Annotated in this window: 31 protein-coding genes; 15 read left to right on the plus strand and 16 right to left on the minus strand. The window is 56.4% G+C overall.

The genetic code is table 11. The features are described from left to right. Positions 1-344: 344 nt before the first annotated feature. On the minus strand, positions 345-848 hold the full coding sequence (locus WH50_RS20020; protein ID WP_104152330.1) for a hypothetical protein: 504 nt from the start codon (positions 846-848) through the stop codon (positions 345-347). 362 nt (positions 849-1,210) lie between these two features. Between WH50_RS20020 and metE the strand changes: the two genes are divergently transcribed. Then, on the plus strand, positions 1,211-3,571 hold the full coding sequence (gene metE, locus WH50_RS20025) for a 5-methyltetrahydropteroyltriglutamate--homocysteine S-methyltransferase (protein WP_110189046.1): 2,361 nt from the start codon (positions 1,211-1,213) through the stop codon (positions 3,569-3,571). Between the two features lie 107 nt (positions 3,572-3,678). Here the strand turns inward: metE and WH50_RS20030 are convergent, their stop codons facing one another. Further along, entirely contained in the window at positions 3,679-4,344 is a 666-nt protein-coding gene (locus tag WH50_RS20030) for a hypothetical protein (RefSeq protein ID WP_110189047.1), read from the minus strand. A 701-nt stretch (positions 4,345-5,045) separates the two neighbouring features. Here WH50_RS20030 and WH50_RS27040 point away from each other — a divergent pair. Continuing rightward, positions 5,046-5,588 carry a malate:quinone oxidoreductase gene (locus WH50_RS27040; RefSeq protein ID WP_341476842.1) on the plus strand — a complete coding sequence of 181 codons (543 nt, stop codon included), beginning with the start codon at positions 5,046-5,048 and terminating at the stop codon, positions 5,586-5,588. A 390-nt stretch (positions 5,589-5,978) separates the two neighbouring features. On the opposite strand, the gene WH50_RS20045 is transcribed toward WH50_RS27040, so the two are convergent. Further along, positions 5,979-6,533: an MFS transporter gene (locus tag WH50_RS20045; RefSeq protein ID WP_110189050.1), complete on the minus strand. Its 555-nt coding sequence runs from the start codon at positions 6,531-6,533 to the stop codon at positions 5,979-5,981. 273 nt (positions 6,534-6,806) lie between these two features. Here WH50_RS20045 and fos point away from each other — a divergent pair, with 273 nt between their 5' ends. Further along, on the plus strand, positions 6,807-7,208 hold the full coding sequence (gene fos, locus WH50_RS20050; RefSeq protein ID WP_110189051.1) for a fosfomycin resistance glutathione transferase: 402 nt from the start codon (positions 6,807-6,809) through the stop codon (positions 7,206-7,208). Positions 7,209-7,311: 103 nt separating this feature from the next. Here the strand turns inward: fos and WH50_RS20055 are convergent, their stop codons facing one another. Beyond that, the gene (locus tag WH50_RS20055) at positions 7,312-8,328 is read right to left on the minus strand and encodes a LacI family DNA-binding transcriptional regulator (protein WP_110189052.1); all 1,017 of its coding nucleotides are present in this window, start codon (positions 8,326-8,328) and stop codon (positions 7,312-7,314) included. 372 nt (positions 8,329-8,700) lie between these two features. On the opposite strand from WH50_RS20055, the gene WH50_RS20060 reads away from it, so the two are divergent. The 10 genes from WH50_RS20060 (at position 8,701) to yghX (ending at position 19,225) form a co-directional block, all read left to right on the plus strand. Continuing rightward, on the plus strand, positions 8,701-9,939 hold the full coding sequence (locus tag WH50_RS20060) for an ABC transporter substrate-binding protein (protein WP_110189053.1): 1,239 nt from the start codon (positions 8,701-8,703) through the stop codon (positions 9,937-9,939). Between the two features lie 130 nt (positions 9,940-10,069). Beyond that, positions 10,070-10,984, plus strand: coding sequence for a carbohydrate ABC transporter permease (locus tag WH50_RS20065; protein WP_104152307.1), 915 nt, complete (start codon positions 10,070-10,072; stop codon positions 10,982-10,984). Positions 10,985-11,059: 75 nt separating this feature from the next. After that, positions 11,060-12,145 (plus strand): carbohydrate ABC transporter permease, encoded by a 1,086-nt coding sequence (locus WH50_RS20070; RefSeq protein WP_341476843.1) that lies wholly within the window; start codon positions 11,060-11,062, stop codon positions 12,143-12,145. Positions 12,146-12,172: 27 nt separating this feature from the next. Further along, the gene (locus WH50_RS20075) at positions 12,173-13,309 is read left to right on the plus strand and encodes an ABC transporter ATP-binding protein (RefSeq protein WP_110189054.1); all 1,137 of its coding nucleotides are present in this window, start codon (positions 12,173-12,175) and stop codon (positions 13,307-13,309) included. A 68-nt stretch (positions 13,310-13,377) separates the two neighbouring features. Continuing rightward, positions 13,378-14,124: a sugar phosphate isomerase/epimerase family protein gene (locus WH50_RS20080; protein ID WP_110189055.1), complete on the plus strand. Its 747-nt coding sequence runs from the start codon at positions 13,378-13,380 to the stop codon at positions 14,122-14,124. Between the two features lie 88 nt (positions 14,125-14,212). After that, a complete protein-coding gene (locus WH50_RS20085) occupies positions 14,213-15,409 on the plus strand; it encodes a Gfo/Idh/MocA family protein (protein ID WP_110189056.1) in 1,197 nt (398 codons plus the stop codon). A 13-nt stretch (positions 15,410-15,422) separates the two neighbouring features. Further along, positions 15,423-16,475, plus strand: coding sequence for a sugar phosphate isomerase/epimerase family protein (locus tag WH50_RS20090; RefSeq protein ID WP_110189057.1), 1,053 nt, complete (start codon positions 15,423-15,425; stop codon positions 16,473-16,475). A gap of 22 nt (positions 16,476-16,497) precedes the next feature. Further along, positions 16,498-17,646 (plus strand): Gfo/Idh/MocA family protein, encoded by a 1,149-nt coding sequence (locus tag WH50_RS20095; protein WP_110189058.1) that lies wholly within the window; start codon positions 16,498-16,500, stop codon positions 17,644-17,646. 189 nt (positions 17,647-17,835) lie between these two features. Next, positions 17,836-18,219, plus strand: a complete 384-nt coding sequence (locus WH50_RS20100) for a pentapeptide repeat-containing protein (RefSeq protein WP_110189059.1) — start codon at positions 17,836-17,838, stop codon at positions 18,217-18,219. 118 nt (positions 18,220-18,337) lie between these two features. After that, positions 18,338-19,225 (plus strand): YghX family hydrolase, encoded by an 888-nt coding sequence (gene yghX / locus WH50_RS20105; protein WP_104152300.1) that lies wholly within the window; start codon positions 18,338-18,340, stop codon positions 19,223-19,225. A 162-nt stretch (positions 19,226-19,387) separates the two neighbouring features. Here yghX and WH50_RS20110 read toward each other — a convergent pair whose 3' ends face one another. The 11 genes from WH50_RS20110 to WH50_RS20160 form a co-directional block, all read right to left on the minus strand. After that, positions 19,388-20,056 carry a VOC family protein gene (locus WH50_RS20110; protein WP_110189060.1) on the minus strand — a complete coding sequence of 223 codons (669 nt, stop codon included), beginning with the start codon at positions 20,054-20,056 and terminating at the stop codon, positions 19,388-19,390. 116 nt (positions 20,057-20,172) lie between these two features. Further along, positions 20,173-20,745: a hypothetical protein gene (locus tag WH50_RS20115; protein ID WP_110189061.1), complete on the minus strand. Its 573-nt coding sequence runs from the start codon at positions 20,743-20,745 to the stop codon at positions 20,173-20,175. A gap of 258 nt (positions 20,746-21,003) precedes the next feature. Further along, a complete protein-coding gene (gene oadA, locus WH50_RS20120) occupies positions 21,004-22,794 on the minus strand; it encodes a sodium-extruding oxaloacetate decarboxylase subunit alpha (RefSeq protein WP_110189062.1) in 1,791 nt (596 codons plus the stop codon). 26 nt (positions 22,795-22,820) lie between these two features. Then, a complete protein-coding gene (locus WH50_RS20125) occupies positions 22,821-24,239 on the minus strand; it encodes an acetyl-CoA carboxylase biotin carboxylase subunit (protein WP_104152296.1) in 1,419 nt (472 codons plus the stop codon). A 761-nt stretch (positions 24,240-25,000) separates the two neighbouring features. After that, positions 25,001-25,519, minus strand: coding sequence for a hypothetical protein (locus WH50_RS20130; RefSeq protein WP_104152295.1), 519 nt, complete (start codon positions 25,517-25,519; stop codon positions 25,001-25,003). Positions 25,520-25,867: 348 nt separating this feature from the next. After that, positions 25,868-27,862: a methyl-accepting chemotaxis protein gene (locus WH50_RS20135; protein ID WP_110189063.1), complete on the minus strand. Its 1,995-nt coding sequence runs from the start codon at positions 27,860-27,862 to the stop codon at positions 25,868-25,870. Between the two features lie 370 nt (positions 27,863-28,232). After that, complete coding sequence (locus WH50_RS20140; RefSeq protein ID WP_110189064.1) at positions 28,233-30,227, minus strand: methyl-accepting chemotaxis protein; 1,995 nt, start codon at positions 30,225-30,227, stop codon at positions 28,233-28,235. A gap of 640 nt (positions 30,228-30,867) precedes the next feature. Further along, complete coding sequence (locus WH50_RS20145) at positions 30,868-31,968, minus strand: hypothetical protein (protein ID WP_110189065.1); 1,101 nt, start codon at positions 31,966-31,968, stop codon at positions 30,868-30,870. Between the two features lie 174 nt (positions 31,969-32,142). Further along, positions 32,143-35,136 (minus strand): response regulator, encoded by a 2,994-nt coding sequence (locus tag WH50_RS20150; protein ID WP_110189066.1) that lies wholly within the window; start codon positions 35,134-35,136, stop codon positions 32,143-32,145. Then, positions 35,136-36,251, minus strand: a complete 1,116-nt coding sequence (locus WH50_RS20155) for a substrate-binding domain-containing protein (protein WP_110189067.1) — start codon at positions 36,249-36,251, stop codon at positions 35,136-35,138. Before WH50_RS20155 ends, WH50_RS20150 begins: the two co-directional genes overlap by 1 nt. 392 nt (positions 36,252-36,643) lie before the next feature. Further along, entirely contained in the window at positions 36,644-37,579 is a 936-nt protein-coding gene (locus WH50_RS20160; RefSeq protein ID WP_110189068.1) for a LysR family transcriptional regulator, read from the minus strand. Positions 37,580-38,069: 490 nt separating this feature from the next. On the opposite strand from WH50_RS20160, the gene WH50_RS20165 reads away from it, so the two are divergent. Together WH50_RS20165 and cobA are read left to right on the plus strand one after the other, a co-directional pair. After that, entirely contained in the window at positions 38,070-40,748 is a 2,679-nt protein-coding gene (locus WH50_RS20165; RefSeq protein ID WP_110189069.1) for a nitrate reductase, read from the plus strand. Next, positions 40,745-41,662 carry a uroporphyrinogen-III C-methyltransferase gene (cobA, locus tag WH50_RS20170; RefSeq protein WP_110189070.1) on the plus strand — a complete coding sequence of 306 codons (918 nt, stop codon included), beginning with the start codon at positions 40,745-40,747 and terminating at the stop codon, positions 41,660-41,662. The genes WH50_RS20165 and cobA overlap by 4 nt, the downstream gene beginning before the upstream one ends. A gap of 67 nt (positions 41,663-41,729) precedes the next feature. Here the strand turns inward: cobA and WH50_RS20175 are convergent, their stop codons facing one another. After that, positions 41,730-42,587, minus strand: coding sequence for a universal stress protein (locus WH50_RS20175; RefSeq protein WP_110189071.1), 858 nt, complete (start codon positions 42,585-42,587; stop codon positions 41,730-41,732). Between the last annotated feature and the right edge of the window lie 458 nt (positions 42,588-43,045).

A 43,045-nucleotide genomic window follows, 5' to 3' on the forward strand; every position in this document is an offset into this window, starting at 1 on the left:
GGAGTAGTCCGGTAGCGATGCGTTTTAACAGGTCGTTGAAAAGCTATCTGCGTTGCCGAATACCGCGTCAAAAACAGGCTCACAGCCAAAGGCTGAACGTGCTTTAGCACGGCCCCGAAGGGGCGAGCGGAGCGAGTCAAATGCTCATTTAGTTCACTAAACTCCGCTTTTTCGCCTGTTTCTTGTGCCCTCGGGGTATTTCCTTGTCTCGGCGGCCTCGATAACGTTTTTCAACAGCCTGTTAGAAGGCAAGTGATTAAGGGGAAGACCGCACCGCCGTAATGGGGTGCGGTTTGTCGTTATCGCTACACCGGATGCAGCACGACTGAATAGCGCGGTGTGGTTTAGCAGGGCTGACCGATCTGGGCAGCCAGATCCTGTGCTGCGGCCAGATGTTTCAGTTCAATCTTAGTACCCCCCAGACCCACAATTTCCACATTGGCGCACTTGTTGACCGGGTAGCCCATGGCCTCCAGACGCACGCTTTCAATGCGGTTGAACTTGATATGGGCCTTGTAACTGATGGGCCAGCCGGAGTTCAGACGTACTGCATCGGCCGTCACATCCAGACTCATGTTGAATGTATAGAGCAGCTGTTTGATCAGCTTCTTCAGGGCAAGTAAGGCAGGGATGTACAGCAGCCACGGGATGATGCTGGCCCAGCTGACAAAAATAAAATCAGCGATGAAGTCCACTTTCTTCAGATCAGTCAGCTGCACAATCAGCCAGTTTTCCAGCGGCGGTTGCAGGTTGGCGGCCAGTATCAGCAGGAACAGAAACAGAATGACGGGTTTGATCAGACTCAGCGGGCTAATTCGGTAGGTGGTCAAAATGGTATCCGTCTGCATATAAGCTTTCCTTAACAAAACACGCGGCCGTGGCCATAGGATTGATTGTTATTTCTTGCGGGGTTGACGCCGGGAGCCGGTGAACCAGAGCGGTGTCTGTGCCAGTGTCCGTTCTGGCGGCAGGTGCCGTGGTAGCCGTTGTCAGTCGCTCGGTAGGGCGCAACCAAGGGCATAGAATACCCGAACTCAGCCGCTTCATGATGGCAAAAAATCGAATGATTATTTAATTTGTTCAAGTTAAATCATAAAAATATGAGATTTACTAATTTTTTGTGGGGTCGCACACTCTGTTCATCACTTAATTAGACGCATGCTTGGCGCATATCTCCGAGTGGCGTTTCTGATCATTTGAGGACAGCAGAATGACTATTACCCATACCCTGGGCTTTCCACGTGTCGGTGCCCGTCGTGAACTGAAATTTGCTCAGGAAGCCTACTGGAAAGGCGAGAGCAGTCAGGAAACCTTGCTGCAGCTGGCCAGAGAGCTGCGCCAGCGTCACTGGCAGCAGCAGGCTCAGGCAGGCATCGATCTGGTGCCCGTCAATGATTTTTCCCTCTATGACCACGTACTGGATACCTCTCTGTTACTCGGTGTCATCCCCGAGCGCTTCGGTATCGCCGACGGTTATGTGGGGCTGGATGACTATTTCCGCATGGCACGAGGCCGCGCCCCCAGTGGCGAGCCGGTCGCCGCTCAGGAAATGACCAAGTGGTTCGACACCAACTACCACTATCTGGTGCCGGAGCTGGCCCCGGATCAGACCTTCTCCATCCGCAGCAGCAAGCTATTTGACGAAGTGGACGAAGCTCAGGGGCTGGGCCTCAGGGCCAAACCTGTGCTGGTTGGCCCGCTGACCTTCCTGTGGCTGTCCAAATTCCGCGGTTCGCAGGACGCGCATGATCATGCTGATTGCTGTGGCGCAGCGAATGGCTGTGGTGCTGCGCAGTTGCAGGATCTGGCGCAGGATGAAGGCAAGCTGCAACTGTTGCCTGCCCTGTTGCCCGTCTACAACCAGATTCTGGCGAAACTGGCGGCGCAGGGTGTCGAGTGGGTGCAGATTGATGAACCAATCTTGTCGCTGGAGTTGCCCCAGAGCTGGCTGGATGCCTTTACCCGCAGCTACGCCGGGCTGGAAAAGTCGGGTGTCAAAGTCCTTCTGGCCACCTATTTTGGTGAGCTGCAGAGCAATCTGGCCGTGGTGGCCAAGCTCCCTTTTGACGGTCTGCACATCGATGCGGTGCGTGGTGCCGCGGAAGTGGACGTCGTCTTTCAGGCGGTGCCTGCAGACCGGGTGATTTCGGTAGGTATCGTTGAAGGGCGCAATATCTGGCGCAATGATCTGCGTGCCAGCCTGACACTGCTTGCCCGTCTGCAAGCCCGCTATCCGCAGCAGATCTGGATCGGTTCCAGCTGCTCCCTGCTGCATGTGCCGGTCGATCTGGCACAGGAGCAAAGCCTTGATGAAGACATCACCTCCTGGCTGGCCTTTGCAGTACAGAAAGTAGGGGAGATCGCCGTATTGCGACTGGGGCTGGATAAAGGTGCCGAGGCAATTGACGCCGTACTGAGTGCGGCAGATGCTGCCCGGCACAGCCGCAAGACCTCGGCCCTGATCCACCGAGCGGACGTCAAGGCACGTCTGGCGGCCAGTAGCGAAGCGGACGCCAGTCGCCATCAGCCCTATGACGTGCGGGCCAGAGCGCAGGCCAAACGTCTGCAGCTACCGGTACTGCCAACCACCACCATTGGTTCTTTCCCGCAGACTCAGGCCATACGCAAGGCACGTCTGGCGTTTCGTAAGGGTGAGCTGAGCGAAGCGGATTACAACGCGGCGATGAAGGCAGAAATAGCCGGTTGCGTCGCCGCTCAGGAAGACTACGGCCTCGATATGCTGGTGCACGGTGAGGCCGAGCGTAACGACATGGTGGAATACTTTGCCGAGTTCCTCGATGGCTACGCTTTTACTAGCTACGGCTGGGTGCAGTCTTATGGCTCACGCTGCGTCAAACCGCCGGTGATTTTTGGTGATATCCGCCGTCGTGTGCCCATGACGGTGGCCTGGAGTACCTACGCACAGTCGCTGACCGATAAACCGATGAAAGGCATGCTGACCGGGCCGGTGACCATGCTGAAATGGGCCTTTGTGCGGGATGATCAGCCGCTGTCTGAAACCTGCCTGCAGATTGCGTATGCCCTGCGCGATGAAGTGGTGGATCTGGAGAAAGCCGGTATTGCCGCGATTCAGATCGATGAACCTGCGATCAAGGAGTGCTTGCCGCTGCGCAAGGCGGAATGGTCATCCTGTTTGCAGTGGGCCGTGCGTGCGTTTCGCATTTCTGCTTCAGGCGTGCAGGATGACACCCAGATTCACACTCACATGTGCTATTCGGAGTTCAACGACATCATTGATTCCATTGCCGCACTGGATGCTGACGTGATTACCATCGAAACCTCACGCTCGGCGATGGAGCTGCTGGATGCCTTTGTGGACTTCCGCTATCCCAATGAAATCGGTCCGGGGGTCTATGACATTCACAGCCCCAATGTGCCCAGTGTTGAGCAGATGGTGGTGCTGATGCACAAGGCGGCAGAGCAGATTCCGGTGCAGCGTCTATGGATCAATCCAGATTGTGGCCTGAAAACCCGCGGCTGGCCTGAAGTGGAAGCCTCGCTGCGTAATATGGTCACGGCGGCCAGACAGCTGCGCACCGAGCTGGCCTGAGGGTGATGCGTATCTGCGCATGACGGTGTGTTAATCCGTCGCTGACTCAACCCCGTTGCCCACGGGCACCGGGGTTTTCCTGTTACGGGGCAACCCTGCAAACGGGGTTAGTGAGTGGTGGCGGGTAGCTTGAACTCAAATACCTCTTCCAGCTCACTGGTGTTCCAGGGCGTAAAGCCAAAGCGGTCTTCAAACAGCTCTTCCACGACTTTCTCGGTCAGCTGGCATTCCAGCAGCTCTTCTTCACGGTCACCCTTGTAATAGACCTTCTCGATTTCCACCTCATCCAGTTCATCTTCATCCATGACCAGATCGTCGTCAGCTTCTTCGCCGTCATAAAGCAGATAGAAAGGGCAATCCAGCCACGCCTGCTCGATTGCAGGAGGGGTGCCGGTATCAATACTGGGCGGGAAGTCGCCGCTTTCCTGCAGGCGGGCGCGGACCAGCACACCCTGATGCAGGATGGCATAGCCATAGGTGCCGCCGGATTCGAGCACGGCGAAGGCGATGATTTCCTCTGGCATATCCAGAGCGTGATAGATCTGCTGTAACTGCTCGGAGGAACTACGGAAGGTGTTTAGGCCAAGGTCCGCATTGATGATCAGCACAGTTTCGCCATCCGTCTCGACGCGGAAGGAACCCGCATCACGGGTATCGAACTCGCTGTCGCCTGTCACGGCCACCGGCTCCATCCCGGTCAGGCGGGCAATGTAGTCAGCGGGGGTAATTTCTTTCTGCGTCTTGAACGCCAGTCCGGCAATGCTGAATCCCATATGTTGTCTCTGCTGTGAGTGAGAGGGGAAAACACAACCCAATCATCAGGTTGAGTGTGCATTCTGGCGGTTCCCTGTGGTCCAAGGCAACGCTGTCTTGCTGCTCTCTCCCGAGTGATGCAACGGTTTGCTATGGCTGCAATACGAATAACAATCGCCTGCATGAGTACGGTATTAATTGAGAAAGGTATTAGCAGTTATGAATATCAGGCTGGAATAAAAGGGTATGGAAATAATTAGCGGCATGACTATGAATTAAAGGGTTCTAATGGATTTAAAGGACATAATTCGGCCTTTATATCCCTTCATGGATTTGCATCAGGGCAATCGTTAGAATCCGCCGCTCAAGCTTGATGTGCAGATCATGCACCTGTCCTGATCTTTTTTCAGCAAGGAGAATGCAGCCGGAAGCCACGTGTGCAGAGGCTTGGCTGAATTCCATATTCCATGAATAGTGGGAATATGTGCTGAGTATTTTTTTACCGGGATGTAAGCGCTTTATCGTGACGGCGGTGTTGCTTCTGCCATCGGCAGAATAGTCCTAGAAAAAGCACGTTATAGAACGATATAGCCATGGAGAATGGCTGCAGAAATTCTATTTCAAGGCTTCCACTATTGCCCACGATAAAAGAAACCTGCCCATGAGAAAGTTTGCTAAAGCGCTTCTCTGCCTGAATCTCTTTGTGACAGCTGGTCACGCGATGGCAGAAAATCAGAAAACTGACGTCCTCCTGATTGGCGGCGGCATCATGAGTGCCACCCTGGGGACTTACCTGCAGGAACTGCAGCCAGACTGGCATATTGATCTGTACGAGCGTATGGACCATGTCGCCGGAGAAAGCTCAAACGGCTGGAATAACGCCGGTACTGGCCACTCGGCCTTCTGCGAGCTGAACTACACCCCCGAAAAAGACGATGGCACCATCGACACCAGCAAGGCGGTCAAGGTAAACGAAGCCTTTGAAATCTCCCGCCAGTTCTGGTCGTACCAGATTCGCAATCAGGTCCTCAATAATCCCCGTTCCTTTATCAACAACACACCGCACATGAGCTTTGTGTGGGGTGATGATCGCGTCGACTTCCTCAGTGGAGCAGGCGGTGGCATCGGGGTTGTCTTTCCACACTTCATCCTGTGTTTCTTTGGGGAACATGGCCAGCTGATGGTTGTGGGTGCACAGCAGGCTCCCGCCAGTGCGGCGATGCAGTCGGTAAATTCCGGCAGGGAGATTTCCAGACCGCCGTAGGCTTTGGGCAGAAAGGCGCGATGCAGGCTGACCTGTTTGAGCAGGTCAATATTCTCCTGCGGTACTTTGCGCAGCTGTTCGGTGTGCTCGGCGTTGGCGGCAATGGCAGGCAATATCGCCTTGAGGTCTTGCAACAGCGGGTTGTGCTTTTTCATCGCGGGCTTCTCTCTCGTTATCGTTATTTGAGTAGGGGCCGGTGTACTGGCAGCCTCAGAACGGGTTCCGGGTCCGGCATGAAGTGCATTGTTGCCAGCGAGAGTCAGGCGGTGAATGTGCGTTCCGAAGGATCACTTGTACTTTTCAATCGCATTGAGTCAGTGGCATAGAGGCCCGCCGGCCAAAAAGGATTGCAAGGCCGGGCGTCGGTTGCCACAAGCCCTGCCATCGGGCTTATTGACTCCGGGTATGTTTGGCCTCCGTGGCGGGTATAACGACGGGGCGCTGGCGGGTGAGGGACAGGGCGGCCAGACACCCGAGGGCACAGCCTCCTACCATCATTGTCATCGGCAGCGGCGTTCCGTCATGCAGTGCGCTGGTGACAGAGCTGGCCAGCGCGCCCAGGCCAAACTGGGTGGCAACAGCCATGCCCGCCGCCGCGCCACCCAGCGCCTGCACGATACGCAGGGCGATCAGCTGGCCGATGCTGTCTGCCAGCAGACAGCCCACACAGGCCAGGGCATAGAGGGCAATACCGAGCAAAAGCAACGGGCGCCGACCGTATTTGTCAGACAGCGGGCCATACAGCAGCATGCCGCCAAACAGCCCCAGCAGGAAGGCACTGATGGTCAGCTGGGTCTGGCTGGCATCCGTATGAAGATCCGTGGCAATGGCCGGTAACCCGGCCAGATACATATCAATGGAGAGTGGCCCAAAGGCCTGCAGCGCTGCCAGCAGCACAATCAGCCAGGGGCCACGCAGCGCGGAGGGAGTGGAAGCAGGTTGCATCGCTGTGGTCCTTTAAGCGGTAGTCAGTCTCGTTAGTCTTACTAAATTAACATGTTAAATAAATGGCGAGACTAATCCCTTCGCGGATGCACGGCAAGGCCGTGTGAGCTGATCGAGTTAACTGAGGCAGTTAGCTGATGAAGTGAACTGAAGGAGTTCACTGAGAAGAAGCGGATTAGTCTGGCGGTGGATGTCGAGAGCTTGCCAAATTCCGCGCTGGCTGTACTTTGGCCTGTCAGGTAACACGATGAATCCGCTTTTGCAGGAGGACATATGCCCAGTGGACTCAATCATGTAACGCTGGCCGTCAGCGATGTGCAGCGCTCGCTGGCTTTTTACACTGAGGTGCTGGGCTGTGTGCCCAGAGTCAAATGGCAGCGGGGTGCCTATCTGCAACTGGGCGAGCTGTGGCTTTGCCTGTCGCTTGATCAGGTCTGCCCGGCGCAGGATTACACCCATTACGCCTTCAGCATTGAAGCCCACGAGCTGCCGGGAATGCGGGCGCTGTTGAAGGAGCGACAGGTGCCATTGTGGAAAGACAACCGCAGTGAAGGGGAGTCGCTGTATTTTCTGGACCCGGATGGCCACAAACTGGAAGTGCATGTCGGCGACCTGCACAGCCGCCTTGCAGCACTGCGTGACCAGCCCTATGACGGGCTGGAGTGGTTGGACTGATTGCTTCCCGTCAGTCACACGGCATTGAAATGACTGGCGAATGCTTGTCTATAGCATCTGAGCTTCGCTTTCCTTGTATTGTCCCACCGCGAGCACGTGATCATCAGCTTGCTGGCGCAGCAGTACTTTCCCTGATCACCAGTTCCGTCCCCAGCACAATCTCCTGCTTTTTGACCTTGCCCGGCTGATTGATCAGATCCAGTAACAGGGCAGCCGCCTGTCGGCCAATCTCCTTGCGGGGCTGGTGGATGGTGGTCAGTGCCGGATAGAAGCGGGCGGCGAACTGAATGTCGTCAAACCCTACCACCGATACCTGCTCAGGTACGCGGATGCCGTGGCGGCGCACTTCATCAATAAAACCGAAGGCCAGCTCATCGTTGGCACAGGTGATGGCGGTCGGGCGCTCGGTCTGGGCAAGCCACTGCCGGGCCGCAGCGGCACCGGCATCCATGGAGAAATCACCGCTGTATACCCAGCTGTCGGCGACCGGCAGGGCGGTATCGGCCATGGCCTGCCTGAACCCGGCCAGACGCTCCTTGGTCAGCACGTTCGCCAGCGGACCGCTGAGATGGCCGATGCGCTGATGGCCCAGTTGCAACAGATGCTGCGTGGCGCTGGCCAGTGCGGCGGCGTTATCGACACAGACGGTGGGCAGTTCCGCACCTTCGATACGCTCACTGACCACCACCACGGGGGGCAGTGCGGTATCGCTCTGTTCTCCCAGCGAGGGCAGGGTGCCATCGAGGATCAGAATGCCGTCGGCACGGTTGCTGCGCACATAGTCGTAAAGCCGGTGCTCCACATGGGGATCACAGTTGGTGTTGGCAATCAGCAGGTTGTATCCCTGCTGGCTGGCGGTTTCTTCCATGCCCGCCAGCAGTAGCGAAAAGTAAGGGTTGCCGATGTCCGGCACGGTCACCAGCAGCATCCGTGAACGATTCATGCGCAGGCTGCGAGCGGCTTCGTTCAGGGTATAGCGGGTGGCGGCGATGGCGTCGGCCACACGCTGACGGGTCTCCTCCGAGACCTTGTCGGGCTCGTTGATGGCCCGGCTGACGGTGGCGGTGGAGACACCGGCAGCACGAGCGACATCCTGCACTGTCGCGGCTCTGTTCTTCACGGTTGTGCCCTCAAAATTTTTTTAGTTTTTATCTTGTTGTATCCGTTCAGTTTTTCCAGATTTTCCAAACTTCTCTGTGGTTTTGGCGCGGAACTGCGCTTGACAGTCAGAATGGGTGAAATCTATGGTTGCTCCTGCAATGTAATCAATTACATTTTTATTTGAGGTGAAATGTAATCGATTTCATAACGTTTGAAAAGGTCGATTTTTGATCAGTTCAGGCGCTGGTGAGGTAGCGCAAACACCGTTCTGGCACGTGTTTCCGGCAGGCGCACCGGGGGCTGTCAAGGTCAGGGCATCACATCACTACGGGGATTACCGATCCGGCAATAACACCACAATCTGAAGCGTACTCGTGGAGACAATAAAAATATGAAATACACGATTCCACTGGCTGCAGCCCTGTCTGCAGCCCTCTGGCAACTGCCTGCGCAGGCTGCCGATCTTGAAGTGATTCACTGGTGGACCTCTGGCGGTGAGCAGGCGGCGGTGTCCGTGCTGGCCAGGGAGTTTGACCAGCTGGGGGCCGACAAATGGAAAGACAGTGCCATTGCTCAGGGTGAGAATGCCCGTGCCGTGGCCTATCAGCGCATCTTTGGTGGCACGCCACCGGGAGCGGCGCAGTTCAATACTTCACGTCAGTTTGAAGAGCTGATCAATGCCGGTCTGCTGCAGGATTTGAGCAGCGTGGCTGACAAAGAGCAGTGGGCTTCGTTTATCCGGCCTCCCGCTATCTTCGGACCCTGTCAGAAAGACGGCAAAGTCTACTGCGTGCCCGTCAACCTGCACTCGGAACAATGGATCTGGGTTAACCGCAAGGTCTATCAGCAGGCGGGTGTAACCGAGCCTACGACCTGGCAGGACTTTCTGGAGTCTGCTCCCAAAATCAAGGCGGCGGGCTTTATTCCGCTGGCGCAGGGTGGTCAGCCCTGGCAGGAGTTTCTGCTGTTTCGCGACATGTTGCTGGGCATGGCGGGTAAGGATGTCTGGTATCAGGTCTGGCGTGACAAGAATGCCGATGTTGCCGGAGGCAGCGCGGTACGCAAGGTGTTTGAAACCATGGGTGAGCTGCGCCAGTACACCGATCAGGGCATGGCCGGCCGCAACTGGAACGACACCACCAATCTGGTCATCACTGGCAAGGCGGCGGCTCAGGTCATGGGTGACTGGGCGCGCGGTGAGTTCGTGCTGGCTGGTAAACAGCCGGGTGAGGACTATGACTGCATTCCCGGCCCGTCACCTGAGCCTTATCTGACCACCAATGGTGACGTCTTTATCTTTCCCAAACAGAAAGACCCGGCAGTCACTCAGGCGCAGTTCAAGCTGGCTTCCATGCTGGTGGACGCACGGGTACAGACGCTGTTCAACAACGCCAAGGGGTCACTGCCCATTCGTGATGATGTGGACATGAGTCTGGCCGATGCCTGCATCAAGAAGGGCCTGGCGCTGCTTAAGCGACCTGATGCCATCGTGCAGGGCTATGCCCTCTTTATTACCCCTGATACCCGCGGGCAGATCGAAGATCTCCTGACGGAATACTGGAGCACGCCAGATATGACGGTGGATGCAGCCCAGCAACGCTTTGTCGAGATTATCGGCGACGCTGACTGAGAGCGTTCACCCATCAGCGACAGGGCCCTGCACGGTGTGCAACGCCGCAGGGCCAGAGGATCGCCGATGATGAGTACGTTCTGAGTATGACGGGCCGGTTACGCTGGCCCCGCTATCAGGGGGGAGCCCTATGTCTTCATCTGCATCTCAGTCCGGGCGGGCAGGCGCTGCCCGCAAACGCTGGCAGTGGCGTCCGCTGCTGGCAACCACGCCCATGGCCCTGACGGCCATCGGTATCTTCGTGGTCTGTGTGGTGTATTCGGTGGTACTGGCATTCACCAGAACCAAACGCTTCCCGACCTTTGATTTTGTCGGTTTCGATCAGTTCGGCCGTCTCTGGCACACCAGTCGCTGGCTGGCATCGGTGGAGAATCTGCTGATCTTTGGTGTGCTGTTTATTGCCATCTGCCTGCTGGTCGGCTTTCTGCTGGCGGTGCTGATGGATCAGAAAGTGCGGATGGAAAGTGCCTTCCGTACCGTCTTTCTCTATCCCTATGCCATGTCTTTCGTGGTGACCGGGCTGGTCTGGCAGTGGATGCTGGAGCCCAGTCTCGGCATCCAGAACGAGGTACGCAGCTGGGGCTGGAGCAGCTTCAGTTTTGCCCCGCTGACCGACCCTGATTTTGCCATCTATGGCGTCATCATCGCCGCCGCCTGGCAGTCCTCGGGGCTGATCATGGCCCTGATGCTGGCGGGCCTGCGTGGTATCGACAGCGATATCTGGAAGGCGGCACGGGTCGATGGCATCCCCACCTGGCAGACCTATCTGTTCATTGTGTTGCCGATGATGCGGCCGGTGGTGGTGACCTCGGTGGTGCTGCTCGGCGCCAGTGTGGTCAAGGTGTATGACCTGATCGTGGCGCAGACCGGCGGTGGCCCCGGTATCTCGACCGAAGTGCCTGCCAAGTTCGTGATCGACTACATCACCGAGCGCGGCAATGCCGGGCAGGGGATGGCTGCGGCCACCATGATGCTATTGCCGATTCTGCTACTGGTAGGCCCCTGGGTCTATAACGAGTATGTGCGCCGCGGTGCGCGTCCCTGAGTGTTGAGTCGTGAGCTGCTGCGTGTTGCGCAGAGGATTATCGACCGACCCCAAGCCACAACAAGGATAACGACCATGGCCAAAATCGATGGGATGACCCATTCCAGCCTGATCGGGCGTGCAGCAGTCACACCGCGCTCGGTCTCCCCCCGGGTCCGACGTCGCAGTACGGCAGCGGTGGCAGTGAGAGCAACTGCTGTTGTAGAGACGCAGGTGGACGAAGGCACCGCTGAAGCGCTGGCGACCGCTGCCCTGCAGCAGCTGGGGCAAACGGACAGCGTGCAGCCTAAACCTGCCAGCCGTCGCCGTACGCAGCAACGCTATGGCCGTCTCGGTATCTATGGCTTCCTGCTGCTCTCGGCACTGTTTTTCGCCATTCCACTGTACGTGATGATCATCACCTCCATGAAAGGCATGCCGGAAATTCGCCTCGGCCAGCTGTTCAGTCTGCCCGGTGACCCCACCTTTGCTGCCTGGATCAAAGCCTGGTCACAGGCCTGTACCGGGGTGACCTGTGAAGGTATTCAGGCCGGCTTTTTTAACTCCATCAAGATCACGCTGCCCAGTGTGGCGCTGTCGATCCTGATTGGCTCCATCAATGGTTACGCCCTGTCGTTCTGGCGTTTCAGGGGGGCCAACCTGCTGTTCGGCATTCTGGTATTTGGCGCCTTTGTGCCTTATCAGGTGGTGATCTACCCGATGATCATCGGATTCCGGGAAGTCGGTCTGTACGGCACCCTGACCAGCATCATTCTGGTCCACACCATGTTCGGCATGCCGATCATGACCCTGCTGTTCCGTAACTACTTCGCCTCCCTGCCCAGCGAGCTGTTCAAGGCAGCACGCATCGACGGTGCCGGGTTCTGGCAGATCTTTCTGCAGATCATGCTGCCGCTGGCGGTACCTATCATCATCGTCGCCGTCATTCTGCAGACCACCAATATCTGGAACGACTACCTGCTGGGGCTGATCTTCGCAGGCTCCGACAATCTGCCGATGACAGTGCAGCTGAACAATATCGTCACCACGACCTACGGTGTGCGTGAGTACAACGTCAACATGGCGGCTACCATGCTGACGGCGGCGGTGCCTCTGGCCGTGTATCTGCTGTCAGGCAAGTACTTCGTACGGGGTATTGCTTCCGGTGCCGTCAAAGGCTGATCACTGCTGCGAACAGGAGAAATTCCCATGACTCATCTCTCAACAGCTGCCCGCGCGGATAACCCATACAGCGTCGCCATTCGCGATCTTGATCTGGACTTTGACGGCGTACGGGTGCTGCGCTCACTCAATCTGAACATTCACAAGGGCGAGTTTCTGGTGCTGCTGGGCTCTTCCGGCTGTGGCAAGTCCACGCTGCTGAACTGCATCGCCGGGTTGCTGGATATCACCGACGGTCAGATTCTGATCAATGATCGTGACGTGACCTGGGAAGAACCCAAGGACCGTGATATTGCCATGGTGTTCCAGTCATACGCCCTGTACCCGCAGATGACGGTGGAAAAGAACCTGTCTTTTGCGCTCAAGGTCGCCGGGGTCAACAAGGAGGAAATTCAGCGCCGGGTCAGCAAGGCGGCAGAGATGCTGCACCTCACGCCCTTGCTGCAGCGCAAGCCTGCAGCACTGTCTGGCGGACAGCGGCAGCGGGTGGCCATTGGCCGGGCACTGGTGCGTGATGTGGATGTATTCCTGTTCGATGAGCCGCTGTCCAACCTCGACGCCAAGTTGCGTACCGAGCTGCGGGTGGAGATCAAGCGTCTGCATCAGCAGCTCAATAACACCATGATCTATGTCACCCATGACCAGATCGAAGCGCTGACCCTGGCAGACCGCATAGCCATCATGAAGGAGGGGGTGATCCAGCAACTGGACACGCCGCAGACCATCTACAACAAGCCGGTCAATCGCTTTGTGGCCGGGTTTATCGGCTCCCCCGGCATGAACTTCCTGCAGGGACAGTTACAGCTGCAGGACAGCCAGCCCTGGTTTATCGCGGACAGCGCACTGGCCGGACTGAGCGTGCCGCTGACCCACTATCCGTTTTGTGCCGATCTGACCGGCAGCAAGGCGGTGGAGCTGGGGGTGCGACCAGAGCATGTGGTGGTGGGTGAGGCCGCCACTGCCTTGCCTGTCTGCCAGGAGGTCGGGGTAGAAATCGTCGAGCCTATGGGCAGCGATACCCTGGCCTGGACCCGCCTGGCAGGGCAGGCCTTTTCCTTTCGTACCGATACCGAGCTGAATCTGAAACCGGGAGACCGGCTACTGATCGGTTTTGACCCGGCGCGGGCGTCCTGCTTTGACGCTCGCAGCGGCGAACGAATCTGACAGCGAGCCTAATTTCTAACCAACAATAACTAGCGTCGCCAGAGGGCGATGCCATCGAGGAAATCATCATGGCGGATTGGTCTTTTCAACTGTACAGCGCCCGTAACTTCCCCCCACTGGCGCAGACCCTGCAATTGCTGGCAAAAACAGGCTACAGCCAGGTGGAAGGCTATGGCGGCCTGTATCCACAGCTGGATGAGCTGCAGCAGGCACTGCAGGCGTCGGGCCTGACCATGCCGACGGGGCATTTCGGCTGGGACATGCTGAAGCATCACTTTGCCGATGCCGTGCATATCGCCCGCACACTGGGCATGCATACGGTGATCTGCCCCTATCTGCTGCCCGATGCCCGGCCCACCGACAGCGAGGGCTGGCTGGCCTTTGCCGCAGAGCTGGAGCAGGTGGCTCAGCAGCTTAAGCAGGAGGGCTTCGGCTTTGCCTGGCACAACCATGATTTTGAGCTGAAAGCGCTGCCGGACGGTGGCATCCCCATGGCGTTACTGCTGGAAGGTGCACCTGGCATGCAATGGGAAGTCGATGTCGCCTGGGTGGTACGCGGTGGAGCCAACCCGCTGCACTGGATCAGTGAGTACGGCGCCCGTATCTGCGCTGCCCATCTGAAGGATATTGCCGCGGTGGGTGAATGCCGCGATGAAGACGGCTGGGCCGATCTGGGCCATGGCGTCATGGACTGGTCAACTATCTGGCGGGCACTGCAGGCCACGCCTGCCAGGGTATTTGTCATGGAGCACGACAACCCCAGCGATCTGGCGCGTTTTGCCGCCCGTTCGCTCAGCACTGCCCATGCACTGTGACCCAAGCCACTGTGACCCAAGCCACTTTGACCTGAACATTTTGATCTGAGCATTTTGATCCGAGCATTTTTGATAAGGACACGGAATCATGACCAACCACAGTCATCCTCAGGGGAACATCAATGGCAGCCAGAGCGCCGGGCAGGAACGCGTGCTGGGCGTCGGTATTATCGGCTGCGGTAATATCTCCGCTGCCTACCTCAAGCTGGCACCGCTATTTCACGGCATAGAAATGCGCGCCTGTGCCGACCTGAACAGTGCTGCAGCTGACGCCCGTGCCCGGGAGTTCGGCATCGCCTCGCGCAGTATCGAAGCGCTGCTGGCCAGCACGGATATCGACATCATCATCAATCTGACCGTACCGGCAGCACACTTTGATGTGTCCATGGCCATTCTGGAAGCAGGCAAGCACGTGTACTCGGAGAAGCCGCTTGTGCTGGAGCTGGAACAGGGGCTGGCCTTGCAGCAGGCCGCCACATCCCGCGGGCTGGCGGTTGGCTGTGCACCGGACACCTTCCTCGGCGGTGCTCATCAGCAGGCGCGTGATCTGATCGACAGCGGCAGGCTGGGGACCATTGTTGGCGGCACCTGCCATGTGATGAGCCATGGTATGGAGCACTGGCATCCTAACCCTGATTTCTTCTTCAAGCATGGCGGAGGCCCCGTGCTTGACCTTGGGCCTTACTACATCGCCAACCTGATCAACCTGATCGGGCCGGTCAAACGGGTGGCTGCCATCAGTGCCATTCCCAGCAAGCAGCGGGTGATCAGCAGTGAGCCACGCAAAGGTCAGCTGATTGAGGTGGAGACCCCGACCACCATTCATGCTCTGTTGCAGTTCCACAACGGTGCCACCGTAACCCTGGGCGCCAGCTGGGATGTCTGGGCGCATCGTCACGGCAATATGGAGCTGTATGGCAGCGAAGGGTCGATCTATGTGCCGGACCCCAACTTCTTTGGTGGTGATGTGCGTTACACCGAGCGCAGTGGCGAGGCCCAGCTGCTGCAACCCTGGGATCACCCGTTCAGCCTGCCCAACTATCCGGCAGAGGCACCGAAGTTCGCTAACTATCGCACCGCAGGGCTGGCCGAAATGGCGCAGGCACTGTTACTGGGTGAGGAGCCACGCTGTTCGCTGTCACGCACGCTGCATGGCATCGAGGTGATGACGGCCATTCTTGAATCCGGCGAAACGGGTCAGTTTGTCGAGCTGCAGACGTACTGTGAGCGTCCGCCTGCCCTTGATCCTCAGGCTGCCCGCGCCTTGCTGCGCCAGCCTCACTGACGGAGGAGTTGCGATGAAAACCATCAAAGGACCGGCCATCTTTCTGGCTCAGTTTGCCGGAGACCAGCCTCCGTTCAACTCTCTGGCGGCCATCTGCCAGTGGGCCGCTGACAAGGGCTTCAAAGGGGTTCAGTTGCCGAGCAATGATGCCCGCCTGTTTGATCTGGCGCTGGCGGCGGAATCACAGACCTACTGTGATGAGGTCACCGGTAGTGCAGCGGAACACGGCATTGTCATCACCGAGTTGTCTACCCACCTGCAGGGGCAGCTGGTCGCGGTGCATCCGGTGTACGACGCGCTGTTTGATGCCTTTGCGCCTGAGCCTCTGCGTGGCAAACCGGCAGAGCGTCAGGCATGGGCAGTGCAGCAGCTGAAGCTGGCGGCAAAAGCCTCGCGGCGGCTGGGCCTGCAGGCTCACGCTACCTTTTCCGGAGCGTTGCTGTGGCCGTTTCTCTACCCCTGGCCACAGCGTCCGGCCGGGCTGGTAGAGGAAGGTTTTGCTGAACTGGGGCAGCGCTGGCGGCCTATTCTGGATGCCTTTGATGAGCAGGGCGTCGATCTGTGTTACGAGATCCATCCCGGTGAAGACCTGCACGACGGCGCCACCTTCGAGCGTTTTCTGGCGGCAGTGGATCAGCATCCGCGCTGTCACATCCTGTATGACCCCAGCCACTTCGTGCTGCAGGCGCTGGATTATCTGGCCTTTCTCGATATTTACGGCGAGCGGGTCAAGATGTTCCATGTCAAGGATGCCGAACTCAATGGCAACGGCCGCAGCGGCGTATACGGTGGCTATCAGGACTGGCTGCAGCGGCCGGGGCGCTTCCGATCGCTGGGTGACGGCCAGGTCGATTTCAAGGCCATCTTTTCGCGGCTGGCGGCCATGGATTTTGATGGCTGGGCGGTACTGGAGTGGGAGTGCTGCCTCAAACACCCCGAAGACGGCGCAAGCGAGGGGGCTGCCTTTATCCGCGATCATATTATTCGGGTCACGGATAAAGCCTTTGATGACTTTGCCGGTGCGGCGACTGACCGTGGACGTAATCGGGCCATTCTGGGGTTGTAATCAGACGCAGGGGAGATAACCCATGACTAAACCACGTATCCGTCTGGGCATGGTAGGCGGTGGTCAGGATGCCTTTATCGGCGCCGTTCATCGTATCGCCGCCCGCATTGACGATCAGTTTGAGCTGGTCGCCGGAGCACTGTCGTCAACGCCTGAGCGTGCGCTGGCCTCCGGCCTTGCGCTGGGGCTGGAGCAAGCGCGGATCTACAGTGATTTTGAGGTGATGGCCCGGGAGGAAAGCGAGCGTGAAGACGGTATTGAGGCCGTCGCCATAGTCACGCCGAATCATCTGCATTTCCCGGCAGCCAGGGCTTTTCTGCAGGCCGGGATTCATGTGATCTGCGACAAACCGATGACGGCCACGCTGCAGGAGGCAGAGGCGCTGTTACAGCTTAGTCAGCAACATCGGGCGCTGTTTGTCCTGACCCATACCTACACCGGTTACCCCATGGTGAGGCAGGCACGGGAAATGGTGGCTAGCGGACAACTCGGCACTTTGCGGGTAGCGCAGGTCAACTATACCCAGGACTGGCTGACCGAGCCGCTGGAGCAGAGCGGTAACAAGCAGGCCAGCTGGCGCACCGATCCTGCGCGCTCCGGTGCTGGCGGCTGCATTGGTGACATTGGCACCCATGCCTATCAGCTACTGAGCTATATCAGCGGGCTGAAGACGGCTTCGCTGTGTGCCGAGATGAGCCGTTTTGTAGCCGGGCGTACGCTGGATGACAACGTGCAGGTACTACTGCGGATGCACGGAGGCGCCCGCGCCACGCTGTGGGCCAGTCAGGTCGCTGCCGGATGTGAGAACCGTCTGGACATCCGTCTTTACGGAGACAAGGGTGGGCTGGAGTGGTCACAGGAGCATCCCAATCAGCTGTGGTTCACCCCTTATGGCGGACCTGCTCAACTGCTGACCCGCGGTGGTGCCGGGGCAACGGCTCTGTCGCGTGCCGAGTGCCGGGTGCCTGCTGGCCATCCGGAAGGGTATTTGGAGGCCTTTGCCTCGCTCTACCGGGATACCGCAATGGCGATCCGTCATTACCAGCAGACGGGTGAGGTGGCACTGTCGGCCTTGCTGCCGGGTATCGAGGACGGTGTGGAGGGCATGCGCTTTATTGACTGTGCGGTGCGATCAGGCCGTGACGGCGCGGTATGGGTTGGTCTGGCCTGATGGTCATAATGTTTTCTTATTGTTTCGATAAAGGTTGAACGGTGTAAATTGTGATTCTGTCCGTCTAGCCTTATCAACAGCCTTGGTGTGCCCTGGCGCCTGCTCACGGTGCCTGTTCATGGTGCCTGTTCATTGTTTAGGGAGCAGGCAGGGTCATGGCGGGGTGGTTGGTAAATGAAGGAGGGCAGGATGGCTGAGAGTAAAAATCCTTTTCCTGATGTGCAGTTCAAAGGGTATGAATTTTCAGGATGTGACATGAGAAAGGCCTCGTTCAACGGGGTGGATCTCAGTCACTCATCCTATTGGGCTGTGCTGAAGCAGGCCCGATTTGAGGACTGCAATCTGCACGCCTGTGTCTTCACCAATGCCAATCTCGCCAGTAGTACCTTCGAGAACATCAATCTGAGCGATGCCACATTCCACAACATCAATATGTCGGGTGTGTCGCTGCGCAATCTGAACCTGTCTAACGTGCAGATTGCTGATGCCAACATGACAGGTATGACGATCAACGGTGTTCTTGTTGCCGATCTCTTTGCTGCCTACGAAAAGGTCGCGAAAAGTGAAGGGTGATGCACACCAGAGGAGGTTGACGTGATCAGTGTGCGAATCTCTTCGCAGGGTGATCGTGCTGGACATAAGTGACCGCAGCAGGGCGGCCCCCTGCAACAGGTGATGACAGGAGAAGCGGATGAGCCGTCTTACTGCAAAGGATTTTCCTCAGGAGTTGCTGGAGCTTTACGACTACTACGCTCACGGCAAGATTTCCCGCCGCGAGTTTCTCGACCGCGCCACCCAGTACGCCATCGGTGGCGCTACGGCGGTGTCGCTGCTGGCAACCCTGAGCCCGAACTATGCACTGGCGCAGCAGGTGGAGTTCACCGACCCTGATATTCTGCCGCAGTACATTACCTACTCCTCACCCAACGGCCACGGCGAAGTGCGGGGTTATCTGGTGATGCCAGCCAAACTGACAGGCAAGGTGCCGGCTGTGGTGGTGGTGCATGAAAACCGTGGCCTGAACCCCTATATCGAAGACGTTGCACGACGGGTTGCCAAGGCCGGTTATATAGCGCTGGCGCCCGACGGGCTGAGTTCGGTAGGCGGCTATCCCGGTAATGACGATAAGGGCCGCGAGCTGCAACAGCAGGTTGATCCGACCAAATTGATGAATGATTTCTTCGCCGCCATCGAGTTCCTGATGAAGCACGAGTCCAGCACCGGCAAGGTGGGCATCACTGGTTTCTGCTATGGCGGCGGCGTCGCCAACGCAGCAGCAGTGGCCTATCCGGAGCTGGCGGCTGCGGTGCCATTCTATGGTCGTCAGCCCAAGGCGGAAGATGTGGCGCGTATCAAGGCGCCATTGCTGCTGCACTATGCCGAGCTGGATACCCGCATCAACGAAGGCTGGCCTGCCTATGAGGCTGCCTTGAAGGCAGACGGCAAGGTGTACGAGGCCTATGTCTATCCCAAGGTCAATCATGGCTTCCACAATGATTCCACCCCCCGTTATGACGAAGCCGCGGCCAAGCTGGCGTGGGATAGAACGCTGGAGTGGTTCAAGAAGTATCTGGCCTGACGGACGGTTGACGACCCGCTGCGTGTCGGCCACAGGGCGTTGAAACAGTCGTCAGCTTTGAGTTGACAGCTGGCGTGAGAAAAAGCGGTTACCTGCCAAGGTGGGTGACCGCTTTTTTTATACTTGCAGGCAACGTCTCAGCCTGCAGCCAGATAAGACACGTCAGCGTAAACACACCAGACCACGCGGTGTCAGCAGACTGGCTTCAAGGTAGGCGGGCTGTCCTTCTGGCAGGGCAAGGCATTGAATCGATGCGGGCAACTGTAGCGTGGCAAGCTGCTCTGCCAGTTGCTGAGCGAGCGGATGATAGATGTGCAGCGCCTGCAGCTGACAACCCGACGGTGCCAGACGGCTGGCAGGATGAGGTGCGGTATGCCATTCAATCAGGGTCGGTGCCATGCCGGTATAGGGCAGGGTGCCATCCTGACGCAGGGCAAACAGCCAGCGCATGTCGCCCCGGGTCATGGGCTCCGCGCTGTCAAAGAAGCCGGGCAACTGAAGCAGCAGCTCATTGATTATCGAGGTGCGGCACACCCAGGTGGTCAGTCGTGGGGAGCGCATCTGCTCCGCATCATCCATATTGAACCAGCGCGGATAGCCGGGATGAGGTGCTTCGGGGTTACAGGCGATGACTTCCAGATAGGCGCCGTTATCCAGCTGCAACAGGGTATTGTGGGTGCCCATCCGCGGGTGCTCGCCGCCGGGCTGAGGACGGATACCAAACAGCTGTTCGATATAGTCACTGCCTTCCTGCAGGCTGGGGGCGGTCACGACCAGATGATCAAGTTCACAGTGAAGCGGGGAGGTTGCAGCAGCTGAAGCGCGGGTCATGGGGTCTTCCTGATGCCTGTAGTGGCCTGTCAGCCGGCAGCTGAAAGCGGTTGCCGGGCCTGCCTCTGGCAACGCGCCCGGTACACAGATCGCTTTTCAACTACCTGCTAAGCCAGTTAAAGGGCTTCGAGCTTACCCTGATCCAGCGCCTTGGCATAGGTCATCTTCTCGTCCATGGTGGCCGAGCCATTAACCGTGACCATAAAGCGATTGGCGACAATCATCGTGAGTTGTTCATCATTGCCCTGCAGCACCAGGGTTTTGCCAATCTTGGTGACTTTGCCCATGGTGGCGGCCATGGCGGGATTCGCCAGCATCGGCATCCATTGTGCCAGCAGGGGGGAGTCAGCAGTGATCTGCATTTCCACGGTATTGCCGGCACTGTTGGTGTAGGTGCGGCTGACCTGGATGCCGCCTCCCAACAGTCCCATTGCGGAAGTGCCCTCTGTGCTGGCTTCTTCTGCTGTCCATTCGGCCAGCGGTTCCGGCATCAGGCCGCTGAGAGCGGTGGCACTCTGCTGGGCGATCAGCTGTGAGGCGTAGTCGAGAGCCTGCTTGGCTGCTTTGAGGTCGTGCTTGTTGTAAGCGGCGAGACCTTCTTCGATGGAGCTGGAGATATCGTCGGCGTGAGCCAGAGGTAACAGGATCAGGCTGAGGAATACACTGCGGGTCAGTAGGGAAGCTTTCATCGGATTCACTCTTGTTCCATGTGAGCGCTTGCTGCGTGAGCGTGAGAGGTGCAGCGCGCTCCATACTGACAATGATGTAAAGAAAATGTAAGCGCGGCGAAGATGAAATTTATGGGGATGACAGACGCCTTTGATGGCAGTGGGTAATGGACCTGTTGAGCTGTCGTACTGGCGCTGTAATGTAGAAAAACAAAACCCCCGGCCTTGGCCGGGGGGGAGTGTCATCAGTACGCTGACCGCTGTTCAGGCAGTCACTGCTCAGGCAATCTCTACCAGAATCTCTCCGGGAGTGACGCGGTCGCCTTTCTTGATATAAACCGCTTTCACGGTGCCGGATACGGCAGCCTTGACCTCGGTTTCCATCTTCATGGCTTCGATAACCAGCACGGCGGCGCCTGCCTCAATGCTGTCTCCCTCTTTGACCAGCACATCAACGATGTTACCGGGCATGGAGGTGGTCACGTGACCCTGGCTGGTGGCCTTACCGCGACCGCCACCACTGCCACCGGTGCTGTATTCACCCTGAGTTTCCAGGAACACTTCTTCCGGCATGCCATCGATGGTCAGGTAGAAGTTGCGATCATGCTCACCTTTAGGACCTGCACCGGTAACCTGAATATCATAGGTCTCGCCATGCAACGTCACCTTGAAGGCGGTCGGCACAACGCCATCGGCACGGGTGTCATTTTTCGGCAGCAGGGGTTCTGGCTGCAGGGTACCGTCAGCACGTTCCTGCAGATAGGTTTTCGCAACTTCAGGGAACATGGCATAGGTCAGCACATCTTCCTCGTTCAGCGCCAGACTGCCGATCTGCTCACGCAGCTTATCCAGCTCATCACCCAGCAGGTCGGCGGGGCGGCAATCGATCACTTCTTCGCTGCCGATGGCCTGAGTGCGCACCTTCTCGTTGACCGGAGCTGGCGCCTGACCGTACCAGCCCTGCAGATAGCGCTTCACCTCGTTGGTGATGCTTTCGTAGCGCTTGCCGGTCAGTACGTTAAGTACCGCCTGAGTGCCAACGATCTGCGAGGTGGGAGTGACCAGCGGGGGGAAGCCCAGATCAGCACGCACACGGGGGATCTCGTTGAACACGTCCTGAATACGATCCAGTGCGCCCTGTTCTTTCAGCTGGTTGGCCAGGTTGGACATCATGCCGCCCGGTACCTGACTGATCAGCACCTGCGAATCCACATCGTTGTATTCACTTTCAAACTGGTGGTACTTCTTCCGCACTTCACGGAAGTAGTGACTGATTTCCTGCAGCAGTTTGAGGTCCAGTCCGGTTTCATATCCTGCTGCGTGCAGGGAGGCAACCAGTGACTCGGTTGGCGGATGGCTGGTGCCACCGGAGAACGAGGAAATAACGGTATCCACGTGGTCACAACCTTCTTCCACCGCTTTTAGCTGGCACATCGGCGCCATGCCAGAGGTGGAGTGAGAGTGCAGGAACAGCGGTACGCTGAAGCGATCTTTCAGTGCCTTGACCAGATCACCGGTCGCTTTGGGGGTCAGCAGACCAGCCATATCCTTGATAGCGATGGAGTCGACGCCCATGGCGATCAGCTCATCAGCCAACTTTACGTAGGCATCCAGAGTGTGCACCGGGCTGGTGGTGTAGCAGATGGTGCCCTGAGCGTGCTTGCCAGCGGCTTTGGTCGCTTCAATGGCTGTGCGCAGGTTACGCACATCGTTCAGGGCATCGAAAATACGGAATACGTCCATGCCGTTGGCGGCAGCGCGATTGACGAAGGCGCGCACCACGTCATCGGAATAATGACGGTAGCCCAGCAGGTTCTGGCCACGCAGCAACATTTGCAGGCGGGTGTTAGGCAGCGCTTCACGCAGTCTGGCCAGACGCTCCCAGGGATCTTCACGCAGGAAGCGTACGCAGGCGTCGAATGTCGCACCCCCCCAGACTTCCAGTGACCAGTAACCGGCCTTGTCCAGCTTGCCGCAGATCGGCAGCATGTCTTCAGTACGCATGCGGGTGGCGATCAGGGACTGGTGACCATCGCGCAGCACTACGTCAGTGATATGTACTTTTGCCATGTTTGGCTACTCCTCGAATATGTGTGTCACAGACCCGCTTGCGCGGCGATGGCAGCGGCGATGGCGGCTGCAAGGGCTTCTGGGTGGCGCTTGACTGAGTAATTGATCAGCTCCGGATGGGCCTCGACGAATCCTGTATTGAAGGATCCTTCGCGGAATTCCGGATGCTGAAGAATGTTCTGGTAGTACGGAATCGTGGTGGTGATGCCGTAGATACTCATGTCATTCAGCGCGCGTTGTGAGCGGGCAACCAGTTCGTCCCAGCTCAGTGCCCAAACAACCAGCTTGGCACACATGGAGTCGTAATAAGGGGGGATGGTGTATCCCGTGTAGATGGCCGCGTCGGTACGTACACCGGGGCCACCCGCGGAGTAGTAACGGCTGATGCGTCCGAAGCTGGGCAGGAAGCCATTCTTCGGATCTTCAGCATTGATACGGAACTGAGCAGCAAAACCCCGGTACTGGATGTCTTCCTGCACAAAGGGCAGCTTCTCACCCGCAGCAATGCGAATCTGGGTTTTGACGATATCGATACCGGTGATTTCCTCGGTGATGGTGTGTTCCACCTGTACCCGGGTATTCATCTCCATGAAGTAGAAATTCTGCTGATCATCCAGCAGGAACTCCACTGTACCGGCGTTTTCGTAGTTGACGGCCTTGGCTGCCTTGACGGCCAGACTGCCGACATAGTTACGCTGTTCGTCATTCAGCTGAGGCGAAGGCGCCAGCTCAATCAGCTTCTGGTTACGACGCTGGATGGAGCAGTCACGCTCGAACAGGTGCACAGTGTTGCCAAAGCTGTCGGCCAGAATCTGCACTTCGATGTGACGCGGATTGACGATGCATTTTTCCAGAAATACTTCTGCACTGCCGAAGGCTTTGGTCGCTTCAGAAATAACCCGGTGGTAGTTCTGGCGCAGTTCCTGTTCGTTGTTACAACGACGGATACCGCGACCACCACCGCCGGAGGTGGCTTTCAGCATGATGGGATAACCGATGGCAGCGGCCTGCTCGATGGCGTCGTCCAGATCAGCCAGATTGCCATTGCTACCGGGGGTGACGGGGACGCCGGCATTGATCATGCTCTGGCGGGCCATGGTCTTGTCACCCATGGAGTGAATCACGTCTGCATCGGGGCCAATGAAGCGAATGCCACGCTGTGCGCAGATACGCGCCAGTTCGGGGTTTTCAGACAGAAAGCCATAGCCTGGGTGCAATGCGTCACAACCCGTTTCCACCGCCAGGTTGACGATATGGTGAGGGTTGAGATAGCCCGCCAGCGGATCACTGCCGATGCAATAGGCCTCGTTGGCTTTTTTAACGTGAAGCGAATAACGGTCAGCTTCGGAATATATCGCTACCGCGCGAATGCCCATTTCCTGGCAGGCGCGAACGATACGAACCGCTATTTCTCCTCGGTTTGCTATCAGTATCTTTTTAATCACGGTAATCACCTGTGATAGGAATGAGCGAGCAGCCCTAGCAGATTAAGCGAGTGAGCCAATATGGGGAAGGGGGGAACGCTTATACCTAAGTATAAAATTATGTTGCGCTGCGCAAGGAAATGGCATCCGAGTTGCAACTAATAGCCGTGGAATTTGCCTTTATTTACCCGTTAATTGGTTGAATTAGCTAATGTGATCACCTTGACCGGAATAGCAGATGACAGCCTGAGCGCACTTCCTGTACTGGCTGGATGCCGCGTATTTCGTGGTGCTGTGGCTATGCCATGGCTCTGCGTTTGCTGTATTTATGGCGGGTAACATTTTGTTTTATAGGATATTTTTGAAATTCTATGGTGGTCAGCGGAAGGGCCGCAGCCTGAACTGGCTCTACGTCCAAAGTCTAATCAGGCACTGCGAATATTTTGATATGAAATCCAGTTTTATTTGCAACTATTTGCCTGGTAAACAGCAATCTGGTAATTGCGGTTACTTCTTTTAATCATCGGATTGAATTAAGCCTGATGGTAAAAAATAGCAGAAATATCAATCACCTGATTTAAGTTTAATATTCAATTAATCAATAATGAAAATAAGCTGGATTGAGTTATAGCCAGCGCTTGCGCAGGAAATAGACGTTTATGGAAAGCAAAGCGGCGTTTTCAGCCAGCACAAGTACGCGCTGAGAAGGTAGACACAGCAGCACCGCATCGGGGAGAGGGGAGAGTCTGCCTCGCTGCGGTCGCAGGAGGCAGGGGAGGGCATCAGTTCGAGTTCTGCCAGTCAGTCAGCAGGTTGTTGATTTCCTTACCAATGGGCTCAGGAATGTTCTCGATATACATGCTCATCAGGCCATCTTTGTGATGCACCACATCCATCACAAAGTGACTTTTGTTCTCTGGTGCGAAAGCCTGGATCATTTTGCGGCAGTCAATCAGTAATGCATCAATGCTGCGCGCCAGGGCTTCGGGGGTGCGCTCTGGAGACAAGTCATGGGCCATGCGCTTGATCGCCTGCTTCAGGCGGGGGTTGTCAGGTAAATGGCCGGCCAGAATGGGCATGAACTGAATTTTCCAACGGTTCTGGTGTTCATAGTCGGGCAGCAACTGTAATTCAAAGTGGGCATCATCCGGGCTTTCAAAAATAACAGCTTCTTTGCGCCGATCAGTAATCACCCAACGGTTACCCAGCTGCTCATCAATTTGATCGCACAGGGGGAGAAAATCTTGTTTTTCGAACATGGTTACCTCGGTGATTGACGCGAAAGCGGGTGGCCGCTCCACCCGGCTTTTTATTCGGATCCTGAAGTTTCAATGCCTGGATTTTTATTAAGGTCGCAGTCTTCAGGACGGCACCGCTGGCTTTCTGGAACAGGCAGCATGGTGCAGCGGGTCTGGCAGATTTTATAAGGCGTTCACGTTGACGATGCAAGAGTGTGATGCCAGTAAAGGCCGGTGCTGTATGGATTCAGTTGCGGCAGGACAAGAAAGCCGATAGTCGCAAGCTGTTCGTGTAGTGTGGCGCTAAAGGGTCAGTGCAGGTCTTGCTTGCGTCAGTCGATAGTCAGCAGAAAAAACACAGCCAGACAACACAGGTTGTCTGGCTGTGTCCTGATCGGCTATTGGCTTGTATCAGGCAGTGAAACGCTGCAGTAACTGACGCTGATTGCGCGCCAGTTCCAGCATTTGCTGGCTGCTCTGTGCCGTCCGGCCAGCGCCAGAGGCGGTTTGTTCAGCCGCTTCACTGATACTGAGAACGTTATGGCTGATGTCCTGCGTGGTACTGCTCTGCTGTTCGGTGGCACTGGCAATCTGCAAATTGAGGTCACGGATAGTCGCGATGGCCTGATACATCTCTTCCAGTGTCTGTCTCGCTGTATTGGCGGCCGATGCGCATTCATCTGTCTGGCGCTGACTGCTTTCCATCACCTTGACCACATCGGTAATGCTGCCGCGCATTTGCTCGATCATCTGCTGAATTTCACCGGTGGAGGCCTGCGTACGGCTGGCCAGTGTGCGGACCTCATCGGCTACTACTGCGAAGCCACGACCCTGCTCGCCAGCTCGTGCTGCTTCGATGGCTGCATTGAGCGCCAGCAGGTTGGTTTGCCCGGCAATATTGCCAATGGCATCGAGAATGCTGCCGATGCTCTGGCTGTACTTGTTCAGCTCCTGCGTGACTTTGGAGGCCTGAATCATCTGCTGCACCTGAGCATTTATGCTGGTCAGGGTCTGATTGACGCTGTCCTTGACCTTGTCGGTCAGTTGCCCGGCATTATCCACAGACACCAGTGTGTACTGTGCTTGTTCGGCCACACTGTTGACGGTACTTTCCATCTCGGTCATTGCCGTGGCAGTGGAGGTCAGCTGCAGTTTCTGCTGATTGACGGCTGACATGCTCTGGTCACTGATCTGTGCATTCTGCTCTGCCATCTCCGCCAGTCGTGACGCTTCCGATGTCATCTCCAAAATCAGCTGTTGCAGGGTGGACGTCAGGCCATTGAGGCGTTCGCCCAGCTTGCCGAACTCATCCTTGCGATTGGTATCGAAGCGCGGCCGCAGGTCACCCTCGGTGACTTTGCCCAGAATAGTGCTGAACTCTGCGAGAGGGCGGCGGATGCTGCTGACGACCCACCAGCCGACCAGAATGGCGACCACCAGCGCAATGGCGCTGACCGCGCTAATGATGCTACGGCTGGCCACGATAGTGTCATCTGCAGCCTTGGTGGCCTGCAGGGATGCCTGATCGGCCTGATTGATCAGCTCACGCAGGGTAGACAGGGTTTCTGTCAGCTGGGTGTCGGCGGTTTCCAGAGCGCTACGAATATCTTTATTGAGCTGATCTTGCTGGCGATAGAGAGCGAACAGGCCGGTATCGGAGGTGATGCTGTTCACGATCTGATTGACCAGAACCTTGATCTTAGCAGCCTGTTTAGCGTCGGCCTGTTCGAAGTCAGTAAAGCGGTCATTGATGTTCTTGTCCTGGCCTTCCAGACTTTTGCTCAGCTCTGCGATGTCGAGACTGGTTTCATAACGGGCAAAGAAGGTGGAGGTGCGCGTCAGCTCCTGCAAGAGGGCGTTGGATTGAATCTGTGGACCGCTGGGGCCGAACTGCCGCTCACTTTGCAGGGCATAGTTACGCAGAATGTTGCTCAAACTGGATTCTTTGCGGTCAATCTGCTGTTTTTCGGTGCGCAGTTTTTCTTCCACCGCTAGCTGTTGCTGATGCCGGTCCTGCAGCGTAGTCGCGAGCTTGGCGTATTCTTCAGCCTTGTTTCTGGCTTGTTGTAGCTGATCGCGTATACCTGAGTCACTGGGGAGATGCTCCTGTAACGCCTGCTGTTCACTATTGAAGGCGTCGATTTCCTGCTGGAAGGCCTGACGTTGGGCATCCATACGTTCAGGCAGTGTGCTGCGCAGGAAGTACTGCAAAGCATTTTGTGCGGACAGAATGTGTAGATTCTGCTCATAGCTGCTCTTTAACAGCGGTGTGGTTTCTGCAGTAACGGAGCGCAGTTTGCTGTTGATGGCCCCAGAACTGTTGAAGCCGGTCAGGCCTATACCTGCAAGAAGCAGTAGAAGCAGGGCGAAGCCCAGAATAATGCGTTGACTGACATTCAAGCTCATCGTTACCCCTTTGAAGCTGCTACGGGCCGTGGTGAGTAGTTGGGTTGAGAGTTGTGGAAGGTTAGTTCCTTCGTAAAGTCGACGTATTCATACTAACGCTCAAGTAATGATCATTCTGCTGCAAAACTACCATTTGTCTGCCACAGATCGCCGCTATAGCGCCGACTTTTTCGATTAAGCCAAGCAGGAGTTATGCCATGTCTTAAGAAGAGTGGCTTGGCAGGATATCTGACTAGCTGCAGCGATACCGGAGGGCCAGTGACCTGTCTGGCCACTGGCACGCAGAGAAATAATTCGCCAGTGGTTTACCCGCTGCCGTGAAGGGCTGCTTTTGCCTCACTGCAGCTCTTGCAGGGCGGCGGCTACGCTGTCAGACGCTGAAACGTTGCAGCAGCTGGCGTTGATGCCGTGCCATATCCAGCAGGTGGTGACTGCTATCGGCAGTGGAGCGAGCACCATCGGCCGTTTGCTCTGCGGCATTGCTGATCTTACTGACATTCTGGCTGATCTCCTGCGCTGTGGCACTTTGCTGCTCGGTCGCACTGGCGATGAGGATGTTCATATCACGAATACGTTCGATGGAAGCATTCATCTGTTCAAGTGCCTGCCCCGCAGAGGCGGCAACACTGACGCAGGATTCTGACTGGCTCTGACTGGTACCCATGACCTTGACTACTTCACTGATGCGACTTTGCATCTGCTCGATCATATTCTGGATTTCCCCTGTTGATTGCTGGGTGCGGCTGGCCAGGGTGCGTACTTCATCGGCAACGACCGCAAAGCCCCGGCCCTGTTCGCCAGCGCGGGCAGCCTCAATGGCAGCATTCAGCGCCAGCAGGTTGGTCTGTTCGGCAATATTGCGAATGGCACTGAGGATGCTGTCGATATTGGCGCTGTAGGTTTTTAGCTCATCGGTAACGGTACTGGCGTGATTGATTTGTGCTGCCTGAGAACGAATGCTGCTGATGGTGTCGTTGACGCTGTCGCGTGCCTGACTGGCCAGGCGGCTGCTGTTATCAACCGCATCCATAGTTTCCTGGGCCCGATTGGCCACGTCGTGGACGGTACTTTCCATCTCTGTCATCGACGACGCGGCGGACGTCAGTTGCATCTGCTGGTCATGGACGGCTGATGTGGTCTGTTCGCTGATCCGTGCATTGCCTTCTGCCGTATCGGCCAGCCTGTCTGCCGAGCTGAGTAATTCTCCCAGGGTTTGTTGCAGGGTGCCGGTTAGCTCATTGAGGCTTTGGCCCAGCTCGCCAAATTCATCCTTGCGTCTGGCATCGAAGCGCACGCGCAAATCCCCCTGTGTAATTCTGGTCAACGTCTGGCGGAAGGCATTGAGAGGCCGACGGATGCTCATGGCTACCCACCAGCCGATGAACAGTGCAGAAGCGATAGCAATAATGCAGACACTGATCAGGATGGTGCTGCTGGTATCGATAGTGCGATCAGCAGCAGTGGTCGCCGCGGTAGAGGCATTCACTGCCTGGCTGGCAAACTGATCCAGCGTATCCAGCGTGGTCTGGATAGTCTGCTCTGCCTGACTGATAGCATCCTGAATCTGATGTTTGAGGCTGTCTTGCGTGACATATAACTGATACAGACCATTGGCGTCAGACAGGTTATAGATGGCTTGCTTGATCAGAATCTGCACCTTGAGTGCCTGCGCATTATCGACACTCTGGAACTCCTGCTCACGCTTCTGGATGGCTTCCACCAGCCCCTGAATACCTTCTGTCAGGCTCTTAATGTCGCGAGTGACATCGTAGCGGTCAAACTGGGTAGAGATCTTGTTGACTTCACGCAGCAGATTATTGGATTGAATCTGTGGCCCGTTGGCGCCGTAAGTACGCTCGGTGCGAATGGCGTAGTTGCGTAAGAAGTTATTCAGGCTCTCATCCTGACGCTTCATCTGCTGATGCTGGGCTCGTACTTTGCTGGACTGCTCAATGTTCTGTTCATGTAATGCCATCAGCTGCTGGGCAATAGTCACATACTGGCTGACCGCATTATGAGACTGGGACAACAGTGCTTCCATCTCCGGAGCATCAACCAGATAGTCGTGCAGCTGGGCACTGGTGCTCTCGTAACTGGCTATGGCGTTGGTAAAGTGGTCTTTTTCCTGTTCCAGGCGCTGCGGGTCTTCACTGGCGAGGAAATACTGTAACGCCTTGTTGGCCAGCAACAGCTGAATATTCTGGCGATAGGCACCATTGCTTAGTGGCGTAGTTTCATCCGTGATGAGGTGGAGTTTCTGATTGATGGTCTGAGTGCTGACAAAGCCGGTTGAGCCTATACCCAGCAGCAGCAGCAACAGTAGGCCAAAGCCTCCAGCAATACGTTGGATGACGTTGAGCGACATGGGATACCTCTAGTTATAAGTATTATTGGTAACAGTCCAGGAGAGCATTACGGTATGTGCCGGGTACAAAGCGAGTGCTTTGGTAGCCGGGTACTGAGAACGTGCTCACGATCTGCTGCGCGTCGACCACACAGCGTTGAAAAGACTTTCGGAATGTTCATTCAGGTTCACTCACTCATTTACTAGTGAATGCCGTTTCCTCAGCTTTTTCGCCTTGCTTGGCTCTAGCTCGCGAGATTGTGTACATGTTCAACACCGTGGTTAACGTTATCTGGCCTGTCTGTCTCAGATGCCTTTTTGAGCATAATCAGGTGGCTGCACCGGTGTTGATCTCCCCGGCCAGACTTCATCATGACGATTCGGCTTGAGTCGGGGATCGGTGATGCCTTGCCTGCATCTGCTCGCGCCGTTGTGTGGCTAACGGCATTGTGCTGGTTCTGTCGGTCTAAGGCGTGTCCCATTCAGCCTGACGAACTTGATTTTGGTATGTCTCCAGCAAGTGAAAATGTAGCAGACAGAACATCAGAGTAAAGCTGTAAGCATTTGATATATGGCCAGTAGTCAGAAAATGGGTAAAGAGTGCCTTCATCCTGACAGCCTGGTATTCGTCCCGCGGAGTGGTGAGTTCCAGCCCAGTCGATCAGTTCTGGTGCAGTAAATCGAAAGCACGGGCCAGATCGAACTGATGCTCAGCCAGTGGAATTAGATGACATTGGTAGTCCGGGCAGCGCAAGGGACTATCTAAATGGTCACGAACGGGAATCCAGGCCTGAGCCAGCAGTTGAGCATCATAGCGCCGGTCAGTGGAGGGGGTGACGACAGCCAAAAAGTCGCCTTTGCCCAGATAAGTACAGGGGCTAAGGGCAGGCAGGTACTGCTGCAGTGAGTCTGCCAGCAGCTTGATGGTTCGCAAGCTACGAGACAGACCGACGGATTGTTGCCAGGCAGACCAGTTCTGGCAGCGCCACAGGGCCAGCTGGGCGTGGCTGGCGATCTGCCGGGTAGAAATGGCAAAAAAATCTGGCTGGCTGAGCAGGCCAGTAAGACTGTCACGGTGTGCCAGTGCTTCCTGCACCTTTTGTTCATGGATATCTTCGGCCTGCAGCAGCAGCTGGCTGCGATAATTATCGAGATAGCGAAATTCGAGCCGGTGCCAGCGTTTGCCGATCGCGGTGGACAGTACTCTTTCGTTGATCTGTACTGGATGGTTTTGTAGCTGATTCAGTACAAAACGGCATTCTGCATCCTCTTCCAGAAGGTCTCGCAGCTGGCTGATCTGATAACGAAAGGTCTGATTAAAAATCGGGTTGGAACTGATCAGTTGCTGCTCTGGCCCGAATAGCGCAACCATGGTGGACTGGCTAGCGCTTCTGGCAGGAGCAGGGCTGGCTTGCTCCTGATAGGGAGCTTCACAGAGCATGGCCATATGGCCGTCCTCCATGACGATGCCGGAAAACTGGCAAAGCACCCGCTTTGGCTTACCGTGCGGAGTGAGCGTCCACCATTTCAGCAGACGTTCGCCTTGTCTGAACTCTTCCAGATACTGACATAGCGTCAAATATACCGCCCGCGACATATCCAGACGGAAATCCCGGCTGCTCAGCTCCTGCAAATGGGGACTGTCCCACAGTTGCAAGCCTGCTTCATTAGCCCAGGCAATACGATAGTTGAGCGTATCGTAGATCCACACCGGGGTTTGAAGCTGAGCAAGCAGCTGGGCTTGTTGCTGGAAGCTGAGCAAGTCACTGTCCTTAGCTGAATTCGGTTTTGTTGTCTGTTGCAAAGGTCGGCCATTTTAGTGCTTTGTCAGAGGGATACAAAGCATTGTCTGCGCCGTTTTTGATCAGAAACAGCTGCTATACGCCTTGTTGGTGCGTATCTGTAGTGCCCGAATGCACTGTGATGACGCACGTTGTCAGAGCGTGTTGCTGTCTTGCAAATGACGTTCTGGAAGCTGGTGTTGCCAGCGTTGCAGAATGATGCGGATATCTTCGAGGCGGAATGGCTTGGAGATGAAGTCGTTCATTCCTGCATCCAGGCATCGCTGCCGATCTTCCTGCGCTGCATTGGCTGTCAGCGCAATTATGACGGTTCTGCTGAAGGTGCGTAGCTGTCTGATGTGTTCTGTGGCGAGCAGACCATCCATGATCGGCATCTGCATATCCATGAAAATCATATCGAAGCGATGCTGGGTGCATTGCTCCAGCGCCGCTTGTCCATTGCCTACTACCGTTACCTGGCAACCGAGTTTTTCCAGTACATTTTTGACCAGCTTCTGATTCACCAGGTTGTCTTCTGCCACCAGTACGTCAAGACGAGCGAGGCCGCTTTCAGCTTCGTGCCCGGTTTTGCTGCGTGCTGATTGCGGGGCAGGTTGAGTGGCAACCCCAGCGTTGGCTGTCAGGCTGTGATAGATGCTTGTTTGCAACAGATTGCGTCGCACCGGCTTGTTGTGACAGGTAGCGAACAGGTGGCGGGTTTCTTCTGTAATCGGTCTGACCGCAGAACTGAGCAATATCATAGGTGTTGAAATACCGCGCTGACGGATCTCCTGAGCCAGCAGTACGCCATCCATTTCTGGCATCAGGTAGTCGAGCAGGATCAGGTCGAACTGAGGGTAGGCAGCTAAGTGGTCAAGTGCTTGTTTGGGGCTGCTGGCGACGGTAGTGATCAGCCCCCATGAGTGACAGAATCGCTGCAGCAGATTGAGATTGGTAGTGTTGTCATCAACAATCAGCACCTGTTGTCCGCTGACCTGGCTCATGTCGGGCTGGATGGCTGTCGCAGCATCGGGGGCGCGATCCATGATGATGCGAAAGCCAAAAGTGGAGCCTTTGCCCGGTGTGCTGTCGACACGGATATAGCCGCTCATACGCTCCACCAGTCGCTTACAGATACTCAGCCCAAGGCCGGTACCGCCGAAACGGCGGGTGGTCGATGCATCTGCCTGGGAAAACGGCTCAAACAGACGCTGCATCGCGTCCTTGCTGATACCAATACCGGTGTCCTGAATGCTGATATCGAGCGCAACGTGCTGGTCGTCGATGTGGCTGGCATTGGCTTTTAACAACACCTCCCCGTGATCAGTGAACTTCACGGCATTGCCGATGAGGTTGATCAGTATCTGCCGCAGACGGGTGGAGTCTCCGATAATCTGAGCGGGCAGACTTTCATCAAGGCTGCATATCAGCTCCAGCCCCTTATCGCTGGCGGCGAAGGCAAACAGACTGACGGTTTCCTCCAGATGAGCCGGTAACTCAAACTGATGATTTTCCAGTTCCAGGGCGTTGGACTCGATCTTGGAGAAATCCAGCACATCATTGAGCAGGCTCAACAGACTGTCTGCACAGTGATGGATCGTAGTGACATAGTCTTGCTGCTCACTGTCCAGCGCAGTGTCTTGCAGTAGTTGGACGTTGCCGATCACACCATTCATGGGGGTGCGAATTTCATGGCTGATAACGGCGAGAAAGTCAGACTTGGCACGGTTAGCCTGTTCTGCCGCTTCTTTGGCGCGTCGCATCTCGTTTTCTGCTTCTTTACGCAGGGTGATATCCAGCCCCTGTGCGATCGCTGCAGTTGACTGGCCGTCGATCATTACTGGTGTCAGGTTCCACAGCCACAGGCGACCATTGTCATGCATGACTTCCAGACCTTCTGCTGCCGTACCACTGCAGGTCTGCCGCAAGGCTTCATGGACCTGGCGGGGGAAAAAGTCGTAGATCAGCGGGTAGCGTGAAGAAGTGGTGGTCTGCAGCAGCTGGGCAGCAGCTTCGTTGTATTGCAGCAGGGTGCCGTCCGGGTGCCAGACCAGAATAGGCGAGAACGCAGACTCAAACAGATCGCGCAGCGACGATTCCTTCTGCCTCAATTCATTGACCACTTCCCGCAGGCTGCTGGCCACCTGATTGTACTCTCGCACCATACTCGTCGGCAGCGGCACCAGATCAGCATGCTGAACCTGATCCTGTGCGTACTGTACCAGTTTGCGCAGAGGGCGGATGCTGCTGCGGTAGACCATGACTGTCAGCAGTGTAGAGACGGCAAGCACCAGTGCCAGCAGCTTTAGAGCGCTTTCAGTAAAACGCTGGCTCAACGATGACACGGTATCGGAGCGCGTGACCACACAGAGATCGACATTGGATGGCATCAGGTTGAGTTGCAGCGGGCTGCACTGACCGGTAAAGCGATGATTAGCCGAAAACAGCACTGAGTTGGGTTGCTCGGCCAGTTGATCCAGAAACCCCTGATCACTGCTTGAGGCCGATAAGGCGGTGCCCAGATAGTCAAGACGTAAGGCTTCGGCCTTAGTGGCTGCCTGAATTTGCTTGCTCAGCGTCACGTTGTTGCTCAGAACCAGACCGTGTATGAGCTCACCCAGTACTCGGCCGGACTGGTGCTCGATCAGTTGCTGTTTACTGACCAGAATCACCAGGGGCAGATTGCCGAAGGGGGCAGGTAGTTTGACTAACTGCCAGGCGTTCAGTCTGGCCTGTTGACGCAGTTCGCCCAGATGACTGCCAAGATGATAGAAGATGCTGCCGGTATCTTCCCAAATCTGGCGGGAGCCTTCCGTCAACAAAGCAAAATCAGGTCGGCTGTCGCCCATCATATTGAGCTGCGCTTCAAGATCTATTTTTTGCTTCGATGGATCAGGCTGCACCAGCTGGTTGAGCAAGTCGGGATTGGTGATGGCTAATCCGACATGCTGAGCCTGCAGGCTCAGCAAATGATCGAAGTAGAGCTGGGCGCTTGAGCGGGTATGCGAGAGCGTATTTTCCTGCTCTATTTTCAGGGCATCGACCGCATTGGAGTAGGTGGTGTACAGCAAAACCGAGACGGTCAGGGTGAACGCGGTCAACACCCAGAACAGGACTGCGGTAAACAGCGAAACGCTTCTATGCTTCATCAGGGCGCGCCGGAATACCTGAAAGCGTAATTCTCATAAGCCTTTAACTCATCTGCTGGGGTGTCACGTGTCACCAGTCGGAACTCTCCCGAGTAAATCCGGGGAACTGGCTGGTTCGCGAGATCCATAGCGATGGCTTCCGCCATGGCCACACCGGTATCGTCATTCATGCGCATGACGGTGACATCAAGCTGACCTTTCTGAATGGCTTCCAGTTCAGAAGCGCCGCCTCCCCAACCATTGATCAGGATGTCTGCCTTGCGATTGCTCGCACTGACAGCATCTGCTGCACCCAGTGCCAGGTCGGTCGTACAGGCGTAGATGAAGTTGATGGCGTCAGAGGACTGCAACAGCGATTCCGTGGCTTTGCGAGCGGATTCCCGATTGGCATCGGTATAGTACGACTGCAGCAATTTCATCCTGCCGGTGGCTTCCATCATGCTGATAAAACTGTCTCCGCGATCTTTGCTTACTACGCCAGGCGTCCAGTACAACAGACCATAGCTGGCGTTGCTATTGAACTTCTGTTTGAAGTAGTCAGCCAGCAGGCGGGTGCCTGTGACATGATCGAAGCCCACGTAGAGTAATGGCGGGCGGCTTTCCCAGGTGCGTACAGGCGTGGTGATATTCTGCAGGATGATTTTTGACAGCCCTGTCACCAGTACGTACTCAATCATACGTTTCTGTGCCGGGCTGTCCAAGGTGGTGATGATGTAGTCCGGCTTTTGCGCCAGTACTGAACTGAAGTCCTCAGCTGCCTTGCTTTCATCCTTGCCGGGAGAGGTAGAGGACACGGTCAGATCATAACGGATGCCTAGCTCGTCCAGCCGGGCTTTGAATGCCTGGATGTTACGCCGCCAGTAGTCTGACACCTGTGCCCCAGGGTAGATAATTGCCACTTTCAGTGGGGAGTGATCTTTCCAGGCTGCGTGGTTGCTGGTGGCTGTATTTTTTACTCTGTCTACCAGTGTCTGGCTGAGCGCTTGTTGCTCGGGATTGCGTTGGAAGAGTTCATCGGCCGTCATGAATTCGGCATCATCCGCCTGTGCCGTTGACAGCTGGAGGAGCAGTAGGATAGTGCAGGTAAACAGCCATCGAAGCGTCGGTATCAGCATGATTTCAGTTCCAGCAAGGTAGTCGAATCGGATCGCTTGTTGCGAGCTCCGGCATTAACCTCTCTCCTGTCCATGGTGAGCGATCTTAGACCTACGGTTTTTCGTTGTTGTGGAGGGCGGCGGTTTATACGAAAGGCCGCGATACAAACTGAGTTATAGCTTGCTCTCGCTGTTCTTGCCATGCTGTTGGCCAATCACAGTAGGGTGAATATAGAGCCTGGCTAGAATGCCTTGGTTTGGATAGTTGCCATCAAGAGGGACGCTAGAAGGTAAGTGGTTGGGTATGAGGTGAAGTGCTTGCTAGCTGTGATTTCTCATTAGGTTGGCCATCGGGAAGCACTTGCGATCTTGTCTGCATGTTCAGGAAGATCGCAAGCGAAATGGACTGAGCCTCAATTACTGTGAATACCCATCAGGGCACTGGCCGCAAAGTGTTCCGTCTTGTTGTTTTCCAGGAAGGTGACCAGCTCATCAAGGAAAATACGCAGCTTGGTAGGCATCAGGCGGCGCGAGGAGTAAACCGCCCAGATGGTGGCGGGCTCAATTTCCCACTCGGTCAGCAAGGGGATGGCTGCACCACTTTGGACTTGTTCCTTCATATAGGCCATGGGCAGACGGGCAATACCCAGGCCGGTCAGCATCGCTTCACGGCAGCAGGTCATGCTGTTGGCACTCAGTACGGCGCGGGCAGTGATGTGCACTTCTTCATCTTCATGTTTGAATGCCCAGGTCTGTTGCAGCTGGGAGTCTTTTTCAATCACCATGAGCTTATGCGAGTGCAGATCGGTAGGGTGCGCTGGTGTGCCGTGAGATTCCAGATAACCTGCGCTGGCGTAGAGGCGCAGTGGGCTGTTAAGCAGGCGACGGCATACCAGTGATGAGTCTTCCATACGATTGACACGAATCGCCAGATCAAAACCTTCACCGACGATATCCACTAAGCGGGAGCTGAGTTCAGCCTGGATCTGAATTTTAGGATAGCGCTGGATAAACTCCCCCATGAAGCGACCCATAATCAGCTGGCCCAGTTCGGTCGGCATGGCCACGCGCAGGATACCTGATGGCTCGGACTGGCTACGGGTAACGGCCAGCTCGGCTTCTTCCAGCTCACGAAGAATTTCGCGGCAACGCTGGTAGTGGGCTTGCCCCACGTCAGTCAGGCTCAGTTTACGGGTAGTTCGGTTCAGGAGGCGCACACCCAGTCGTTCTTCCAGTTGTGCGATTTTGCGGCTGATCGTCGATTTCTGCAGACCCAGGCTTTTGCCAGCGGTGGTAAAGCTCTGGAGCTCGACGACCTTGATGAAAATCAGTAGTTCGTTCAGATCCATGTATCGCTCCTGTCAAGAGGCCACAGTGTTACCGAAACCGCGTTTTGAAGCAATGCAACCTAGATGCTTTCATCACTATGTAAGGGCATCTCAGACCACCTGCGCACCACAATGACGCGGCATGATGCGATCTGGCAGATTTCTGGTGCGCCTTTACGTGGCCGGCTGTTGTCTTGAGAGGGAAATGCCCCTGTCGATGGCATCGTGTGTGACTATTCACCGCGTAAGAGCAATCCGCGTCGTGCAATAAAGCTGATTTCTTGTGCACTGCGGTGCAATTGGACATCATTTTTTAATAAAAAGGTGATACGTGCGCTGGTATTGGTGAAAGTTGGCACAGCCTCTGCATTAGTAATTGTGCAGGGCAAGCTTCCAAATTTGGAAGCTCTCCCAGATTAGGGCATGTTGACAATGGCGTCTCATCCACTTCGGTGGGGAGGCGCCTTTTTTTTGCCTGCAATTTTTGTGAGCAGTGGAAAGAGGAGGCCAGATGAGCAGTCAACTGACAGAGCGCGCTGTACAGACGGCTACAACAACCTGTCCCTATTGCGGCGTTGGCTGCGGAGTGGAGGCCAGCCTGCTGGGGGCGCATCTGCAGTCAGTCAAGGGGGATGCAAGGCACCCTGCCAATCTTGGGCGGCTGTGTGTCAAAGGCTCGGCGCTGGCAGAAACACTGACTACGTCTCATCGCATGTTGCAGCCTCAGATTGGTGCTCAGGCCGTGCTCTGGGAGCAGGCACTGGAGGCTGTTGCGACCGGCTTGCAGCAGACCATTGCACAGTACGGACCTGATTCGGTGGCCTTCTATCTGTCAGGGCAGCTGCTTACCGAAGACTATTATGTGGCCAACAAGCTGATGAAAGGCTTCATCGGCTCGGCCAATGTCGATACCAACTCCCGGTTGTGCATGGCATCTGCGGTGGTGGGGCATAAACGTGCTTTTGGCGCCGATGCCGTGCCTGCCTGTTATGAAGATATTGAGCTGGCTGATCTGGTGGTCATTGTCGGCTCTAACCTTGCCTGGGCCCATCCCATTCTGTTTCAGCGGCTTTCGGCTGCCAAAGAGGCGAAAGGCACCAGGGTGGTGGTGATTGATCCACGCCACACTGACACGGCTGAGCTGGCCGATCTGCACCTTGCCATTGCTCCGGGCAGTGATGTCTGGCTATACAACGGTTTATGCCGCCATCTGCTGGAGCGTGGATGTATTGATGCAGCGTTCGTCGCCCAATCGGTGGATGGCTTTACTGAACTTCAGGGGCATTTGCATCACCCGCAGTACGAGTTAGCCAGCGTGGCAGTTAGAACCGGGCTGGCAATGGATGTGCTGCAGCAGTTCTTTGCCTGGGTAGAGCATCACCCCCGCACCCTGACGCTGTTTTCTCAGGGTGTGAATCAGTCCAGTCAGGGCACCGACAAGGTGAACGCCATCATCAACAGCCACTTGCTGACAGGACGTATCGGTAAACCCGGTGCGGCGCCATTCTCGGTCACGGGGCAACCCAATGCCATGGGAGGACGCGAAGTCGGTGGACTGGCCAATCAGCTGGCGGCGCATATGGACTTTGCCAGCGATGATGTGGACCGCGTCGGTCGTTTCTGGCAGGCAGCACAGATGGCCAGACAGCCCGGTCTCAAGGCGGTCGAGTTGTTCGAGGCGGTGGAGCAGGGGCAGATTAAGGCGATCTGGATTATGGCCACCAATCCGGTGGTCAGCCTGCCGCAGGCGGACCGGGTCAAAGCGGCGCTGGCTAAGTGTCCGCTGGTGATCGTGTCTGATGCCGTTCAGGACAATGACACCTTGCGTCTGGCACATATTCGTCTGCCTGCCACCAGCTGGGCCGAGAAAGATGGCACGGTGACCAATTCAGAGCGCTGCATTTCCCGTCAGCGGGGTCTGATTCCCGGCCCCGGTGCCGCTCGCAATGACTGGTGGATCATCACGGAAGTCGCACGCCGGATGGGGTTTGCAGAGGCTTTTGACTATCAGCATCCGGTGGATATTTTCCGCGAGCATGCGGCATTGTCCGGCTTTGAAAACGATGGCCAGCGGGCTTTTGATATTTCTCTGCTGGAAAACATCAGTCGTACCGAATATGACCAGCTTCAGCCAGTGCAGTGGCCGTTGAGTCAGCGCCATCCACGCGGCATGCAGCGGTTGTTTGGCAATGGTCAGTTCTACACGGTCAACGGGCGCGCCCGGCTGCTCTGTGTTGAGGGCGGAGAGCAACGCAAAGGTGTGCCAGATCACTATCCACTGCTGCTGAATACCGGCCGCATTCGTGATCAATGGCACACCATGACCCGCACCGGCTACGTACCGCGTTTACTGCAGCATCGCGCCGAACCTTTTGTGGCAGTCCATCCGCAGGATCTTAAGCGTCTGAAGTTGCAGGAAGGGGATCTGGCAGAAGTCGCCAGTCGTGATGGCAGCGTAATCGTGCGCATTCGTGAAGACGGTGGTCAGCAACCAGGGCAGGTGTTTATTCCCATGCACTGGAATGGCGTATTCAGTGCGCAGGCCCGGGTCGATACTCTGGTAGCCGCACGACTGGATCCTTTTTCCGGTCAGCCTGAATTCAAGCTGACGCAAGTGCGTCTGCAGCGTTTTGACCAGCAGTGGCAGGGCGTGTTGCTGGCGACGGAAGAGGTGGAGATGGCGGGTCTGCCGTATTGGACCCGGATGCCGTTGAGTAACGGCTGGATGTGGCGAGTGGCCTCGCGTGAACCCCTGACCGCACTGGCCGATGCGCTTTGTGAGCGTTACGGGCAGGCGAGTATGGCGCTGAACGGCGCAGCCGGAGCTGAATGGCGGCTGGCGTGGTTCCGTGACGGTCGGCTGACCACGCTGCTTTTCGTCAGTAACCAGCAGTTGCCGCAGATCGATACGTCCTTCCTGGCTGAACAGTTAAATCAGCAACCTGATGCTTCTGTGCGCCGCACTCTGCTGTTGGGGCGGGTGCTGGAGCAGGGGCCGCATCAGGGGCCGCTGGTGTGCAGCTGCTTTCAGGTGGATGCAGGTGCTATCCAGACAGCCCTGAATGCCGGCTGCAACAGCGTGGAAGCGCTGGGGAGCAAGCTCAAATGTGGAACCAACTGTGGTTCCTGTATTCCTGAACTGAAACGCATGGTTCGTGCCGCTCAGGCACAGGCCGAGGAGGCTGCATGATGTCTATCCCACGTACCCTGACTTCTCGTGTCACCACCAGCCTGATGCAGGGATGGCAGCAACTGCAGGCGTTTCTCTCTTCCAGTCGTGACGTTAGCGGCCGTGACTTGGTTAATGGCGGGCAGTTCGCCTCTCATTTAACCCTGGATTTTCTGCCCGGTCATGTCTGGTTGGTGGGCGCAGGGCCGGGAGACCTGTCGATGCTGTCGATGGGTGCCTATGCTGCGCTGAAAGTGGCCGATGTGATTGTCTATGACCGCTTGGTCAGTGATGCGATTCTTGCCGAAGTGCCGGTCACCACCGAGCGCTATTACGTGGGTAAAAGTGCTGGTCATCACAGCGTGCCGCAGGCCCAGATCGAGACCAAACTGATTGAGCTGGCGGAACGCGGACTGCGTGTATTGCGTCTGAAAGGCGGCGACCCCTTCGTGTTTGGGCGGGGTGGTGAAGAACTCATGCACCTGCTGGAAGCGGGCGTGCCCTGCAAGGTGCTGCCGGGTATTACTGCCGCTGCAGGCTGTGCCGCCAGCACCAGTATTCCCCTGACCTATCGCGGCATAGCCCAGTCTTGTCGCTTTATCACCGGACACCTGCAGGAAGGCAAAGAAGGGCTGGACCTCAGCCAGTGGTATCAGCCAAGTCAGACACTGGTGTTTTATATGGGGCTGGCTCAGGCGGGGGCTATTGCTGCCAAGTTGATGTCAGAAGGGGCGGCGTCGGATTTGCCGGTGGCTATCGTCGAGCGGGGCAGTCAGCCGGATCAGAAAGTATGGGAAACCACCCTGGCGCAACTGGAGTCCACCATCCGGCAGCACGGTTGCCAGTCACCTGCACTGCTCATCGTGGGAGAGGTCGTTGCGTTGCGGCAGAAGCTGGTGGCATGTCTGCCTGAAATGGCGACCGCTGCGGTATAAGAGCGCATTCACGCTCTGAGTGTATTCTTGCAAGAAAAAGGGATCGCACAAGCGATCCCTTTGCACTTTAGCGCAGTATCAGTAGCGGAATGGTGGATTTGGTGATCATGCTGGTGGTGGTACTGCCCACCAGAAATTGCCGGATGCGGCTGTGGCCGTAAGCACCCATTACCAGAAGATCCATCTTTTCCTGCTGGCAATAATGCTGGATGACCTCATCCACTTCACCTGCCCGAATGGCGGTATTGGGCACGTTGAAGCCTGCTGCCGTCAGGGTGTTGGCAGCCCATTTCACCTGCTCCTTGTGCTCGACGGTATCGGCGCCGACCAACAGGATGTCGATCTGCAACCCCGTCAGCAGCGGGCTGCTGACCAGACGCTCGATACCCTTGCGGCTGGTTTGACTGCCATCAAAGGCAAACAGCACACGTTCTGGAGCCTTGAATGTCCCCGTGCTGACCAGAATGGGGCGGTGCAGGGTGCGAATGACGCTTTCCAGATGAGTGCCTACCTGCCTGCCCGGGTGGGTCTCGCCTGCTCCCTGCTTGCCCATCACCAGCACACGCATGTCACCTTGCTGTTCGACGATGCAGTCAACCAGATCACCGTGACGCTGCATGCAGCCAGCGTTGGCGACGCCATCGCTTTTCACCCGCTCCCTGGCCGCTTCCAGCATGTGCAGGCCGTGCTGGATAGCCAGTTTTGCGCGTTCCTCATCCAGGGCGGCCAGTTGCTTCAGCAATTGCTCCTGGCTACCGAGGCCGATATTGCCGCTGTAGTCCGCAGCGACGGGGTAGCTTTCCTTGTCCAGTACATGCAGCAGGGTCAATGACGTCGACAGGCGCTGGCTGGCCCAGGCTGCGTAGTCGCAGACGGTGCGCGTGGATACTGAACCATCAATGCAGGCATAAACCTGTTCAGTCATGGAGGAGTCCTCTTGTAATCCCTCTAGGGCATATCGGGCGTGATCACGATCTGCCATGCGTCAGCCACCCTGTTGAAAAGGTCCACGGATGCTCATTCAGAATCACTGAACTTCGCTCCGCAGTCCGTTTCGCCTTGCATGGCCGCGGCTGGCAAGATCGTGATGACACTCTTAATAGGTCGTTGAAAATCTATCTGCGTTGCCGAATACCGCGTCAAAAGCAGGCTCACAGCCGAAGGCTGAACGTGCTTTAGCACGGCCCCGAAGGGCGAGCAAAGCGAGTCAAATGCTCATTTAGTCCACTAAACTCCGCTTTTTCGCCTGTTTCTTGTGCCCTCGGGGTATTTCCTTGTCTCGGCTGTCTCGATCACGTTTTTCAACAGCCTGTTAAGCCTTAACGACAGATCGCACAGCGCTGCCAGAAGCAAACAAAGCCGGAGTGATGCCCTCACTCCGGC

Origin of the sequence: Pokkaliibacter plantistimulans (assembly GCF_003194385.1) — a bacterium.
Taxonomy (GTDB): Bacteria; Pseudomonadota; Gammaproteobacteria; order Pseudomonadales; family Balneatricaceae; genus Pokkaliibacter; species Pokkaliibacter plantistimulans.

Bases quoted from the DNA above. Each gene is read 5' to 3' on its own strand.
- WH50_RS20020 (WP_104152330.1), bottom strand. From the start codon at position 848: ATGCAGACGGATACCATTTTGACCACCTACCGAATTAGCCCGCTGAGT.
- metE (WP_110189046.1), top strand. From the start codon at position 1,211: ATGACTATTACCCATACCCTGGGCTTTCCACGTGTCGGTGCCCGTCGT.
- WH50_RS20030 (WP_110189047.1), bottom strand. From the start codon at position 4,344: ATGGGATTCAGCATTGCCGGACTGGCGTTCAAGACGCAGAAAGAAATT.
- WH50_RS27040 (WP_341476842.1), top strand. From the start codon at position 5,046: ATGGCAGAAAATCAGAAAACTGACGTCCTCCTGATTGGCGGCGGCATC.
- WH50_RS20045 (WP_110189050.1), bottom strand. From the start codon at position 6,533: ATGCAACCTGCTTCCACTCCCTCCGCGCTGCGTGGCCCCTGGCTGATT.
- fos (WP_110189051.1), top strand. From the start codon at position 6,807: ATGCCCAGTGGACTCAATCATGTAACGCTGGCCGTCAGCGATGTGCAG.
- WH50_RS20060 (WP_110189053.1), top strand. From the start codon at position 8,701: ATGAAATACACGATTCCACTGGCTGCAGCCCTGTCTGCAGCCCTCTGG.
- WH50_RS20065 (WP_104152307.1), top strand. From the start codon at position 10,070: ATGTCTTCATCTGCATCTCAGTCCGGGCGGGCAGGCGCTGCCCGCAAA.
- WH50_RS20070 (WP_341476843.1), top strand. From the start codon at position 11,060: ATGGCCAAAATCGATGGGATGACCCATTCCAGCCTGATCGGGCGTGCA.
- WH50_RS20075 (WP_110189054.1), top strand. From the start codon at position 12,173: ATGACTCATCTCTCAACAGCTGCCCGCGCGGATAACCCATACAGCGTC.
- WH50_RS20080 (WP_110189055.1), top strand. From the start codon at position 13,378: ATGGCGGATTGGTCTTTTCAACTGTACAGCGCCCGTAACTTCCCCCCA.
- WH50_RS20085 (WP_110189056.1), top strand. From the start codon at position 14,213: ATGACCAACCACAGTCATCCTCAGGGGAACATCAATGGCAGCCAGAGC.
- WH50_RS20090 (WP_110189057.1), top strand. From the start codon at position 15,423: ATGAAAACCATCAAAGGACCGGCCATCTTTCTGGCTCAGTTTGCCGGA.
- WH50_RS20095 (WP_110189058.1), top strand. From the start codon at position 16,498: ATGACTAAACCACGTATCCGTCTGGGCATGGTAGGCGGTGGTCAGGAT.
- WH50_RS20100 (WP_110189059.1), top strand. From the start codon at position 17,836: ATGGCTGAGAGTAAAAATCCTTTTCCTGATGTGCAGTTCAAAGGGTAT.
- yghX (WP_104152300.1), top strand. From the start codon at position 18,338: ATGAGCCGTCTTACTGCAAAGGATTTTCCTCAGGAGTTGCTGGAGCTT.
- WH50_RS20110 (WP_110189060.1), bottom strand. From the start codon at position 20,056: ATGACCCGCGCTTCAGCTGCTGCAACCTCCCCGCTTCACTGTGAACTT.
- WH50_RS20115 (WP_110189061.1), bottom strand. From the start codon at position 20,745: ATGAAAGCTTCCCTACTGACCCGCAGTGTATTCCTCAGCCTGATCCTG.
- oadA (WP_110189062.1), bottom strand. From the start codon at position 22,794: ATGGCAAAAGTACATATCACTGACGTAGTGCTGCGCGATGGTCACCAG.
- WH50_RS20135 (WP_110189063.1), bottom strand. From the start codon at position 27,862: ATGAGCTTGAATGTCAGTCAACGCATTATTCTGGGCTTCGCCCTGCTT.
- WH50_RS20140 (WP_110189064.1), bottom strand. From the start codon at position 30,227: ATGTCGCTCAACGTCATCCAACGTATTGCTGGAGGCTTTGGCCTACTG.
- WH50_RS20150 (WP_110189066.1), bottom strand. From the start codon at position 35,136: ATGAAGCATAGAAGCGTTTCGCTGTTTACCGCAGTCCTGTTCTGGGTG.
- WH50_RS20155 (WP_110189067.1), bottom strand. From the start codon at position 36,251: ATGCTGATACCGACGCTTCGATGGCTGTTTACCTGCACTATCCTACTG.
- WH50_RS20160 (WP_110189068.1), bottom strand. From the start codon at position 37,579: ATGGATCTGAACGAACTACTGATTTTCATCAAGGTCGTCGAGCTCCAG.
- WH50_RS20165 (WP_110189069.1), top strand. From the start codon at position 38,070: ATGAGCAGTCAACTGACAGAGCGCGCTGTACAGACGGCTACAACAACC.
- cobA (WP_110189070.1), top strand. From the start codon at position 40,745: ATGATGTCTATCCCACGTACCCTGACTTCTCGTGTCACCACCAGCCTG.
- WH50_RS20175 (WP_110189071.1), bottom strand. From the start codon at position 42,587: ATGACTGAACAGGTTTATGCCTGCATTGATGGTTCAGTATCCACGCGC.